Raw genomic sequence first — 57,039 nt, forward strand, 5'->3', positions numbered from 1 at the left:
GGCCATGACCCTGATCCTCGCCCGCGAGATGCGCGGCCGGGACATCACCGTCAACGCCGTGGCCCCAGGCCCGACCGCCACCGCCCTCTTCCTGGACGGCAAGGACGAGGAGACCATCGCGCGGATGGCCGCCCAGCCGCCCCTGGAGCGTCTCGGCACCCCCGAGGACATCGCCTCCGTCGTCGCCTTCCTCGCGGGACCCGGAGGCCGCTGGGTCAACGGCCAGGTGCTGCGCGCCAACGGCGGCATCGCCTGATACCCCACGGTCCTCCCGCCCCGACGACGTCAGGAACCCCCGAGATGAGCAGCGACGCCATCACCGGCGGCGAGGCCGGCCCCGCCGCCGACGCGCCCGTGAGCACCCGGGCGCGCATCCTCGCCGTGGCCGCCGAACTGGTCGCGCGGTCCCCGGACGGTGACGTCTCGACCCGGGCCGTGTGCGAGGCGGCCGGGGTCGGCGCCCCCGCGCTCTACCGTCACTTCGGCGACAAGGAAGGACTGCTGTCGGCCGTCGTCGACCACGGCTGGGAGCGCTACCTGGCGGCCAAGCGGGAACGGCACCCCGGCACGGACCCGGTCCAGGACCTGCGCGAGGGCTGGGACGGCCACACCGAGTTCGCCCTGCGGAACCCGAACCTCTACCGCCTGATGAACTCCCCGGCGATGCGTACCCCGCCGGCCGCCGCGCTGGAGGCCCACCGCATCCTCACCGGCGATCTGCGCCGCGTCGCCGAACAGGGCAAGCTGCGGCTCGCCCCCGAACTCGCCGCGCAGATGATCATGTCCGCCAACGTCGGCGTCTGCCTGATGCTGGTCTCCCGCCCGGCGACCTTCATGGACGAGAGCCTGTCGCGCCGCGTACGGGATGCGGTGCACGTCTCCGTCTTCACCCCGGACGTGACCGCTCCCGAGCCGCGGGCGGCCGGCTCCGAGGTTTCCACCGTCCCGGCCACGGCGACCCGCCTCGGCGCACAGCTCCGCCGGAACCCGAGCCCCGCCTTCACCTCCGCCGAGACGGCCCTGTTCACCGAGTGGCTGGACCGCCTGTCCAACACGGGTTGAAGTCCCGGTTGGGGTCCGTCACTTCGCTACTTCGACATGATGAAGTCCAGGGCGTAGCCGGAAGCGGTCGTCCAGTAGGTGACACGCTGAAAGTCGTTGGCGTACAACGTGTCGACGGGCATGGGGACATCGATCGGCTTGCCCGCGCTGCTGCCGGGTGTGCTGCCCTGGAGGCTGAGGGTGATGCTCTTCGCCTCGTACTCGTCCATGGGGCCGTTGACGAGCAGAGCGGCATATCCCTCCTGACCCGGAGCGAGGGTGACGGGTACCCCCGGGGTCGCGTCGCTCTCCTTGATCACGGGGGCCGTGGTCCGACCGTCACCGAGCCGCACGAGAGGGTAGCGGTAGAGGTTGCACTTCTTGTCGCCGGCGTTCTGGACGGTGAGGACGAGGTGCCTGGCGTCCCGCTCCTTCACCGCGGACACCCCGAGCTCCGTCTGGGAGCACGCGGCGATCGCCTCCTTGCCGCCACCGCCGGTGCTGCCGCCACCGCCTGCGGTGCCACCACCGCTGCCGGTGCCACGGCCGCCCGTGCCGCCGGCGCTGCTCGTGCCCCCACCGCTGCCCGCGCTGCTGCCCTTGCTGCCACCGCTCCCCGCGCTGCTGCCACCGCTCCCCGCGCTGCTGCCACCGCTCCCCGCGCTGCTGCCGGCGCTCCCGGCGCTGCTGCCACCGCTCCCGGCCCCGTCGCCGCCCGTGTTGCCCGAAGCACCGCCCGGCTTCGCCGAAGCCGTCGCGCTCGGCTGGGCCGAGGACTTGGAGCTGTCCGAACCTTCGGCCGCGCCCGGATCGCACGCCGTGGTCGCGAGCAGCGCGGCGGCCGCCGCGGCCCCGAGGGCATAGGACTTCCAGCTGCTCGGGTTCTTGTGGTTCCTGCGGGCAGGCGTGTTCATGGTGTCCCCGTTTCCTGTTCCGATCCGTATGGAGGTCGCACGCGCCGGCGGCCGGGCACCCACTCGGGGAATCCGCCCTGGGCATCCGCCCGTCCTGAGTGCATGAGGACATGGGTGTCCCTGTGGACGGGCGGGCCGGGGTGTCGGCGCTGCCGAGCGGACGACCTGCTCAGCCGGTGCGACATCCACAGCATGGGATTCCTCGCGGAGCTGGGGCAACAGCTGCCCCCCAACCCGGGACGGTGGAACCATCCCACCCTGGATGACCTGCGGAAACGCGGAAGCCTGGGATGCCTTTCCGGGATGCGAGGACCCCGGCCGCCTCACCCCCGCAGGTCCACCCGCACCGTCAGCAGCCCCGTACCGATCAGCCGTACCGCCGTGCTGTTGCCCCGGGGCAGGGTGTGCAGCCGAGCCACCGGGTCGTCGTCCGGGAGGAGGTGCGCCGTGCCCTCGTGCCAGCGGCCGCGGAGCCGCACCCGCACCCTCGGGTCCGCCTGGATGTTGCGTATGTACTGAGACCGTTCCCCGAACTCCGAGACCAGCCAGAAGGCGTCACCGACGCGGCGGCCGCCGAGCGGGGTGCGCCGGGGCAGGCCGGAGACACGGCCGGTGGTCTCCAGGAGCGTCTGGAACGGCATCCGGCGCGCGAGCGGGTTGACGAGGTGCCGCTGGAAGGCGGTCGTGGTGCGGAACCTGAGGTCGGTGAGTCGGGCCATGGTCGGTGGGGCTCCTGTCCGGGCTGGTGTGTGGCACAAGGGAGTTGTTTCAATGGTCCCCGATGTCGCGCGACGGGAGCAGGTGGCTGAGGATGCGGGTCGTGACCTGGAACCTCTGGTGGCGGTTCGGGCCATGGGAGGAGCGGCAGAAAGCCATTCTGGCCGTGCTGCGCGAACTGCGGCCCGACGTGGTCGGGTTGCAGGAGGTGTGGGAGTGCGGCGGGCAGAACCTCGCCGGATGGCTCGCGGACGAGCTCGGGATGCACTGGACCTGGGCCGCCTCCGACGCCTCGGACCGCTGGCAGCGGCGGATCGGGGACCCCACGGTCGACGTCGGCAACGCCGTGCTGAGCCGCTGGCCGGTGGTGGCGCAGGAGGTGCTGCGGCTGCCCGCCCCCGAGGAGCTGTACGACGGACGGCTCGCCCTGCACGCCCGCCTGGCCACGCCCACCCACGAGGTGCCCTTCTTCACCACCCACCTCACCTCGGCCGTCCACGCCTCGGGCGTACGCCGCGAACAGGTCACCGCCCTCGCGGAGTTCGTCGCCGCGCACCGGGGCGGCACCGACTTCCCCCCGGTCGTCACGGGTGACTTCAACGCCTGGCCGGACTCCGACGAGATCCGGTTGTTCGGGGGATACAAGACGTCCCCCGCGGTTCCCGGACAGGTCTTCCTCGACGCCTGGGAGTACGCCGGCCCGACGGCACCCTCGGCCACCTGGAACCCGGCGAACGCACATGTCGGCCCGCACAGCCCCGCCGTACGCATCGACTACGTCCACGTCGGCCCGCCCGGCCCCGGCGGCCTCGGGCACGTCCGGTCCGTACGGCGGGCCGGGGACGGGCCGGTCGGCGGGGTGTGGCCCTCGGACCACGCGGCCGTCGTGGCCGACCTGTCCCTTCCCGGGGTGTCCCTTTCCGCGGACGGTCAGGACGCGCCCTGAAGCCCCGACGGTTCAGCCGCGGTCGTCGTCCCTGAGTACGCGGAGAAGGGCACCGAAGGCGGCGGGGGTGGTCGAGAGTATGGAGTGGGCGGGGTCGGCGCTCTCGGTCAGGTGGACCGTTTCTGCAACGCGGCCGGCGGCAACGTGGAGACAGGCGTCGCCTTCCTGGCAGTAGGTCGACTTCTGCCAGTCGTGACTGGACATAGGGGCTCCTCTACAGGTCCTGGGCGATGGCACGGATGAGATCCCGGGACTTCGCCGGGCTCAGGGCGGTGTCCTCGACGATGTCGAGCAGGGTGCGGTACTTCCCCAAGAGTGCCTCGGCGTCCAGCAGTACGGGGCCGTGGAACTGGTCGAGTTGAGCGGTGTCGAGTTGGGGGACGGCACCGTGCAGGTAGTTGATGGACTGGCCCGACCCCGGAAACGCTCCGACGCCGAACGGAAGTACCCGCACGGTGATGTGGTCCCGCTCGCCCATGTAGAGGAGGTGCTGCAACTGGGCGCGTGCCACCTCCCGTCCGCCGACGCGCATGCGCAGGGCCGCCTCGTGGATGACGGTCCGGTACGTGATCGGGTCGGGCCGGTAGATGACGTCCTGCCGCATGACGCGATGCGCGACACGGTGCTCGATCTCCGGGGGAGTGGGGGCGGGGATCACGTGGCGGAAGATCTCGCGCGCGTGCTCGCGGGTCTGGAGCAACCCCGAGATGTGTGTGGTGTACGCGGTGCGTACGGCGGTGGCGTGATGTTCCAGTTCGGCGAGGTCGAGAAGGCCTGACGGCAGCGTCTCGCGGAACGCCTCCCACCACCCTCGCGTCTTCTCCGTCGCCATCTCGACCAGGGCTTCGACGAAAGCCTGGTCGGGGCACGAGTACAAGCGGGCCAGGGCCCGGATTCGGTCGGGACTCACGCCGAACCGTGCCAGTTCGACGTTGGAGAGCTGACCCTGGCTGGTTCCGAGGGCCCGCGCGGCCTCGGTTGACGTCATGCCCGCGCGCTCGCGCATCTTGCGCAGCTCTGCGGCCAGGCGGATTCGCCGCGCTGTGGGGGCAGGCCGTGCGGTCATGCGAACTCCTCGGGCGCGCAAGTTCAGTTGAGTTGTCACTCACACGAGGGAAGTCGGGCGGGATCATCTCGAACTGGCGCAAATTTAATTTGCGGGGCCCTATCTTCGTATTCAGGCACCCCGCCCAGAAGCACCCCGCTCGACGGAGCGGCCAGGTCACTGGGCACCGGAGACGAAGAGATCAACCCCCCTCTCGTGATCGGAGACTTCGGATGGCCACCGTATCGCCGCCGTGGGCCTACACCCTCCAACTCCCGCACGATCCCCGCGCCCCCGGTATCGCCCGAGCCACCCTCCGTACCGTCCTTGCCGCGCACGACCTCACCGAACTCGCCCCCACCGCCGAACTCCTGGCCTCTGAACTGCTCACCAACGCCCACCTGCACACCCGGGGCCCGTACGCCCTCCGCGTCCTCTCGACAGAGCCGGACCGGCTGACGGTCGCCGTCTGGGACACCGACCCGAGAGTCCCGCCCGGCTACGGAGCCCCGCACGCACCCGCCGCACCGCCCGAAGCCGAACACGGCCGCGGCCTGCAGCTCGTACGCGCCTGCGCCGACGCGTGGGGCGTCTCCGTGCTGCGCGAGATGGGCGGGTCGAGAGGCGGGAAACTGCTGTGGGCGGAGTGCGGGGGCGGGGCGGGGGCCCGGTGAACGGAAGAGAAGGCTGCATACGAGTGTCCGGCGGGTTAATGGCAGGGGAATCAAGGTGACCTGCGAGAACTGAGTGGGATTCCGCTACAACCCCCGCCTGGGGTGCGCTGTCCAAGCGTGTGAACCAGAAACAACAGCAGCCCCGCACATAGCTGCGAGCTCACGACTTGATCACCGATCGCTGCCCGCTGACCACCGTGACGGCGGCGGCGGTGACGGCGAATTCACCGGCGCTTTTCTTCGTCGGGCCTGATCATCACTGATTCCGTGAAGGGTTATTTCTGCATGCGCACGTTAAGGGCAATCTCCGCCACTGCCGCTCTCGGTCTCGCTCTCGGCGGAGGCCTGTTCTCGGTGTCCACCGCCCAGGCGGCCACGGCGAGTTCAGCCACGCTCACCCGCGCTACGTACGGCACATTCTCGTACAAAGCCGCCGCCGGACAGACCAACAACCTGAGAGTCACCACGAAGGACGTCGACGCCGGCTCCGAGGATTACTACTACCTCCGCATCACCTTCCGCGACAATTACGACATAACCTTCTCCACGGACAAGTGCACCTACCCGTCGGCGACCGATCACAAGGTCGTCGAGTGCACGGCGGTGATCGGCGTGGGCGGCACCGGCGACATGGACCACTACAACGCCGACCTCGGTGACGGCAACGACACCGTGACCGCCACCGGCGCGTTGGCCACGATTTCCGGCGGCAAGGGCAACGACGTCATCAAGGGCGATGGCGGCACCATTTTGTTCGGGGGCGACGGCAACGACCGCCTCGACGGCGGCGGGGGCGTCTATGGCGAGGGCTCGTACGGCGGCGCGGGCAACGACACGCTCACCAATTGCGACTCCAGGTGCCAGGGAGGGCCCGGAAACGACAGCCTCACCGGCACCTCCACAGGGCACCCGAACGAGCTGTTCGGGGACGACGGCAACGACGTCATCCACGCCGGCGCCGATGCCGACTTCGTCTACGGCGGCAGGGGCAACGACAAGCTGTACGGCGACGGCGGCAACGACACGATCTACGGCAACACCGGCAACGACCTGCTGCACGGCGGCACGGGCACGGACACGCTCTCCGGCGGCGCGGGCACCGACAAGGTCTACCAGAACTAGAGCCAGAACCAGAGCCGGCCCCAGATCAACGAGAAACTCAGGGCCGCCAGGGGTGGGCGTGAGGGAGCGCGGTTTCCCTCACGCTCCCTTTGGGCTACGACCCCAGGAAGATCGGGTTCGTGAACGCCGCCAACGCCCCCGGAACCGGTCCCGCCGCCGTCTCGTGGCGCAACTCCGCCCGTACGTAGGCCGCGTACTGTGCCGTCGTACGCCACTCGACCGTGCCGGAGCCTGAGACCGGCAGCGGGTCGCTGGTGAACAGCACGCCCTGGTCGGTGACGAAGCGGACGGTGCAGCGCGGGGCGCCGGAGGCCTCCAGGCGGACCGTGACCGGGGTGTCCGGGGCGACCCTCAACCGTTCCCCGATGCCCGCGTGTTCGCCCTTGGCGCCGGACACCCTGAAGGCGAGGGAGACCAGCTTCGACTCGGCCACGTAGGAGCGGCCCGCGCGGATGCCCTCCTGGATGGCCTCGCGGGTCAGATCGTCGGCGAGGACGACCGTCTGCGGGCTGCCGACCGGGTCGGGGTCGCGGTGTGCGTCGCTGTTGCCCATCGCCGGGAGCCAGTCGTGGCCCCCGCGCACGGAAGCGACCAGCAGGTTGTCCCAGTCGGCGAGGGTGACCTCGTCGTCGGGGGTGTACGGGCCGTTCCACACCTCGACCGCGTCCGCCTCCCCGAAGCCGAACTTCCAGCCGCAGCCGACGCAGGTGGCGTGCGGATGCGCGGGCACCACGAGCCCGCCGGCGCCGCGGATACGGCGGGCGAAGCGGCCGAACCGGTTGTCGCGGGCCCGGTAGCGCCAGTCGACGAAGGTGCCGGGATCCGTGCCGAGCGCCAGCACGTGCCCGTTGCGCGTGGTGACCTCCTCGCCGAGCATGATCAGCAGATCGTCGCCCGCCTGGTCCGCCCAGTGCGGGTGCGAGGAATGTGTGTTGTGGTCCGAGGAGTTGATGAAGTCCAGGCCCGCCGCCCGCGCCAGCGCCGCGATCTCCGCGGGGGTGCGGCGGCCGTCCGAGTACCAGGAGTGCAGATGGCAGTCGCCGCGGTACCAGGCGCGGCCGCGGCCCTTGGCACGCGAGGGCGGGTACACCGGCTCCGGGGTCGCGGCCCCCTTGCCGTACGTCAGGGTGATGGTGACCTCGTACGTGAGTCCCTGGGGCGCCACCGTGTACGGGCCGAGCGCGATGTGCCAGGTGCCGGGACGGACCGGGCCGGGGATGTACCCGGGGGTCGCGTCGTCGGAGCGGATGAAGAACTCCGTGCGCGCGCCGCCCGACCAGCCACGGAAGCCCCGGCCGCCCAGCTCCGTGCCGTGCTCGTCGAAGATGCCGATGTCCAGGGCGTTGCCCATGGTGCCGGCAGGGACGGACGGCCTCTCGTAGGTGTAGGAAACCTTGATCTCCGCGACCCCGGCCGGTACCTCGACCGGGAGATACACGAAGTCGGGGGAGCCGGTGGGGAGGGTGCCGCGCACCGTCCTCGTCTCCTGATTGTCCGCCGCTTCCGCGTCCGCACCGCTGGGGAAGGTCACGCTTCCCAACGTAAGCGCGGCCGCCGCTCCCGTCACGAACAGAGCGCGTCTGCCTATGCCGTGGTCGTCCTCACACATACTGCTGCTCCCCAGGGTGTCGGGCGTGACAGTGACATGAGTGATACGGAGTGTCACTTACCACTGTGGGAGCAGGCTGTGAACAGAGGTGCACGCCAGGGGAATCGGCGGCTTTCGGGGAGACCGACAGATGCCGCGCGGCCCGAAAGCGGTCAGGCCCGGCAATACCTGATCACCCCGACCGTATGCTCGAAGGATGACGACCTCCGCTACGGACGCGACTCCCGGATCCGGGCCGACGGCGAACTCCATGCGGCGCGGGCTCAGGCGCGCGCGGGACGGCGTCGCGCTCGATGTGACCGAGGCGGCGGTGCTGCTCCAGGCCCGCGGCGCGGACCTCGACGACCTGACCGCCTCCGCCGCGCGGGTGCGCGACGCCGGTCTGGCGGCGGCCGGCCGGCCCGGTGTCATCACGTACTCCAAGAGCGTCTTCATCCCGCTGACCCGGCTGTGCCGCGACAAGTGCCACTACTGCACCTTCGTCACCGTCCCCGGCAAACTGCGCCGGGCCGGCCACGGGATGTTCATGTCCCCGGACGAGGTCCTCGACATCGCCCGCCGGGGCGCCGAACTCGGCTGCAAGGAAGCCCTGATCACCCTCGGCGACAAGCCGGAGGACCGCTGGCCCGAGGCCCGCGAGTGGCTGGACGCGCACGGCTACGACGACACGATCGCGTACGTACGGGCCATCTCGATCCGCATCCTGGAGGAGACGGGCCTGCTGCCGCACCTCAACCCGGGGGTGATGTCGTGGACCGACTTCCAGCGGCTGAAGCCGGTCGCCCCGTCGATGGGCATGATGCTGGAGACGACCGCGACCCGGCTGTGGTCCGAGCCCGGCGGCCCGCACCACGGTTCCCCCGACAAGGAGCCCGCCGTCCGGCTGCGGGTCCTGGAGGACGCGGGCCGCTCCTCCGTCCCCTTCACCAGCGGGCTGCTGATCGGCATCGGCGAGACGTACGAGGAGCGCGCCGACTCCCTGTTCGCGCTGCGCCGCGTCTCCCGGGCGTACCACGGCATCCAGGAACTGATCATCCAGAACTTCCGCGCCAAGCCGGACACCGCGATGCGCGGGATGCCGGACGCGGAGCTGGACGAACTGGTCGCCACCGTGGCAGTCGCCCGGCACATCATGGGCCCGGCCGCCTGTCTCCAGGCGCCGCCCAACCTGGTCGACAGCGAGTACGGGCGGCTCATCGGCGCCGGGATCGACGACTGGGGCGGGGTCTCACCGCTGACCATCGACCACGTCAACCCCGAGCGCCCCTGGCCGCAGATCGAGCTGCTGCGCGAGCAGTCGGCCGAGGCGGGCTTCGAGCTGCGTGAACGCCTGTGTGTCTACCCGGAGTTCGTGCAGCGCGGCGAGCCCTGGCTGGACCCGCGTCTGCTGCCGCACGTCCGTGCGCTGGCGGACCCGGAGACGGGCCTCGCGGTGCCGGACGCGGTGGTCGAGGGCCACCCCTGGCAGGAGCCCGAGGAGGCCTTCACGTCCTCCGGGCGCACCGACCTGCATCACACCATCGACACCGAGGGCCGCACCGGCGACCGCCGCGACGACTTCGACGCGGTGTACGGCGACTGGGAGGCCCTGCGGGAGGCGGCGGCTCCCGGGATGGTGCCGTCCCGGATCGACACGGACGTACGGGCCGCGCTGGCGACCGCCGCCGACGACCCGACGAAGCTGACCGACGACGAGGCCCTCGCGCTGCTGCACGCCGACGGACCGGCGCTGGACGCCCTGTGCCGGATCGCCGACGACGTCCGCAGGGCGGCGGTCGGCGACGACGTCACGTACATCGTCACCCGCAACATCAACTTCACCAACGTCTGTTACACCGGTTGCCGTTTCTGCGCCTTCGCCCAGCGCCGCACCGACGCCGACGCGTACACCCTCTCCCTGGAGCAGGTCGCGGACCGCGCCGCCCAGGCCTGGGACCTCGGCGCGGTCGAGGTGTGCATGCAGGGCGGCATCCACCCGGACCTCCCCGGCACCGCCTACTTCGACATCGCGAAGGCGGTGAAGGAACGGGTCCCCGGCATGCATGTCCACGCCTTCTCGCCGATGGAGGTCGTCAACGGCGCCACCCGCACCGGCCTGTCCATCCGCGAGTGGCTGACGGCGGCCAAGGAAGCGGGCCTCGACACCATCCCCGGCACGGCCGCGGAGATCCTGGACGACGAGGTGCGCTGGGTCCTGACGAAGGGCAAGCTGCCCGCGGCGACCTGGATCGAGGTGGTCACCACCGCCCACGAACTCGGCATCCGCTCGTCCTCCACCATGATGTACGGCCATGTCGACCAGCCCCGCCACTGGCTCGGCCACTTCCGCACCCTGTCCCGCATCCAGCAGCAGACCGGCGGCTTCACGGAGTTCGTGACCCTCCCCTTCATCCACACCAACGCCCCCGTCTACCTGGCCGGCATCGCCCGCCCCGGCCCGACGACCCGCGACAACCGCGCGGTCATGGCGATGGCCAGGCTCCTGCTGCACCCGCACATCCCCAACATCCAGACCAGCTGGGTCAAACTGGGCACCGAGGGCGCGGCCGAGATGCTCCGCTCCGGCGCCAACGACGTCGGCGGCACCCTGATGGAGGAGACCATCTCCCGCATGGCGGGCTCCAGTTACGGCTCCTACAAGTCGGTCAAGGAGCTGATCGCGGTCGCCGAGGCCGCGGGCCGCCCCGCCAGGCCCCGCACCACCGTGTACGGCGAGGTCCCCGCGGAGCGCCAGAGGACGGCGGCGGCCTCGGACGGACATCTGCCGGAGCTGCTTCCGGTGCTGGACTGAGGGAAATCCCTTTCGGCGCTGTCGGTGGCCCCTGTTAGGTTCATGCGGCTCGTGTGATCCATGAGCCTCAAGTACCAACAGGGGAGGGCCACTTGATTGGATTCAGAGGGACGGGCAGACACAGACGGCTGATGGTGGGGTGCTGCACGGCGGCACTGCTGGCCACGGCTGCCGGCGCGGCGTCCGCGGTGGACAATCTGCCGCCGAAGCAGCCGCTCGTGCAGGATCTCGCGTCGGGGAGCAAGGCGTGCGGGACCGGTGACGACACGGCGTACGTCTCGCAGCCGCCCCGGCTCAGTGCCGTGCTGTACGACCCGGAGGAGGACAACCAGCCGTCCGAAGCCAGCTCGGTCAAGGGCGAGTTCGAAGCCTGGTGGACGGACTCGGCAGGGGTGGAGCAGCGCCGCGCCTACACCAGCATCACGCTGACATCGGGGCAGCGTCAGTACTGGACGATGCCGAACGACATCCCGGCGAACACCGTCATCTCCTGGCACGTCCGCGCGAACGACACCAAGGCGACGTCTGCGTGGAGCGACGAGGGCGACGGCTCGGTCTGCTCGTTCGTGTACGACGACGTGAGCCCTGAGAAGGCGACGATCACCTCACCCGAGTACTCGAACCCCGACCAGGTGTTCTGGGTGGACGGAGTGGGCGTCTACGGCCACTTCACGATGGACTCGGCCTCGGACGACGTGGTGTCGTACACGTACGGCTTCCTGGGCGGCCCCTACGGAACCGTCTCCGCGGACCGGCCGGGCGCGGCCGTGACCCTTCCCTATCTCCCGCTCACCGCGGGCCCCAAGTGGCTCACCGTCCGCGCGATCGACCGGTCGGGCCGAAACAGCGGGGAGTCCAGGTACGACTTCAACGTGAAGTCCGGCCGTGCCCCCGTCGCCCGCTGGAAGCTGGACGACCCGGCGGGCTCCCGGTCGGCAGCCGCCGAGACGGGCACCGCCGCCCGCGCCGGCACCGGAGTGACCTTCGGCGGCACGGCACCCTCCGGCACGGGAGCCACCACCACCGTCGGCCTCGACGGCAGCGGCCACGGCTTCCTCACCCCGGACGCCCCGGCCACCGACCTCCGCAAGTCCTTCGCCGTCAGTGCCTGGGTGCGGCCCGCCGAGACCGGCCGGACCATGACGGTCGCCAGCCAGGACGCGGACGGGAAGCCCGGCTTCACCCTCGGGCTGCGCAGCGATGACTCCGGCCCCGCCTGGTCGTTCGCTATCGGTGACGCGCGGGTGTCCGGCGGCGCGCCCGAGACCGGCGAATGGGCACATCTGCTGGGCCTGTACGACACGGAGACCGGCCGTGCGCGGCTGTACGTCAACGGTCACGAGACCGGCACCGCGGCGGACGCCACTCCCGCCGAGGCGACCGGCGCGTTCCAGATCGGCCGCGCCCGCGGGGCATCCGGCTACCGCGACCGCTGGCACGGCGAGATCGGCGACGTACGGGTCCATGACCGGGTCGTGGTGCCGGGCGAGGCGGCCGAGCTGGGCTATCGCACGCCGAAGCTGCTCGGCCACTGGTCGCTGGAGAACGCGACGGACGGCGCGAGCCCCGAGCAGACGGACAGTGCGCCGCTGCGGCTCGGCACGGGTGCCACGATCTACCGGGGCTCCGACAGTTCCTGCATCCCGGACCTCGACCCGGACTGCACCTACGTGCCGCCGCCGCTGGTCGGTGACGGGCATCTGCGACTGGACGGCGAGACCGGTTACGCCGCAGCCGACGGGCCGGTGGTGGACACCGGGGACAGTTTCACCCTCGGTGTCGTCGTACGCCTCGCGGACTTTGAGCCCGCCCACCCGATGACGGTGCTCTCGCAGGCCGGCGAGCACACCGACGCCTTCAAGGTGCGCTACGTGCCGTCCACGCACACCTGGCAATTGGTGACGCCGGAGAAGGACGAGACCGGAGCCTCCGAGAAGGTGGTGTCCCAGATCGAGGGGGCCGACGGCGGCGAGGGCCAGGGCCATCGCCTCGCCGTGGTCTACGACGACGCGACCGACACGATCAAGCTCTATCTCGACGGCTACACCAACGATCAGGCGACCACGACCGTTGCCGACGGCTGGCACAGCACCGGCGCTCTCCAGATCGGCCGGGCCACGGTCGGCGACCGCTGGGGCGAGTACCTGCACGGGGACGTGGACGAGGTGCAGGCCTACTCCGGTGCGCTGCGGGGCGGGGACATCCAAGCCCTGGGATGGGGTACGAATCCCTGCCTGTGCTGATCCGCCTGTGATGATCCCGGGGCTCTGATCCCCCACTGCCCGCCGGAACCCAGGTCCCGGCGGGCCGTCCGGCTTCGGCCGACCCCGTGTCCCACCGGACGAGTTGGGCCAGACTGGCGGGGCCGGTCCGTGCGGACGGGCGGTGTACCGGGGGAGAGGGAAGGCCATGGCGCGGGGGCGACCGTCGATGCAGGAGTTGATCGAGGGGCGGCGACGGCACGGGTTCGTCGGGCGAGGGGCCGAACGAGCCACATTTCGTGCCAACTTCGACCTGCCTCCCGAGGACGAACGGCACCGGTTCCTGTTCCACGTCCACGGCAACGCGGGTGTCGGCAAGACGTTCCTGATCCGGGAGATGGAACAACTGGCGCGTGAGCACGGCGCGTTGACGGCCTACCTCGACGAGAACGTCGGCAGCCTGCCCGAGGCCATGGCGGCGATGAGCCGTCAGTTCGCCGGGCAAGGGCACCGGTTCAAGGAGCTGGACCGTCTGCTGGCGGCGTACCACGAGCGGCGGCACGAGGCGGAGGCAGCCGTCCTCGCCCCGCAGGAGCCCGAGCGGAGCGGCCCCTCGGCGGGCAGCCTGACAATGGCGCGGGCCGGCCTGGTGGGGCTGGGGATGGTGCCCGGGGTCGGCGCCCTCGCCGGAGCTCTGGACCCCGCCCAACTCGCCCAGGGCGCCGACAGGCTGCGGGCCGGACTCAGCGCCCGCTTCCGCAACCAGGAGGACGTGCGGCTGGTCCTGTCGCCGCAGGGCGTGCTCACCCCGGTCCTCGTCGAAGAGCTCTCCGAGGCGGCGTCCGCCGTGCCGTGGACCGTCCTGTTCTTCGACACCTACGAGCGGACAGGACCGTTCCTCGACCCATGGCTCCACGCGGTGATGACGACCCGCGAGCACGGCATGCTGCCCGCCACGGTCGTCGTGGTGACGGCCGGGCAGCGCCCCTTCGACACCTTCCGCTGGGGCGGTTTCACCGACTTCGTCACCGACCTGCCCCTCGGACCGTTCACGGAGACCGAGACGCGGGGGCTCCTCGCGGACAAGGGAGTCGTGTCGGAGCCCGTGGTCGAGGAGGTACTGCGCCTCACGGGCGGACTGCCCCTGCTGGTCTCGACCCTGGCCGAGCAGCGGCCCGCGGACCCCGACGACATCGGCGACCCCTCGGCCACGGCCGTCGAACGCTTCCTGAAGTGGGAGCCGGAACCGGTCCGCCGGGCGGTGGCCCTCGCGTGTTCCCTTCCCCGTCGCCTCGACCTGGATGTGTTCCGGGCAGCCGTGGACTGCGCCGACGAGGACGCCGACGCCCTGTTCGGCTGGCTGCGCGGGCTGCCGTTCGTGGACGGCCGCGGCGACCGGCTCCGGTATCACGACCTGGTCCGCGAGCCGATGCTCCGGCTGCAGCGGCGCCACTCGCCCCGCGGCTGGACCGAACGGCACGCGAGGCTCGCGGAGGTCTTCGGCCGCTGGCGTGCCGAGGCGGGGAACGGCCTGATCGCTCCCGACGAGGTGTGGCGGCACGAGCCATGGCGGCTGATGCTGCTGGAGGAGTCGTACCACCGGCTGTGCGCCCGGCCGCTCGCGGCACTGGGTGACGCCCTGCGCGACACGGTCGAGGCCTGCCGCGTCGATCACGTGGTCGGGCGCGGCTGGGCCAGGATGCTCCAGGAGGCCGGAGACGCGGCGGGCGACCCGGTCCTGCGCGACCTGGGCCGGGGACTGACCGAGGCCCTCGCGGACGACGAGGACGGGGTGGCCAGGGCGATGGATCTGCTGCTGGCCCGCCCCGCACTGGAGGGTCCCGGGCGGGCGCTGGCGCACGGGGTGCGGGCCAGGGAACTGCGGAACGGCGGGGAGTACGAGCGGGCGCTGGCCGAGTACGACCGGGCGATCGAGATCGATCCGGACGAGGCGCGCGTGCACTACGGCCGTGGCTTCACCCACCAGCTGCTCGGCGACCACCCAGCGGCGCTGGCCGCTTTCGACCGGGCGGACGCACTGCGGCCCGACACGGGATGGATCATCGCGGAGCGTGCGGAGACGCACCGCCTGGCGGGCCGCTTCGAGGAGGCGGTGGCCGGCTTCGACCGGGCCGTCGCCCTCGACCCCACGAACGCCGACTCGCTGGCCTCCCGAGCGGTGTGCCGGCACGCCCTCGACCAGTTCGACGCGGCCGGCGCCGACTTCGACCGCGCGCTGAGCATCGACGGGACCCACCTGTGGGCGCTCGTCCGCAGGGCCCGGCTGCGCCGTGACACGGGCGACTGGGACAAGGCGTTCGCCGACCTGGACCGGGCGGCCCGCCTGGAGCCGGACTCCGCCTGGGTCGCTTCGGAACGGGGCGACGCCTACCGGCTCGCGGGCCGCTTCGAGGAGGCCGTCGCCGAACTCGACCGGGCCATCGGCCTCAGACCCGACTACCCCTCGGCCCTGGCGGGCCGCGGGGTGGCCCGCCACGAGCTGGGCGACGGCGCGCAGGCGCTGGCCGATCTCGACCGTGCCGTCGCGCTGGAGCCCGACTACGTCTGGGGCCTGGTGATGCGGGCACGGGTGAGGCGGCGGCTGGAGGACGTGCCCGGCGCGTACGAGGACCTGCGGCGCGCGCTCGCGGCGCGTCCGGACGCCGACTGGATCGAGATCGAGCTGGGCAACGCCCACCGGATCGACGACCGACACCAGGAGGCGATCTCCGTCTTCCGGCACGTACTGGAAAGGGATCCCGGCAACGCCTCGGCGCTGGGCTGTCTGGGGGCGACCTACCGCGACCTGAAGGACCACGCGCAGGCGCTGACCTGGCTGGACCGGGCCCTGACGGCCGACCCGGACTACGCGTACGCGTACGACCAGCGAGCCCGCGTCCTCCTGGCGACCGGGCGGACCGAGCGGGCCCTGGCCGACTGGGAACGCCGGATCACCCTGGGCGGGGACGCGGACGCGGCACGCTACGAAATCATGGAGACGCTGATCCACAGCGGCCGGCGGGACGAGGCGATGGCCCGGCTGTCCGAGGCGGACCCGGCGCCGGGCCCGGACGACCCGCTCGTTCTCGACCGGGACCACCTGCGCGTCGAGGCATTCCGGTACACCGGGCAGTGGGCGCGGGCCCGTCACCTCGCCGAGCGGCTTCGCGCGGAGGACGCGGCACCGGGCACGTTCCAGCTGGCGATGACCGAACTACGGTCCCGGGGGCCGGAAACCGCGGACCCCTTGTGGCGTGAGCTGGCACGACTCCTGGACACGGAGGAGCTGGACGAGATCACCCGCCTGCAGGGCAGGTGCATCGTCGGCTGGGGCCTCGCGGACTGGGCCGACGCCGACCGGGGGCTGGCCGAAGTCCTGGCCACCGACCCCGACTGGGACGACCTGGCGGTCCTCGCGGACGTCCTCGCCGAGCTCCTGCTCAGCCCCGACACCGACCACTCCCGCCTCGCCCCCCGTCTGGCGACGGTCACCGCGGCCCGCGACGCCGTCCGGGCGCGCTACACGGACTGACCGGCGAGGTGAGCCGGGGCTGGGAACGACTGCCGGACCAGACCGCGCTTTCTGCCGAACGCCGCCCATACCTGATCACTTCGGGCCACTGGGATCACGTCCCTCATATGGATCCGCGACCTCAACCGACCGTTCCCGTTCGATTACAGTGCTGAGCTGTCGGACGAACGGACGGGTGCCTCAGGAGGTCTCGGTGGGTGCGACAGCCGGTGCCGTCTGGGGCCGTGGTGAGCAACAGGACTTCCGCAGCCGGGTCCGGGGAACGCTGCTGGGCGCGGCCCTCGGCGACGCCCTGGGCGCGCCGATCGACGGGCTCTCCCTGGAGGAGATCCGCGCGGCGTACGGCGCGGAGGGCCTGCTCGACCTGGCCCCCGCGCACGGCCGGCGCGGCGCCGTCACGCACCTCACCCAGCTCGCCCTGTTCAGCGTCGACGGACTGATCCGCGCCCAGGTGCGCCGCGACACCGGCGCCTGGCACCCGCCGTCCGACGTGCACCGCGCCTATCGCCGCTGGGCGGCCACCCAGACCGACTGGGGGCCCGACGAACGCCGCAAGGACGACGGCTGGCTGGCCCGCGAGGAGTGGCTCTACGCCCGCCGCGACCCGTCCAGGGCCAATCTGCTCGGCCTCGCCGACGAGATCATGGGCACGCTGGACGCGCCCAAGAACCCCGGAGAGCCGGGCCCCGAGGCCGCCGCCCGTTCCGCGCCGTTCGGGCTGCTCGTCGGCTGGGAGCCGCAACTCGTGATGCAACTGGCCGTCGAGTGCGCCGCGCAGACGCACGGTCACCCCGCGGCCTACCTGACGGCGGGCGCGTACGCCGTGATCGTGCACGCGCTCGCCCGCGGCGAGAACCTCGACGCGGCCGTGCAGCAGACCCTCGCGCTGCTCGTGACCCGCCCCGGGCACCAGCCGGTCACCGACGCGCTCCAGCACGCGCTGGGCGCCGTACGGCAGGGGATGCCCTCGCCGGGGCGGGTCGAGGAACTCGCCGGGGACGGCACCGCCGAGGGGCTGCTCGCCGTCGCGGTGTACTGCGTGCTCGTCGGCGAGGACGTCCGGCACGGTCTGTGCCTCGCCGTGAACCACGGCGGGCCCTCCGCGGTGGCCGGCACCCTCACCGGCGGTCTGCTGGGCGCCCTGCACGGCGAGACGGCCCTCCCGCCGGCCTGGCTGGCCGAACTGGAGGGCCGTCCCTCGGTGCTGGTCCTCGCGGACGACTTCGCGATGGAGATGACCCAGGGGCCCGCGCTGCACGGACCCGCCGGATCGTCCCCCGGCTGGCTCGCCCGCTACCCGCGGGCCTGAGCCGACACCGGCCGGTCCTTGGCCGGCTAGTCCTTCACCGGAGTGCCCACCACCCCGTCCGCCGCCCCCGCCGGGGCCGGGATCGCCGCGGCGGCCGACCCGTCGTCGTCCGTGTTGATCATCTCGATGACCGCGTCCCGCTCCGGAGTGTCCTCGGGCTTCAGGAAGCCCATGAGGATGTACAGGACGAGGGAGATGGCCATCGGGACCGCGACCTGGTACTCCAGCTTCACGTCCGTGCGCTGGGAGAAGTCCAGGTTGTAGTTGACGAAGAAGAAGGCGAGCAGACCGCATGCCCAGCTGGTCAGCGCCGCCGTCGGGCCGGACTTACGGAACGGCCGCAGCAGGCCCAGGATGAACGGGATCGCGATCGGTCCCATGAGCCCCGCCACCCACTTGATGACGACGGTGATGATGTCCTTGAACGCGGGGGAGTTGACCTGGGTCGCCACCGCCATGGAGAAGCCGAGGAAGGCGACCGTGGTGACGCGGCCCGCGATCAGCCCCGCGCGGGTGTCCCAGGCGCGTGCCGCCCGGGAGAACACCGGCATCACGTCCCGGGTGAACACGGCCGCGATGGCGTTCGCGTCCGAGGAGCACATGGCCATCGTGTGCGAGAAGAACCCGACGACGACCAGGCCCAACAGCCCGTGCGGCAGCAGCTGTTCGGTCATCAGGCCGTACGCGTCCGAGCCGTCGGGCTTCTTCGCCGTGACGAGGAGCGGCGAGAGCCACATGGGGATGAACAGGATGACCGGCCACACGAACCACAGCCCGGCGGACAGGAACGCCGACCGTGTGGCCTCCTTGGCGCTGCCGGTGGCCATGTAGCGCTGGGCCTGGTTCCACATGCCGCCGTTGTACTCGAAGAGCTTGATGAACAGGTACGCGATGAAGAACACCGTCAGATACGGGCCCGCGAACCCGTCTCCGTGACCGTGCAGCTTCGGCGAGTCCAGCGCCTTGGAAAGACCTCCCTGGTCGGAGATCTTGTTCAGAACGATGATCAGCATCGACAGACCGGCCAGCAACTGGATGACGAACTGGCCGAGTTCGGTCAGCGCGTCCGCCCACAGCCCGCCGATCGTGCAGTACACCGCCGTGATGCCGCCGGTGATGATGATGCCCTGGGTGAGCGTGACGCCGGTGAAGACGCTGAGCAGGGTCGCGATGGCCGCCCACTTCGCGCCGACGTCCACGATCTTCAGCAGGATGCCGGACCACGCCAGCGCCTGCTGCGTCTGCACGTTGTAGCGGTCCTTGAGGTATTCCAGGGGTGAGGCGACGTGCAGTCGTGAGCGCAGCCGGTTGAGCCGGGGTGCGAAGGCCTTGGCGCCGATGGCGACGCCGATGGCGATGGGCAGTGCCCAGGTCACGTACGAGGTGATGCCGTAGGTGTACGCGATGCCGGCGTAGCCGGTGAACATCACCGCGCTGTAGCCCGACATGTGGTGCGAGATGCCGGACAGCCACCACGGCATCTTGCCGCCCGCGGTGAAGAAGTCGCTGACATCGTCCACACGCTTGTGGGACCAGACACCGATCGCGGTCATGACACCGAAATACGCGACCAGGACGGCCCAGTCGAGACCGTTCATGTGCCCCCTCCAGGGGTCCGCCTTGTGAACCTGCAGATACCGGACGGCACTTCGCCAGTACGCACATAAGCGGCGCCCCCGTGCGGGAGCGGGGACTTCGGGGATTGAACCGCTGGTCCGACCGGCCGGTCAAGACCTTGCGCGGTCATGGATATGAACACAGATCAGAAAGCAGAACGATTTTGCCTCTACTTTACCCGCTGGGCTGTTGTCGTGCTCGTGACGTGGAACACACGATGAGCGGGCACTTCGTCAGACCCACAGCAGCAACAACAAGTCGACAGCCGTACGGGATGCGGGTCCCGTGCGCCTGGGAAAGGGGCCGCTCCGGCCGTACCTCCTACCGCATGAGTTCGCCCGCGTTCACGAGCAGCGACTGCCCCGTGATCGCCCGCGCCCGGTCGGACGCCAGGAACACCGCGGCGTCCGCCACATCCCCGTCGGTGGCCAGCTCGGGCAGGGCCATCCGTTCGGTGAGCCGCTTCAGGACGTCCGCCTCGGGCACCTTCTCGGTGTACGCCGTGAACTGCACGTACGCCTCGACGGGCGGGCCCCACATCCAGCCGGGCAGCACGGTGTTGACCCGTATCCGGTGCGGACCGAGCTCCCGCGCCAGGGAGTACATCGCGCTCGTCAGCGCGCCCTTCGAGGCCGCGTACGCCGCCTGCCGCACCTGGCTCGGCGCGGCGACCGACGACTGGGTGCCGATGATCACGACCGAGCCGCCGCGCTCCTTCAGGGAGGGCAGGCAGGCGCGGGTCATCCGCAGCGTGCCGAGCAGGTTCACGTCGATGACCGACTGCCAGGTCGCGAAGTCGGCGTCCTCCAGACCGCCGAAGTAGCTGTCCCAGGCGGCGACATGGACCACCGCGTCGATCCGCCCGAAGCGCTCCGCCGCGAGCGCGGCCAGCGCGTCGCACTGCCCCTCGTCGGTGATGTCCGTCGCGCGGAACGCCGTGTGCGCGCCGTCCGCGTCGAGTTCGGCCGCCGACTTGGCCAGATTCGCCTCCGTGCGCGCCCCGAGCACCGCGTTGCCCCCGTCGCGCACCACGGCCGCCGCGACCTGATGGCCGAGCCCCGCTCCGACACCCGACACCACGACGGTCTTGCCGGTGAGCAGTGACATCCGGGGCCTCCTCGGCTCTGGCGCATTGTCTGACGGGGCGTCAGAGTATGGGCGTCCGGCGGAGGAAGGAAGTACCGCGCACGTTCCACCGAGGAAGGGGATCGTCATGTCGGAGGAGACCCGCAGCGAGACATACGCGGAGCTGGCCGCCCTTGGCCCGTACGGCGTCCACCCGGGCCACGCCCTGATCACCATGGTCGAACCGCACCCGGGCCACGAGTACGCCTACAACCGCTGGTACGAGGACGACCACTACTACGCGGGCGCGATGGCCATGCCCTGGATGTACGCCGGACGCCGCTGGGTGGCCACCCGCGACCTCCAGCTGCTCCGCTACCCCGAGAAGTCGGCGGTCGCCCAGCCGGTCACCGCGGGCTGCTACCTCTCCACCTACTGGGTCACCGACGGCCGCTACGACGACCACATGAAGTGGACCGTCGGCATCAACAAACGGCTGAACCGCGACGGCCGCGTCTACCAGGACCGTACGCACGTCTTCACGGCCTTCCAGGACCACGAGGCCACCGTCTACCGCGACGGCGCCGCGGGCCCCCGGGACTTCCATGCCCTCGACCACCCCTACGCGGGCCTCGTGGTCGAGGTCGTCGACGCCGAATCCGCCGACCGGAGAGCCGAGTTGCTGGAGTGGCTGCGCTCCCGCCATCTCCCCGGGCGGCTGGCCGGCTCGCCCGCCGCCCTGGTGACCCTCTTCCGGCCGACCCCGCTCCCGGGCGACCGGATGACCTACGTCAAGCAGGTCGAGGGCGTGGACACCCGGCTGACCCTGCTGTGGTTCCTGGAGGCGGATCCGCGTGAGTGCTGGGAGGCATGCTTCACGGGCCTGGACGAGGCCGTGGCCGAATCGGGCCTGGGGCGAGTGGAGTTGGTGGCCCCGTTCATCCCCACCGTGCCGGGAACGGACACCTATGCGGACCGGCTGCGCTGAAGAAGGGTGCCTTACGGCAAGTGAGCCGAAGGGGCGCGTCGGTGTCGAGAAGCCGAGCGCGCGGAGGCCCCGACGAAGGAGGGGTCGAGCACGGTCGGCTTCTCGACACCGACTCCTGCGCCCCGGAGGCGAACCGAGCCTGAAAAAAAGGGGGCCAAGCCCCCTCGGCCAGGACGGCGGGCCGGTCGAGAGGGCTCTTTCGGTGGAGCTTATGAAGTTGTACGAGCCCTGTGGGGTCACACGAGGCCGGAAGCTCCTCGGCTCACCTCGGCCACGAAGGTGTTCCACGCGTCCGCGGGAAAGGCCAGTGTGGGCCCGGCGGGGACCTTGGAGTCCCGTACGGCCATCGCCGAGAGAACGGGGGACTTGACTTCGACGCAGGCGCCGTTGCCGGTGGAGTAGGAAGACTTGGTCCACGTGTCGGTGGCGCCCTGCTGAATTGCCATGATCGCTCCAGAAGCAGTCGTTCTTCGATGAGTTGCCGCCATCGACGCCATCGACGCGCTGTCACCGAGCTGCGGATCCGTCAGGAAGTCCGCAGTTCGGTTTGCGCCAACGTTGTTCCTCGGTGGCGTGATCGACGCTACTCGCCAACATCGGCTGACGAAGCGACTATTCACTCGACTGGATGGCATATTCCATTGGGGTCTTCCGCGCCAGGGCGGCCAAGGTGTAGGGTCCGGCACCTCATCGACCGAGGGCGACCTCAGGGGCCGCCCCCGTGCCGCTCAGCGCGCGTATTCCTTCGCGAGGTCCGCGATGAACTGACGCGACTGCTCCACGTTCAGGGCCTGTGCCCGCAGATGCTCGTACATCACGCTGTACTTCTGGACGTCGTTCGCCTTCTCCAGGTACAGGTCGCTGGTCACGCCCTCGATGTAGACGACGCTGGAGTCGGCCGCGTCGGGGAACTCCAGGATCGCGTACTGGCCGTTCAGACCCGGGTGCGCGCCCATGTCGAAGGGGATCACCTGCACGGTGACGTGCGGCAGTTGGGACTGCTCGACGAGGTACTCCAGCTGTTCGCGCATCAGGGAGCGGTTGCCGACGGCGCGGCGCAGCGCGGCCTCGTCGAGCACGGTCCACAGACGCAGCGGGTTGTCCGGGGCGGAGATTCGTTCCTGCCGCTTCAGTCGCACCTGGACGCGCTTGTCGATGTCGGCCGGCGCGGTCTCCGGCAGCGCCCCCGCGATCAGGGCCTCGGCGTACGCCCGGGTCTGCAGCAGACCCGGGACGACCTGCGGGTCGTACACGCGCAGGCTCGCGGCGTCCGTCTCCAGACCGATGTAGACGCTGTACGGGATGTCGCCGAAGGAGTGCCACCAGCCCTGCTGGCGCGAGTCCTTGGCCATCTGCATCAGCGAGTCGACGATCCGGTGGTCCTCGACCTCGTAGACCCCGCACAGATCGCGGACGTCGCGCTGGCTGATGCTGCGCCTGCCGTTCTCCAGTCGGCTGATCTTCGACTGCGAGACCAGCAGGCGCTCGGCGACCTCTTCGGCCGTCATGCCCTTGAGTTCGCGGAGCCGGCGCAGCTCCTGACCCAGCCGGCGCCGCCGGACAGTGGGATTGACACTTGACGCCACGGGACGTGCACCTCCGGCTACGGGCCTGTACTTTGCGTATCTGCTGTTGAGCAGATTGCCACCAAGGTGCTTTCTACCGCTGGGAAACGGCGTATATGCGCTGGGTGGGCGCGCGTTCGAGGATTCGGCGTGTATACGCGGCCGTGCGCGGGTTGTTCCGGGGTCCCGCGAACTCCCGTGAGAGATCGGCGACCAGGTCCCGCGGAGGCGGACGCGACCGCCTTGGAGACGCGGTTCCTTCGCATGCGGCCGCGCGGGACGGTGGGACCGTGTCGTCGTCCGGACGTACGGTCCCACCGCCCCGCGCGAACCAGCGGCTCCCGAACCGGATCAAGGGGACTGCGGTGCGGCGCTCATGTTTACGGCGGTGCTGGCGGTGCTGGCGGTGCGGGTACTGCTGGCACCGCGGAGGTGCGGTGGTGGTGCGGGTTGCCGTGGGACTGCGGCTCAGTGGGCCACGGCGCGCGCCATCGAACCATGGCGCGGTTGCATCGGAACACCGCGGGCGGTCTCCGGTGCGGACCTGACTCCGGCGGTGGCCGGACGGCCTGCCGGTGCCGGGCTGCGGCGTGGCTGTGCGGCCACACCGTTCTGAACGTCCATCACGGCGTGTGCCACGAGGCCGCCCATGGGGTCGTGCCTGATCAGGTCCCGCAGCCGGGAGCGGGACGAACGTCCCTCGTTCCCCGGATACAGGTGCTTGCCGAGACCGACCGCATGGGCCAGCGCGGCGAGCGCCGCGGTCCGCGGGTCCGGCGGGACGCCGGTGCGGATCGCGTTGTCCAGCCGGGTTCTGATCTCCCGGCTGATATCCGTGTCCGTCGCTTGGTAGCGAGTCGTCGGAAGCACCCCGCACATCTGGCCGGCCACGGCATGGACCATGCCGCACCTCTCCAGATGCGAAAGGTAGGTCTGGCGAAGCCCCAGTCGGGGTCCGCCAATCCAGTTGACCGCGCGTACGGGTGCTCCGCGTCGGCGAAGCAGTTCCAACGCACAGTCCAGTGTTGGATCTCCGGTCGGCCGTGGCACCACCACGGCGATACGATCCCCGTCTGGGGCTATCCGTCCGGCCAGCGCCAGCTCCACTAGCTGTGCTCCGGCCAGACCGAGGTCGAGCGACTGCGGCTGCGCGGTGGTACCCGTGGCCGGGTCCAACGCCAACAGCAGAAGCTCCTCCGGAATTGTTCTGCGGCTCTTGCCCATCCATGCCTCCCCGCGTGGATGAATGACAGGGTGACCCCTCTCACATTGGTCTGTCGAGGGCGCCTGACCGGAATATGAGGGAACCGGCAGGTATGTCGTTCTCGTCTACCGCAGGGGTCAAGCCCTCACACAGGACACTGGTACATGGTTCGGACAGCGATGTCCGGGCGGCGGTTCAAGGGTTTGACGGTTCGTTTTCGGCGCGCGGAGGGCGTGCGTCGCATGGAGGAGGCATCGGTGGCGGGCGAGTCCCCCGACAGGTCGAAGCAGCACGAGTCGTCGGCGTCGTCGGCAGAACCGACGCCGGTGACCCCGGCGTCGGTTCCGAGTCCGGCGCGGTCGGGCGCGCCGGTGTCGACGTCGAACCAGAGCTCGGCTTCGGCCGACCCCCGGTTGGCGATGGCCCGTGACCGGGCCGCCACGGTGCGGGTGGATCAGGCGACGGCGGTGTTCTCCACGAAGTCGCTGTCGGCGGAGGCCTCGCGCACGGTGGAGTCCGAGCGGACCTCGGAGTCCGAGCGGACCGCCGAGTCCGCGGACACCGCCGATGCCGCCGGGGGGAAGAGCGCCGGGGGCGACACCCGGCTGCGCGCGGCGGTCGCCGCGTGGGTCGCCGGATCGGACGAGCCCGCTCCGGCGGGCGCGACCGGCGCGGACGCCGCGGCCGGCCCCGAGGACGGTGACGGCGCCACGACCGACGCCGAGGCCACCGACGGGCCCGGCACGGACGCGGACGGCGCCGGGCCGACGGCCGACACCACGGCCGACACCCCAGGTGACGACGCCGGGGAGGGGTCTGCCGGGGAGCCGGGCGAGCCCGAGACGTCGGAGAGGTCCGAGGGCGCGTCCGACGCGTCCGACGTGCCGTCCGACACGTCCGACACGGACGCAGCGGCCGCCGCCGGACCCGCTGCCGACCCCGACACCGACGAGGAGAGCGCCCCCGAGGGGGAGCGGGAAGCCGCCTCCGGTGAAGTCTCCGCAGAGCACAAGCCCGAGGACGCACCCGAACCCGAGGACACGCCCCGCCCGACGTCCGCGCTGGACGCTGCTCTTGCCTCCAAGGCCGCCTCCAGGGCCGCACAGGACGCTGAGGCCGCGCCCGAGCCCGAGCCCGAGCCCGAGCCCGAGCCCGAAGACGAGAATCAGTCCGAACCCGAGAACCAGTCCGAACCCGAGGACGACACCGAGGCCGCACCGAGCGACGAGTCCGAGGACCGGCACGCAGCCGCCTCCGCACGGGAGGCCGCCTCCGCACCGGAGGACGAGCCCGGGGTCGCCGCCGATGACCAGCTCAAGGCCGCGCCCCAGGGCCGACCCGACAGCGACTCCGACGAGAGCTCGGCCACGGAGTCCGACGAGACGCCGGACGCGGACGCGGCCCCCGAGCCCCCCGTCGACCAGCCCACCGCCATCTTCAAGGCTCCGCGGCCCCCGGCCGTCGACCAGCCCACCACCATGCTCAAGCTGGGTGACGCCACCCGGCCGCCGGCCGGTGGAAAGCCCGCGACCGGGCCGACGGACGCGTCCGCAGACAAGTCCGCCTCCAAGGCCGCGGACAAGTCGGCCGCGGACAAGTCGGCCGCGGACAAACCCGCCTCCAAGCCCGCCGCCAAGCCCGCCTCCGAGGCCGACGAGCGGCCCGCCGACGAGCGCGGGGCCAAGCCCGGCGGTGACCCCGAGCGCACCAGCAGGTTCGTCCCCCTCAAGCGGCACGACGAGCCCGCCGCCCCGGCGTGGCCGAAGCCCGCGCCGAGGCCCGCCCCCGCCCCGAGGGCCGCGGACAAGCCGGCGGCGGCCACCACCGCCATGCCGCGGGTCGGCCCCGAGCGCACCACCCAGCAGCCGCTTCCGCCGAAGCCCCCGCTGGACCTGCTGGCCGAGCTGACGAACACTCCTCCGCCGCCGCAGACCCCGGCCCGGACGTTCGTGCGGCGGGTCAAGATCTGGACGCCGCTGGTCCTGCTGCTCGCAGTGATCTTTGCGGTCGCACAGGCCTTCCGTCCGTTGCCGGCCGCGGGTCTCACGCTCACCGCCGACGAGACGTACACCTTCGACGGCGGCACCCTCGACCTGCCCTGGCCCGGTCAGGGCCAGTCCGCGATCGAGGTCGAGGGCGTGGGCAGCCTCGGGACCGACGGCAAGCAGACCCCCGCCCCCGTCGCGAGCGTCGCCAAGATCATGACGGCGTACGTGATCCTCCAGGAGCACCCGCTCAAGGGGAACGAGGACGGCGAGAAGATCACCGTCGATCAGCAGGCCGAGGACGAGTCGAAGCTGCCGGACGAGTCGACGGCGGCGATGTCGAAGGGCCAGCAGTTCACCGAGCGCCAGATGCTCCAGATGCTGATGATCCCCTCCGGTAACAACGTCGCGCGGCTGCTGGCCCGCTGGGACTCCGACAACAAGACCTTCGTCGCCAAGATGAACGCCGCGGCCAAGGACCTCGGCATGACGAACTCGACGTACACCGACCCGAGCGGTCTGCAGAAGACGACGGTCAGCACGGCCACCGACCAGATCAAGCTGGCCAAGAAGGTCATGCAGGACGACGTGTTCCGCAGCGTCGTCGGGATGGCCAAGGCGGATATCCCGGGGCTGGACAATACGATCTACAACAACAACGACCTGCTGGTGCAGCAGGTCGGCGTGATCGGCCTGAAGACCGGTTCGTCTACGCCCGCGGGCGGCAACCTGGTGTGGGCCGCGACCAAGAACGTGAACGGCAGGACGCAGACGATCTACGGCGCGGTGATGAACCAGAACGCCGGCACCGGCAAGGTCTGGGACAGCCTCCACCTGGCGCTCACCAACAGTCAGAAGCTGATCGACAAGGTCCAGAAGGGCCTGACCACCGCCACCGTGGTGAAGAAGGGCCAGGTCGTCGGCTATGTGGACGACCAGCTGGGTGGCCGGACCCCGGTCGTCGCCACCAAGAACATGACGGCCGTCGGCTGGCCCGGTCTGAAGACCGAGCTGTCGATCGGCGAGGGGAAGGCGGCGGTCCCGCACTCCGGCAAGGCGGGCACGGTCGTCGGCGTGCTGACGGTCGGCGACGGTTCCAGCCACGCCGTGAAAATCCCCGTCGCGCTCCAGTCCGACCTCGCCGAGCCCGGCCTCGGCGCGAAGCTGACCCGCGTCGGCTGAGCGGACGCGCAGACCGATGACGTACACGTACACGCATCGGTGACGTACACCGGGGAGCAGCACTCGCACCGCACTCCGCCGGACGGCGCCCCAGCCGGGCGCTGTCCGGCGGGGCGCGTGCTAGCGTCGCGAGAATCGGGGCTGCTCGCGAGCCGCGGGTCCCGGCCCAGAACAGATGAACGGGACACGGGGAGAACCTTGCAGTGGCGACAGCGGAGCCGACACACGCCGACGACGCCGATCCGGGCCCCGAGACCGGCCCGCGAATACCGCTGCACGGCCGTACCCGCGAGGTGGTCCGTGACGCGGACGGAGGCGGAGGCGACGGCGAAGGTCCCGGCGGGACCACACCGTTCGCGTCGGCCCGTACCGCTGGGCTGAACCTCTTCCGCCGCCGTCCCGTCCTCCTCACCACCGTCCTCGCCGGCGTGCTCCACGTCGTGTGGTTCTTCACGTTCGCGAACAGCGGTGGTGACCTGGCGGCGCAGGACGCGTGGGCGGAGTTCGTCGGCCGGCACCCGGACTCGGCGTACAACCTCGCCTGGTACGGCGGAATGCACCCGGTCTCGTACAGCGTGGTGTCGCCGTATCTGATGTCGGTGCTCGGTGTCCGGACGACGATGATGATCGCCGGGACGCTCTCGGCCGGCCTGCTGACCATGATCCTGATCCGCAGCCGGGCGGTCCGGAACCTGGCCGCTCCGGTGGGCGCGGGTGTCTTCGCGCTGCTCTGCAACGCCATCTCGGGCCGGGTGACGTACGGCCTCGGCACGGTGTTCGCGCTCGCCGCGGTCGCCGTCGTCTTCTGCTGGCCCTACCGCTGGCGCTACAAACGCTGGGCGAAGGCGCTGTGCGCGGCGCCGCTCGCCGCGCTCGCGACGGCCGCCTCGCCGGTCGCCGGACTCTTCGTGGGCCTGGTGGCGGTGGCCCTGTTCCTCCAGAAGCGCCGCCCCGGGGCCTACGCCCTCGGCATCGCGCCGGCGATCGTGGTCGCGGTCTCGGCGTGGCTGTTCCCCTTCTCCGGCACCCAGCCGATGGAGTACTACTCGGCCATCCTCCCGTTCGGCTACGCCGCCCTGGTCTTCTTCCTGGTCCCCAAGGAGTGGAAGACGGTACGGATCACGGCGGGGGTGTACGGACTCGGGGTGCTCCTCGTCTGGCTGATCAGCTCCCAGATCGGTACGAACATCTCCCGGCTGGCGATGCTCTTCGCGGGCGTCGCCCTGATCGCCGCGCTGCCCTTCACCGTGCCGAAGTCGCGCAAGTGGTACGTCATCGTCTTCGCCTTCGTCGGGCTGAACGGCTGGATCGGCTTCAAGGCGGTCGACGACATCGTGCACACGACCCCGGCGGCGTCCTGGGCGCGCGAGGTGGCCCCGCTCGTCAACCAGCTCCAGGTGGTGAACGCCGAGAAGGGCCGCGTCGAGGTGGTCCCCGCCCGCTCGCACCGCGAGGCGTCCGCCCTCGCCCCGTACGTGAACCTCGCCCGCGGCTGGAACCGTCAGGCCGACATGGAGCGCAACCCGCTCTTCTACGACGACACCCTCAACTCCGCGAACTACCACGAGTGGCTGCAGCGCTGGGCCATCCACTACGTCGTGCTGCCCAAGGGCGAACCGGACGGCGACGGCGGCCAGCGCGAACGCGAGCTCGTCCAGCGGGGCATGCCCTATCTGCGGCAGGTCTGGGGCGACGCCAACTGGCAGCTCTTCACCGTGACCGACCCCACCCCGCTCGCCGAGCCGAACGCCGTCGTCGACCGCGCCGAGCAGGGTGAGCTGACCATCGAGGTGAAGAAGGCGGGCCGCATCCTCATCCGCATCCCGTACTCGCCGTGGCTGAGCATCGTCGACGCGGACGGCAAGAGCCTGAAGCCGCCGCAGGAGACGAAGGCGTCGAAGAACCGCGCGGACGGCACCTCGAAGACGTACGACAACCTCAACGGCTGTCTGATGCCGACGGAGGAGACCGCGGCGGGCGACACGTGGACGGAGCTGCTGGCTCCCGATCCGGGCACCTACCGGCTCGCGGCGCCGTACCAGCTCCCCCGGGGGACACCGTGCCCGGAGGAACTGCACTAGGAGCTGCCCCAGGACAGGCCCTGGAACCGCCTCGACCGTCCGAGCGGGCCGGCGGTGTCCGGCTGGTTCCGCTCGAACGGGCCGCAGTACGGCAGGCCCGCGTCCTCCAGCGGCCGGTCGCGGAAGAAGCGGACGAGCAGGTCGCAGAAGTCCTCGGGCCGCTGGAGATGGGCCAGATGCCCGCACTCCGCGATCGTGGTGAAACGGGCGCCCGGCAGGTCCGCCGCCACCGAGCGGACCAGGTCGGGCGTGGTGAGGGTGTCGTGCTCGCCGGTGAACACGAGATACGGGACGGCGGGGACGGGCGCCCGCCGGTACCACTCGTGGGCGAGCAGCCGCCGGTTCCGCTCCACCGTCACGGCGACGTCGCGCGAGGTCTGTGCCGCGAACTGCCGGTACATCAGCCGGGTCAGCGCGGCGTGCTTGCGCACGGTCCGGTCGCCAGGCGGCGGCACGAAGCACCGCACGAACTCCTCGGCGGTCTCCTCCACGCGCCCCTCCTCCAGCAGCCGCACCCATCCCACGAGCGATTCGGCGAACCAGCGCGGAATGTGATCCGACATCCCCTGCACGGCGACCCGGCGCAGCAGCTCCGGATACCGCTGGGCCAGCCGGAGCCCGACCGCCCCGCCGTAACAGCCCGCGTACAGGTTCACCGGGCCGAGCCCGAGCTCGCGCAGCAGGTGTCCCGCGCACTCGGCGAGAAAGTCGATCCCGTGCTCGGCGGGCAGGAAGTCGGCGTCCCCGAACCCGGGCAGGTCCGCCGTGACGACGGTGCCGAGCTCCCCGAGCCACCGCTCGTGCCGCACCCACGAGTACCGCGTCTGGTCCGACCCGCCGAGCACGAGCAGCGGCTCCGTGACGGGGGTGCCGTACCGCGCGACCCGGGCGGTGTACGCGTACCCCTCCCACGAGAGCCGGCGCTCCTCGACTTCCGTGGATGCCCCGCCTCCCGGCGCCTGGGCGGGAACGGTGAGCGAGGAAGCGACAGAAGGCACAGCGAACTCCCGAGAGGGGACGAGACCACCGAAACTCCCACTCGTACACGGCTGCCGGGTGCGACGCCCGCAATGTCACACGAAGGTGGGCGCTGCATCACACGAAGGTGGGCGCGGCGCGGTGGCCGCGCCGCGCCGTGGCCTCACTTCACCGGGAACGCCACGTCGCACACCGCGTCCTCGGGCCCCGCCGCGTCCCAGTCGGCGAAGTAGATCTCCCGGCACGGGCCGTCGTAGGACAGTCCCTGTTCGGTGACCCAGCTCTCGACCGCCTCGAAGGCGGCCAGGATCTGCGGGTGGGCGACCTGCGCCTTGGTGATGCGGACGTAGGCGATGCGCTGGGCCGGCTCGACCCGCACCTCCGCTCCGGTGGCCCGTCCCTGCCGCTCCGCCCAGGCCCGCGCCGCGGCCTCGTCGGCGACCGGCACGCACGACTCGGCGGGCCCGTCGCTCTCCACGCTGACCTCGGCGTAGTACACGACGAAGGGCGGCCCCGTGACACCCCCGGCCTCCCGGGCGCCCTCCTCCAGCCGCCCCAGCGAGCCGGGGATCCACACCGGCAGCTCGGGCGCCAGGACGTGCCGCTTCTCGGTCAGCACGACCCGCTCGGGCACCTCGGCGGTCTCGACGACGAACTTCTCGTACATCTCGGAACTCCTCCCGGAAAGACGTCCACGGAGGTAGTCGGCGAGCGCCCGCTGCGAGGCGAACCGTGCCTCGGCACCGTCCCAGTACGCGGTGAGCAGCGCGGCCGCTTCGCCGCCGCGCGCCTCCACCACGTCCGCGATCCGCGCCAGCGGCATGTCCAGCTGGCGCAGCAGCGCGACGAGCCGGGCCCGTTCGGTCTGCTCGGCGTGGTAGTAGCGGTAGCCGCTGACCGCGTCGACGTACGCCGGGGGCAGCAGCCCCAGCCGGTCGTACAGCCGAAGGGCCTTCGCCGAGAGCCGCGCCCGCGAGGCGAACGCGCCGATGGTGAGCAGGTCCTTGTCCACCCTGTCATCCTCCGTCACCGGGCGCCTTCCGCCCGGTGACAGGGACGCTCCCCCTTGCCCCAGGGGCAAGGTCAACCGCAGGGCTCAGCCGATCGCCTTCTCCAGCGCGGAGACGAGCTCCGCCGACTCCGGCTCGGTCTGCGGGGAGAAGCGGCCGACGACCGTGCCGTCCCGCCCGATCAGGAACTTCTCGAAGTTCCAGCGGATGTCGCCGGTGTGCCCCTCGGCATCGGCGGTGCCCACCAGGCGCTCGTACAGCCCGTGCCGCGCGTCGCCGTTCACCTCGACCTTCTCGGTCATCGGGAAGGTCACGCCGTAGGTCGCGGAGCAGAACTCGGCGATCTCCTCGGAGCTGCCGGGCTCCTGCCCGAGGAACTGGTTGCAGGGCACGCCGAGGACGGTGAAGCCCTGGTCGGCGTAGCGCGCGTGCAGCTTCTCAAGACCGGCGTACTGCGGGGTCAGCCCGCACTTGGAGGCCACGTTCACAATGAGGACGGCCTTGCCCGCGTACTGGGCCAGATCGGCGGAGCCCCCCTGGAGGGACCCGATCTCGACGTCGAGCACAGAGTTGTCAGTAGTCATAAACGGATGCTAACTCCGGTAGGTGACGGTCCCGCCGGTCCCGCCGCTCCGTCCCTCGCGCTGCGCTGTGACAAGCACCTCACCGGCGGCCGTCCGCGAGTACAGCACCGACCGTCCGGCCCGCCGCCGCACCACGAGCCGCGCGTCCAGCAGCACCCGCAGATGCCGCCCGACCGACCCCAGCCCCTGCCCGGTCACGGCGACCAGCTGGCTGGTGGACAGGGGGGAGTCGAGGAGGACGAGGACACCGGCGCGGGCGGTCCCGAGCAGCGCCCCGAGACTCTCCGGCACCGCCTCGGTCCGTACGTCGGCCAGCGCCCCCGTGCACGGGTAGACCACGGCGTAGCGACGGGACTCCTCCCAGGACAGCCAGCCGGCCTTCGGCGTGACGGGCACGAAGACGAGCTGGGCGCCGGAGATCTCGCGGGGCGGGTACTCGTGGAGGTTGACCTGGAGCCGGTTGTCGCCGAGCCAGCGCGTTCCCGGCCGCAGTCCGTCCAGTGCCGCCGCCCAGCCGCCCTGGCCCAACTGCGCGGTCCGCGCCACCACATCGGCCTCCAGGACGCGCCGCCGCCGTTCCCAGTCGGGGCGTACGGACTCCTCCCAGACGGCGGTGAGCAGCGCGGCGGCCCGCTCGGGCAGATCGTCGCGGTCCGCGAGAGCCGCGGGCAGCGGGCCGCCGACCGCGCGGGCGAGATGGGCGCGGGCGTCCCGGGGCGGGGCCTCCCGCACCCGGGCGACCTCGGCCTCGAAGGTCTCGTCGCCGTAGGGGGTCGGGGTCAGGAAGTCGGCGATCCAGGCCCGCCCGAGCCCGCAGCGGACGAGGAGCGCGGTGACGGGGTCGGCGGCCAGCCGTTTCCGGTACGCGGGGAGGTGGGCGCCCAGCCAGACGCGTTCACCGGGGTGCGTGGCGGTCCCGGTGTGCAGCAGCTTCAGACAGGCGAACGTCTCCGCGAGCGGCGACAGCACGAAGCGGCTCCCGGCGAGCGTGTCGGCGTTCACCTGCCACCAGCCCATCCCCGCACCCCTTTCTCCTCGGGCCCTGCTCGTCAGGCCCTGCTCCTCGGGTCCTTCTCCTCAGGCTCGTCTCCTCAGGCCCGTCCTGCCAGGACCCGGTTCTCGCCGCGACCCGGGTCCACGGGACCCTTTCGGCCCGGACGTTTCGCCACCGCGCGAAACAATATCGACCGCCCGTCGGCCCCCGCAGACTCCGCGCATGCGCAGCTACTCCGAGCTCTTCCGCACGCGGGAGTTCACCCCGCTCTTCCTCTCCTCCTGCTTCAGAACCGCCGCCTCGACGGTGAGCGGTCTGGCCCTCGCCACCCTGGTGTACCGGGCGACGGACTCGCCGCTGCTCACCGCGCTGAGCATGTTCGGCCCCTCGCTCGCCCAGGTGATCGGCGCGACCACCATGCTCTCGGCCGCCGACCGGCTGCCTCCGCGGGCGACGGTGGCCGGTATCGCGCTCCTCTTCGGGCTCGGCACGGCGGCCATGGCGATCCCCGGCCTCCCGGTCTGGACGGTCTTCGCCCTCCTCCTGCTCCTCGGCCTGATCCAGTCCTTCGGCGGCGGCGTCCAGTGGGGCCTGCTGAACGAGATCCTCGCCAAGGAGGGCTATCTGCTGGGGCGTTCGGTGTTCAACATGATGAGCGGAGTGGCCCAGGTCGTGGGGTTCGCGACGGGCGGCGTCCTGGTCGCCCTGCTGTCCCCGCGCGTCACACTCCTCCTGGCGGCCGCTCTGTACCTCGCGGCCGCCCTGACCGCCCGGCTGGGCCTGACACCCCGCGCACCCCGCGCCCTCGGCCGCCCGTCCGTCGCCCGGACCTGGCGCACGAACGCCCGTCTCTTCTCCTCACCGGAACGCCGCACCCTCTATCTCCTGCTCTGGGTACCGAACGGCCTGATCGTCGGCTGCGAATCGCTGTACGTGTCGTACGCGCCGAGCCGGGCCGGCGCGCTGTTCGCGTTCGCGGCGTTCGGCATGTTCGTCGGGGACGTGACGACCGGCCGCTTCCTGCCGCCCCGGGTGCGCGCCCGCCTGGGCATCCCCTTCCTGCTGCTCCTCGCGACGCCGTACCTCTTCTTCGCCCTCCGTCCGGGCGTGGCCGTGGCCGCCGTCCTCGTCGCCGTCGCCTCGGTCGGCTTCGGGTCGAGCCTGATCCAGCAGGAGCGTCTGGTCGCGCTGATCCCCGACGAGCTCAGCGGCCACGCCCTCGGGCTCCACACCGCGGGCATGCTCACGATGCAGGGCGTGAGCGCGGCGCTGGCGGGCGGGATCGCCCAACTCGCCTCGCCCGCGACGGCGATGGCCGTCATGGCCGCCGCCTCGGTCACCGTGACGCTGACCCTGGCCCCCGCACTGCTCCGCCGCCGTACCGCGGCTCCGGATCACCAATATCCGGAGCCGTCCGCACCAAGGGAACGACAATCAGAGGTGAACTCCCCCTGAACCAGGAAAGGTTGTACGACAGCGGTCACAACCACCCATCCCTCGCCGGTGTCGAACGGGTTGCCTGGGCGCGCACGTCCGGGCGCACGAAGCCACAGAGCCGCAGAACCTCACCGAGGGGGAACCATGTTCCGTCGTCGTACCGCCGTCCTGCCGAAAGCGCTGGCGCTCGCCGCGGCCACGGTCGCCGTGTCCGCCGCGATCGCCGTCCCGACGGCAAGCGCCGCGACCGCCAAGAGCGCCACCGCGGTCTCCACCGGCCAAAAGCTGTACTACACGGCGGCCACCGGTCAGACGAACCACCTGAAGATCTCCTGGGCGCTCGGCGCGACCGACCCGGACTCCCAACTGGCCGACTTCATCTACACCTTCGACGACACTGTGAAGATCTCCCTCGGCGCGGGCTGCGTCCGCCCCTCCTCGGGCGACACCACCATCGCGGTCTGCACGGTCACCGAACCCAACACCTCGGCCTCCGACCTCGAAACCCTGATCGTCAACCTCGGCGACGGCAACGACACCGCGACGGTCGACCCCGACAACAGCGGGTACTCCAGCATCTACGGCGGGCCGGGCAACGACACCCTCACCGGCCACGGCCGCGACGTTCTCTACGGCCAGGACGGCAACGACCACCTGTCCGGGGGCGGTGGCGTCTACGGCGAGGGCGCGTTCGGCGGCGCGGGCAACGACACCCTCACCGCCTGCGGCTACACCTGCCACGGCGGCGCGGGCAACGACGTTCTGCGCGGCGGCATCTCCGGGTACGACCCGCAGTACACCGACTACGACAACAGCCTGTACGGCGACGACGGCAACGACACGATCTACGGCAACAGCGGCAACGACCTCATCCAGGGAGGCCGCGGCAACGACAGCCTGTACGGCGGCACCGGCGCCGACAAGGTCTACGGCAACAGCGGCAACGACCTGCTGCACGGAGGCGCGGGCACCGACACCCTCTCCGGCGGCCCCGGCACCGACCGGGTCCACCAGAACTGAGAGCGTACGAGGCTCTCCGCAGGCGCCGGTGTGCCTCCGCGCGCTCTGTCCGGCACGGTCCGGCGGGTGGAACGATCTCGATGCCCGGCACCGGCAGGGAACGCGTTTGGCCGTAGTGGAGATGTGCGCGGCAGCGAGTGGATGTCTGCTGGTGGTCCGAGAACGGCGTACACCACTACGAGCAGTGAGGGGCTGGACATGGCCATGGTGATGTCGATGCACTGGGCTGGAGTCACACCGGAGCAGTACGACACGGTCCGGGACGCGGTCGATTGGGAGGAGGTCCCGGCGGCCGGTGGCCAGATGCACGTGGCCTGGTTCGATGCCCAGGGCTTCCACGTGACCGATGTCTGGGAATCCCAGGAGGCGTTCGAGACCTTCTTCGCCGAACGGCTCGCACCCGCCATCCAGAAGGCCGGCATCTCCGGCACACCCGACACCGCCTTCAGCCCGCTCCACCGTCGCTTCGTCGCCCCCGGTATCAGCGGTGCCGCGTAGGGGAACGGCACGCCCTTCCTGGCCCCGTTGACCCACATGGTTCGGCTCTGTGCCGACCCGTCGACGGGCCCGGACCACAAAAACAGCCCCCGGGTGGACTCTCCGCCCGGGGGCTTGGCGTGCCCGGGTTCACCCGATCGCCCTGGGGGCGCGGCACCCGAAGCGGCCGGGTGACCGCGCGGCAGGGCGGGGTACCGGCGTCGGGGTGACGCCGACTCCCCAAGTGGAGCCCACGAGTGGTGGGCGTCTCCCCGCGGACACAGGCTGGCGTACGCAGTGCCCGCCCCCACCGCGCGGCGGCGGGCGGAGCCACCCGGCGCCGCGTGGTTCGGCGGCCGGGGACGTCAGAGAGACGGGATCACATGACGGAACAGGGCATCGATGCGGGCTGCCTGCCGTCCGTTCGCGGGAACGGCAGGAACGGCAGGAACGTACGAAGGAGAGCGCAACACCGGTACGCACGGCGACGTTCCCGGCGGGCGCGCACCACGATGGCGCTCGTCGCGGCCGGCCTGGCCTTCCTGGGAGCGGCCGGCACGGCACCCGGCGGTGCCGTGTCACCACCCGCCGGCGAGCCCCGGCCGGGACCTCCGGCGCGGTTCGTGCCCGGTCCCTGCCCGCAGACGCCCGAGCCGGTCCCCGGGCGATGCGGGGTCCTGGAGGTGCCCGAGAACCGCGCCCACCGGGGAGGGCGGACCATCCGGCTGGCCGTCGCGATCATTCCGGCCGCGTCGGCGACGCCCGCCGAGGACCCGGTGGTGTTCATGTCCGGGGGACCCGGAGGCGACGCCATCGGGGACATCCCCTTCCTGATCGGCGCCGGCGTGAACCGGGATCGCGATCTGATCGTCATGGCCCAGCGCGGAACGCTCCATACGGAGCCGAACCTCGCCTGCCCGGAGATCGACCGCTTCTACGCGGACACCGTGGGGCTGCGCTACGACGCGCCGTCGACCGGGCGCCTCCTGGTGCGCGCGGCGAAGCAGTGCCGGGACCGTCTGACGGCCGACGGTGTCGAGCTGAGCGCCTACAACACCACCGAGAACGCCGCCGACTTCGCCGACCTGCGCAAGGCGCTCGACATCCACCGGTGGAACGTCTACGGATACTCCTACGGCACCGACCTGGCCCTCACCTTCCTGCGCCGGCACCCCCAGGGGATCCGCTCGGTGGCGATCGACTCCGTCGTACCCCCGCAGATCGTGAGCCTGCCGTGGACCTGGGACAGCGCCCGGGAAGGGATCGGCGCGATCTTCGCGGCGTGCGCGGCCCAGCCCCGCTGCAAGAGCCGCTACCCGGACCTCCCGCGCACGCTGACGGAGCAGGTCCGGCGGCTGGAGGCACACCCCCTCACGCTGACGACGCAGCCGCCGGGCGGCGGTGACCCGGTGAAGGTCGTCCTCGACGGGGGCGCGCTGGTGAACCTGCTGGTCGCCAACGCGGTCCCCGCCGTCGATGTCCCCGCGGCCCTCGACGAACTCGCCCACGGCCACCCCGACCGCTTCGCGCAGGCCCGCGCCGCCGGCGCGAATCCCGTCATCGGCGAGTTCGCCCACGGCCTCACGCAGTCGGTGGCCTGCAGCGAGTGGGTACCGGGCTATTCGCGGTCCGACCTGCTGAAGGCCGGACGCAGGGCCTTCCCCGGGTGGCCGGACACGGTCCTGGCCCAGGCACCGCAACTTCCCTTCGAGCACGACGTCTGCCGCGTCTGGAACGTCCCGGACCGCACCTCCGTCCAGCGGGTGGCGACCGTCAGCAACGTACCGACGCTCATCGTCTCGGGGACCTTCGACGCGAAGACCGGAGCACGCTGGGGGCCGTACACGGGCCGCACGCTGCCCCGCTCGACCGCCGTGCGGATTCCCGGGATCGGCCACTGGGTGGTCCCCCAGTCGCCCTGCGCGCAGAGCGTCCTGGCCTCCTTCCTCACCCACCCGGTCTCGCCCGACACGGCCTGCGTGGCAGGACTCGCACCGAAACCGTTCACCATCACCCCCGACCTGGAGAGCTCATGAGGTCCATCCGCCCGCCCCACCACCGGCGCACCGTACGACGGCTCCCGGCTGCGCTGGCCGGAGCGACGGCCGGTGTCCTCGTCCTCGGCCTCGCCATGACGCCCGCCCGAGCTGAGGGCGGCGCCGGAGCACCGCTCGGCACGGTCGCCCGGACGGCGGGCGACGCCCGCTTCGTGCCGGGCCCCTGCCCGAGGACGGCGGACCCGATCCCCGCTCTCGAAGGGGCCCGCTGCGGAACGCTCACCGTTCCCGAGAACCGCTCCCGCCACAAGGGACGGAAGATCACCCTCGGCGTCGCGATCGTCCCGGCGGCCACGAGCAGACCGGCACGCGATCCGATCGTGTGGTTCGCCGGCGGCCCCGGCGACGACGCGGTCTCCGAGGCCCAACTGGCCATCGACGGCGGTCTGAACCGCGACCGCGACGTGATCTTCATGTCCCAGCGGGGGACCTATTCGGCCGACCCGGTGCTCACCTGTCCGAACGTAGACGAGTTCAACGCGCGCGCGGTCGGCCTCGTCTACGGTGCGCCGTCCACCGGGCGTCTGCACGTCAGAGCGACGCGGGTGTGCCGCGAGCAGTCGGCGAGACGCGGCGACCTCAGCGCGTACGACAGCACCGAGAGCGCCACCGACTACGCCGACCTGCGCGTCGCGCTGGGCCTCAGGCAGTGGAACGTCTTCGGTATCTCCTACGGCACCGACCTGGCCCTCATCTACCTGCGCGACCACCCCCGGGGCATCCGGTCGGTCGGTATCGACGGCGTCCTGCCGCCCTCCCTGGCAGGGGGTGCCGTGACCTGGAGCGCCGCACGGCAGGGCTTCGACGGCCTGTTCAAGGCCTGCGCCGAGCAGCCCGCCTGCAACAGCCGCTATCCGAATCTGTCGGACACCTTCGAACGCCTCGTCCGTCAGCTCGAAGCCCGACCGCTCACCACCACCGTCACGGTCACGGGCCAACCGGCGCCGGTGAAGGTCGTGCTGGACGGCGGGGTTCTGGTGAACTGGCTGACCTCCGCCACCCACGTGGCGGCCGGAGTGCCCCGCTCCATCGACGAGCTGGCCCACGGCAACCCGCGGCGCATCGCCGAGCAGTGGGCGGGGGGCAAACTCAGCCCGCAGGCCATGGGCAGGGTCGCCCACGGGCTCGCCTACGGCGTCTTCTGCCGCGAGTGGACACCCTTCGAGAGCGAAGCCGATGTGATCCGGGGAGGGCGGCGCGCATTCCCCTCCTTCCCCCGCTCGGTGCTCACCAACGCACCCCAACTCCCGTTCCTCCACGCGGACTGCCGGGCCTGGGACGTCCCGGCCGCACCGCGCTCGGTACGTGACGTGACGCGGAGCAACGTCCCGACCCTCGTCATGTCAGGCGGGTTCGACGCCCAGACCGCGCCGAGCAACGGTGCCTACGTGGCTCGTACGCTCAGCCGGTCCACCGCCGTCACGGTCCCCTACGTCGCCCATGTCGCCTTCGCCGAGTCGCCGTGTGCGCAAGCGATCACGGCCTCGTTCTTCGACAGTCCGACCGCACCGGACACGGGATGCCTCGCAGGCCTCCAGCCGCCCGAGTTCGAGATCGCGCCGTAGGACCGGGCAGCCGCCCTCACCGGCCGGGGGTCCTGGCCGTCGTCGGGGCGGGCGTCATCGTCGGCGCAGCCCTGGACCCCGGCCGGCCCCACCGGCCGGGGTCCAGGGCACGACCTGCTGAAGCCCTAGTCGCGGCCCAGCACCAGCCCGTACCCCAGCGCACTCGTCGACGACGGCAGGCCCAGGCTCTTCGGCGTGAGGGCCCAGGAGCCCGTCGCCGTGGTCCCCTGCCGGGTGCCCGGGAGGAGCCAGACGCCCCCCGTGGCCGCGTTCTCGCCGGGAGCGCCCGTCGCGAGGTCGGCGTGGCCGTCGGCGTCGTAGTCCTGGAGCGCGACCGAGGCGCCGAAATGGTCACCCTGCTCCGCGGTGCCTTGGACGCCCGCCGTGCTCTGGCTGAAGCCGACGCTCATCGCCGTGCCGCCCGACGACAGCAGGCCGGTGCCGGTGCCGCGTACGAGGAGCACCGAGCCCGCCTCCTGCCGCGTGCCGATCGCCTCGTACGGGTCGCCGACGGCGAGGTCCGCGTAGCCGTCGCCGTCGATGTCGGCGGCGGCGAGGGAGACACCCAGACGGTCCTCGGACTCGGCGGTTCCGGCGATGCCCGGAGTGTCCTGGTGGATGTCGTGGGTGCGGGCGCCGAATGCCCCGGACTTGGAGCCGTAAGCGATGTGCACCAGTCCGCCCTTGAACACCTCGGCGCTGCCCGTCGCGTAGTTCGCGCAGGCCGGCTTGTCCTCCTCGTAGTTCGGGTAGCAGGCGCCGAGCGCCAGATCGTCGGTACCGTCCCCGTCGAAGTCTCCGGCGGCGAGGGCGCCGGCGGAGGCCGTGGTGCTCCACAGTCGCACCGGGGCGCCGTCCTGCCAGCGGTAGACCTGGGTGAATCGGGTCTCCGTCGCGGAGATCGAGAGCGCCAGGTCGTCGTCGCCGTCTCCGTCGAAGTCACCGGTGGCGAGGCTGGGCTGACGGCCGAAGTCCGCCTCGGCTATGTCCCCGGTCAGGGTGTCCGGGGACGGGGCGGTGAGCGGGCCGGGACGAAGGACCACGCTGCTGTGCTCCTCCCCGCTACGGCCGAGGGCGAGGTCGGTGATGCCGTCGCCGGTCACGTCCGCGGCGGCGATCACCGCGCCGATCCGGGAGAACTCGCTGTCGCCCCGCGCGACCGTGTAGCCGTGGGTGAACCCGGTGGCGGAACCCCGCAGCACGGTGACAGTGCCCTGTTCGGCCAGCGGGTCCGCGGAGAGGGACTCGCTGGAGGCGCCCACGACCAGGTCGGCGAACCGGTCGCCGTCGACGTCCGCGGCGGTGACCGCGGAGCCGAAGAGGTCGCCCGCCTCGGGGGTGCCCGGCACCCCGGCCGTGGCCTGGCTGATCCGCACGGACCCGTGCCTCCCCGCGCCGTGGGGTCCGCCCCACAGGACCTGCACGTACCCGGCCGTCGACGCGGATCCCACCTGAGCGGAGGGCACGCCCACCGCCAGGTCCGGGTAGCCGTCACCGTTGAAGTCCCCCCGCGGCGCGGAGGCCCCGGCCTGCCCCACGGCAGCGGAGGTGGTGGGCGCGGTCAGGCCCAGCAGGGTCATCGCGCAGATCGCCGTCGCGGAGAGAACCTTGTTACGCATCGGTGTACGGACTCCGTTTGTTCTCGGGTTGTATCTCGGGAGTGGTTCCGGGGTGGCTCTGGGGCGGTTCTGGGCGTGCTTCTCGGTGTGCTCGGGGAGCACCCGGTGTGGCAGGTGGCCGGGTCAGCGGCCGAAGACGTCCGCGAACCTGCGTCCGTCGACGACGGGGTACCCGAAGTCCGTCGCGTTGAAGGCCGTCGCGTACGTGCTCGTCAGGCCCGTGGTCGCGCCCCGCAGGACCCACGCCGCCCCGTCGTCGTATCCGTTGGGCAGGACGTCCTCGCCGAACGCGCCGACCGCCAGGTCCGCCCTGCCGTTGCCGTTGATGTCACGCAGCCGCAGCGAGGAGCCGAAGTGGTCGCCCGCCTCGGCGGCGCCCGGCACACCCGGCGTGGCCTGGTGGAAGGACTGGGCGCCGCTCGTGGTCAGGCCGCCCGAACTGCCCTTCAGGAAGACGACATTGCCGACGTTGCGGTGGCCGTCCACATCCTCGTACGAGGCGCCGACCGCGACGTCCGCGCGGCCGTCACCGGTCGCGTCGCCCACCGCCACGGCCGCGCCGAAGTCGTCGAACGCCTCGTCGGTGCCGGGGACTCCCGCGCTGGCCTGGGTATAGGTCGTGCCCGTGACGGGGAGCCCGGCCGCTCTGCCGTACCGGACGGTGAACGAACCACCCTGTGCGACAGCCGTGTCGCCGGTGACCAGATCGTCGTATCCGTCGCCGTTGATGTCTCCGCCCGCCACGGCCGACGCCCAGGAGGTGCCTCCCGGGGTGCCACCTTCGGCCAGCACCGAGTAGTTGTGGCCGAGGTCCCCGGGGCCGCCGCGCAGGAGGCCGACGTAGGTACTGGAGCTGGTGCCGTCGGCGGCCAGTTTCCGGCCGTGCACCACGTAGTCGCTGCCGTCGGTGCCGGAGAAGTGACCTGCGACGACACCGTCCAGTTGTACGTTCTCGGGCAGGAAACCGACTTCCGGCGCCAGTGCGCCGTCCTGGGAGGGCTTCCCGTCGGCGTACCACCAGAAGGTGTTGCCGCCCACGACGACCAGGTTGCCGGTCCCGTCGCCGTCGAGGTCGGCGAACGCGGTGCCCTCGCCGAAGAGGTCGGCCTCGGCCGTCGGGGCGGTGAGCGCCATGCCGCCGGACGTGAACGGTTTCGCCCCGCCCCACACGATGGTGACCGAGCCGCGCGGCTTGCCCGTGACCACCTCGCCGGGCGCGCCGACGATCAGATCGGCGTAGCCGTCACCGTCGACGTCGCCGCTGGTGACGTTCTCACCGAACCTGTCGTCGGACTCCGAGGTGCCCGGAACACCCGCCGTGTTCTGCGTGATGTTCACCGAGCGCGCGGGGCTGACACCGGAGGCCGAGCCGAAGAGGACGGTGACCGTGCCCCCGCTCGCCTTGGGGGTGCCGATGGCCAGGTCGCGGTAGCCGTCCCCGTTGAAGTCGTCCTGCAGCGCGGAGGGGGCCGCGACGGCGGCGGGGGCGCCGAGCCCCGCGACGGCGAGGACGGCAGCCGTGGCGACGGCCAGAGTGCGTGCGCGCAAGGTGATGCTCCCTGTCTGTGGAACCGCAGCCGGTGCGGCTTCGGTGACGTACGACCCGTGGAGTGGACAAAGGGTTGTACGTGAGGAAAGACAAGGTGAACGGCCCGCGCGGCCGCGGGGGGTTGGCCTAGTCGGCGGGGGTCGGCGGGGCGCCTGCCGCGAAGCCGCGCTCGCTCATCGGGCATCGGCATCGGCCGGGGCGGGGGTGCCGCCCCGGCCTGGAGAAGCCCTTCTGGTCAGTCGCCGATCCTCGGCAGAAGGGAGACGACGTTGCTGCCGCTCCGGGCGATCAGCACATCCTCGTAGAGCAGGATTTGGGGCGAGCGCCCGTAGGCGGGCCCCGACCCCGACTTGCCGGTGTCGATGTGACTGCGCCAGACCTGCTGACCCGTGCGCAGATCGAGGCCGGACAGATCTCCGGTCGGGCTGAAGAAGTACACGACCCCCTGCCCCGCCGACACCGCGGGAGACGCGATGCCCGACAACAGGTCCTTGTCGGGCATCGTGACGCCCACCGGGGCGGTCCACAGGGTCTTTCCCGTGGTCAGCGAGTAGGCGGAGGCCTTGCCCTTCCAGGACACGGAGATCAAACGGTCACCGACGACATCGGTGTTGGCCGCCAGCTCTCCCTTGATCCGGTACGTGTAGGAGGTCTGCTCCCCGGAGCCGCTGATGCTGGTCAGCCGGACGTCGCCGGCGGCATCCCGCCTTCCGCCCAGGACCAACCGGGTCTCCGAGGCCGCGAAGAGCTGCTGCCCGCCGGGAAGGGTAGTGACCTTCGTGGCGCTTCCGGTGGCGGGATCGAGACGGAAGACGTCGGTGTGGTCCGGGTTCGCGGAGTCCCGCAGGCACACGAGATAGGGCACACCGCCCAGCACCGCCCGTTGGCACACGATGCCCTTGTCCCAGGTGTGGTGCCACTTCTCCTTGCCGGTCAGCGGATCGAGGGCCGACATCGTGCGCAGCGACGGGGTGTTCGCCAGGACCGCGCCGTCGATGAGCATGGCGGCCTGGTCGGTGCGGTCGTCCTGCGGCATCTGGACCTTCCAGAGCACCTTGCCGGTGTCGGCGTCCACCGCCATCAGATCGGTACCACCCATGTAGTCCCCGGACGGCAGGTTCTTCGCGGTGTGATTGCGGTAGGCGTAGACCACGCCGTCGCGCACGGCGAACGGGTGGTCGATCCCGTCGCCTTCGCGATTGACCTTGACGGTCCACAGCCGCTCGCCGGTGTTGGCGTCGATCTTCGCGGCGTCGTACTTGGATCCGCTGCAGTACAGCGCGGAACCGTCCACCAGGCAGCCCCGCTCGCTGGCGCCCGGGGCATCGCTCTGCCACGGCTTCCAGCCCGCCGGTGAGGCCGCCGGCCGCGTAGGCCGGTGCTGCTCGGCCGTACCGCCGCCCCCGAAGCCGATCACCGCCCCGACGGTGATCGCGGCAACGGCCACCGCCGCCCCCGCGGCCTGCGAGAAGCGGCGCCGGTTGCGCCGCCGCACCACCTTCTCGACCAGATCCCCGGGCGCCCGCACCCCGTCCAGGGCGACGGCGTGCAGCGTCTCCCGGACCTTCCCCTCCACCTGTTCCGTCGTCATCCCTGGATCCCCTTCGACATATAGCTGAGCGGCTTCACCTGTTCGGCGGGCCCTTGGGGCCCGAGCTCCGGTACGAGCACCCGGAGCTTGGCGAGCGACCGGTACGCCGTACTGCGCACCGTGCCGACCGGGCACCCCAGCAGCGCCGCGACCTCGGCCTCCGGCAGGTCCTCGAAGTAGCGCAGTACGACCACGGCCCGCTGCCGCTTCGACAGCTGACCGAGCGCCGCCCACAGCGCGACCCGCAGCTCGGAGTCCGACCCGGTGCCGGCGTCCCCGCCCGACTCGGGCAGTACGGGCACCGTCGTCTCGGCGCGATGTCTGCGCAGCCGCCAGCGGTTGACCTGCTGTCGGTACAGGACCTGGCGGACATACGCCTCGGGCCGCTCGATGCGCGCCCAGCGCCCGTAGGCCTTCATCAGCGCAATCTGCAACAGATCCTCCGCGGCATGGCGGTCCCCGCCGGTGAGCAGCACCGCGAGCCGCAGCAGCGCGGTGGAGCGCATCTCCACGAAGTTCCGGAACTCGTCGTGACTTGAGGCCTCCATCGACCCTCCCCTTCTGACAACCACCACGACGCGACGAGCCGCCCGCAGCTATCCCTCATCCGGTGAGATTGTGTGTCCACACCAGGTCGGCGACGGCCTTGGGCCCGCGCCACGAGCCGCATTCTTGAACTGGCAGAGCTCATGGGACACTTGCGCCGCCCTGAACATGACCGCGCGGTAACGTGCAGAAGGAGCAGCGTCGTTGAGCGTGACCCTTGCAGGACAGATAGACATCGCGGGACCGGTCGGCAAGCTGCTCCACCGGCGCCCGCTCAAGAACGAAACCGTGATGCAGTCGGTCGGCGTGGACCCGGTGTCCGGAGACATCTTCACGCTTCAGCTGATGCAGGGCGGGCTGACCCTCAGCGGTGAGTCCGCTCCGGTGTCCTACGACGACCGGACCCTGCACGGCGACCTGTGTGTGACCCGCCTCAACCGGTCGGGCGCGATCACCGGGTACATGTACCTGCGGGGGTTCGGCCACGGCGTCAACCTGGGTGTCGAGAACCGTAGCGGCGTCATCCGCCTGTGGACCGAGACGGCGTCCGTGAAGAACTCGAAGAACGAGGGCTTCGGCACGGCCATCACCAACTTCGACTTCCGGTCCGGGACGGTGCTGGACTACGGGTCCTCCCTGCACAGCACGCCGTACACGCCCGCGCCGGGAGCCCTCTTCGTCACCCCCACCATCGACCGCAGCGCCAACCAGCTCATCGTCCGGTTCACCATCAACACCAACCAGACGTACTTCGAGCGGTACGACCTGACGCAGGCGGCGGCGGGCGTCTTCCAGCCCCTCCAGCGCCTGGCGCAGCCCACCGGCCTGGGCACCTTCCAGGGGTACGCGTCCCACAGCGGCGTTCTCTACCTGCTCAACGGCGAGGCCTACAGCAGCACCAATCCAGCGCCGGGCAACACGTACATCACCGCTCTCGAGTGGGCCACGGGGAACGTCCTGGACCGGCAGTTCGTCACCGCCGCGCCGGGTCTCGAGTGGCGCGAGCCCGAGGGCATCACCGTGGAAGTGGTGAGCGGTGTGCCGTACCTCCACTTCGGCTTCGCCTGCGAGGACCCCGGACCGCGCACCTGCACCATCGTGTCGTTCTCGGGGGCCCCCGAGGTCGACGGCGTCAAGGTGCTCACCGACTGGCAGACGATCCCCGTCGCCTCCGGTGTCACCGTCGACCAGAACGCGCCCAAGGGGCGCCTCATCAGCGTCAGCGGCGTGACGACACTCCAGCTCAGCGGCGGGATCAAGGGCAGCTTCGACGCCGACGCGGTCATCGGCACCCTGCCCGACACGCTCTCCCCGAGCATGGCGACCCGCTGCAACGTCCCCCGCAACAACGTCGGTGGCTACTGCACCGCCCGGGTCGAGGCCGGCGCCGACCGCCAACTGCGCCTCTTCGGCGGGAACTCCACCAATGTCATCACCTGGGCGCAGCTGGACAACTTCAACGCCGTCTGGCGCTGAACCCGCACCCCGCCCCCTCAGCCCTTCCGCACACGGCCTCGTCAAGGAGACCAACGACCATGTCCCACAGCCGCCGTAGCATCCTCGGTGCCGCTCTCGGCCTGCCCGCCACTGTCGCCGTCGGCACCCTCGCCACCGCCACCCCCGCGGCCGCCGCCGCCGTCGACGCCACCGCGTGGGCCGATCTGGTGCTGGAGCCCGGCATCACCCCGCAGACCGGTGCGACCCCGCAGGTCCGCACCGTCACCATCCTGGGCACCACGTTCCTCCAGGCCCGCGGCGCGATCACCTGCAGCTTCGCCACCGACACCAAGATCGCCACGCTTCCGGCGGCCATGACGTCGCCCACCTGGTACGTCCGCGCCACGGCCCCCCGGAACAACAGCCAGGGCATCAACGCCTGCCGCTTCGAGGTGAACACCGCCGGTTCCGTGACCATCTACGGCGCCACCAGCGGCAACCCGATCACCTGGGTCCAGTTCGACTCGATCCAGACGATCTGGCGATAGCGACAGGGGCCGCGTCCCACGAGCTGCCGCGACAAGGGCGGGAGCCCGGCAGGACCGCCGACCGCCGGGGCAGCACGTCAGTGCTCCCCGGCTTCGCACCCGGTCCGCGGGCAGCAGAGAACGGCGTCCCGACGGTCCGGGTGCGTATGTCCCGACGCGCGTTACTTCTTCACGGGGTCCAGGCAAAGGACGAACTTGTCGGCGTCCCACTCCTGCGCGAGCGCGGCCTCGCCGACGGTGCAGGCGTTGACGTCGAAGGTGTTCTCGACGACCTTGACGACCTTGTAGTTGGCGTCCTTGTCGTCGCAGCCCTTCGTCTCGACGTCGGGGTTGTTCTCGGAACCGGTGACCTTGACGCAGTCACCGACACCGGCGCGCACGGGGGAGTCGAAGACGTAACCGATGCCGAGCTTCACCACCACGGCGACGACGATCAGGACGACGACGCTGAGAAACTTCTTCAGTTTGCCCTTGCTGGCGGGCGCGTTGGCGGGCGCAGGCGCAGGCGCCGAGCCGGGTATGGGCTGGCCCTGGGGGAACTGCGGGTCTTGCGGGGCGGCGGGAGGCGTCGGAGCGCTCATCTGCGGTCTTCCTAGAGGTCGCATGGAGATCGAACGCGCGCACGCTACACGAGGCATAAGAACGAGGTAAACGCGAGGTAAGGCGGAGTCCTCGATGTCCCTGTCTGACATCCCTTCGCCCGCCGCGCACGGTGCCGACTTGTGTCATCCCCGGCTTCTCCCAGGTGTCCGCCCTGCCCGTGACCTGCGGCTCCCGGGGCCGAGCTATTCGCCGGTGGCGCCGTCGATGGCTTCGCGGAGGAGATCCGCGTGGCCGACGTGGCGGGCGTACTCCTCGATCACGTGCTCAAGGACGAACCGCACATCGGTGTCACCGAACTCCGGGTTCGGCACGATGCGCGCAAGGTCGTCACCCACCCGTCCGAACACCTGCCGCGACTCCTCACACGCCTTCAAGTAGTCCTCGTAGACAGCCTCGGCGGGCGTGGGGTCCGACTCGTCGTACCACTCGTCACCGGCAGGGGTGACGTAGGTCCTGTAAGGGAAGTACCGCGGGGTGGTGCCTGCCAGGGTCCGCTGGAACCAGGCACGCTCGACCCCCTGCAGATGCCGCATGAGCCCCAGCAGGGTCAACGCCGACGATCGCACCGGCCGTTGCCGCAGCTGTGCGTCCGACAGGCCCTCGCACTTCCACAGGAAGGTCGCCCGGTGGTAGTCGAGGTTCGAGGCGATCACCTCCAGCCATGAGCCCGATACCGCGCGCTCAGGCCGAACGATCTGCTGGACCACAATGTCGCTCACGCCGGGGGTCTCCCTACGTCATCAGGCTTGGTCGAGTAGGCGCCCGCAATCCGGGGTGGGCGGCGCCCTGTTGCCGCCCCACCCCACGCCAAGCGCCTCCGCCCAAGAAGACTGCCCTCCGCACCAAAACTCATCGCTCTGCGGAGCGGCGTCCTGGCATGAGGGCGTACTGGGTGGGGTGACTGCTGTTCGTCGTCAGGGCCGGCGTCACATCTGGACCAGGACGCAACCGCCGCTCCGCTACTGGCGGTTGCGGCGCGTGCTCTGCCGCGGTGGCAGGGTCAAGGTGATTTGCCGGACGAGCTGGTGGAAGCATGCGAGGGACGCGACAGCGGGCAGGCAAGCCCCGGTGATACCGGTGAAGGTCCTGTCCGCCTGTGCTACGCACAGCACTATCGCGACGGAGGAGAAGAGCAGAACGATGAACCATGAGTGCACAACTCGGCGCTGATGCAGGGCAGTCCGGAGGATGGAGAGAGAGGCCACCATCCAGGGGCCGTACACGAGAAGAGGCCACAGCGAGAACATTCCACCTCCCGTTCCGGACGTGATGTTCTGCAGAGGCTTGTAGGCGACCATGCCGCCGAAGACGCTGACCATCGCCACGATGACGGCAACGAGTGCGACGATGACGAAGCTGCCGATTTGCAACCACTTGAATCGGACTTTACGAACGCGCATCTTCCGATGCCCGGCAGAAGAGCGCCGGGTGGGCGGCAGTTGAGCGGTGATCTGCGCCAGATTCTCCATCGGGTCGGTGAAGTCGACATCGGATGAGGACTCGCTGCGAGGTGGCGGCACCCTGGCCGTCTGCTCCGCCGGAACAGCCTCCTGCATGAGATAGGCAAGTTCCTCGACCGGGTCCCAGCCCGCGTCGGGTGGGCTCAGCGGAACCCCTTCGCGCACGCTGTCGGCAGGTCCACCGTTCCAGCCAGTGCCCGACCCATAGGGGTATGCGTCGGAATACCCTTCACGCCACGCAAAGGAAGGGTCTACATAGTCATGATTCATAGGAATGCGCCCCTCGGGCGCGGTCCACGTGACGGCCGGAGCCCTCCTGGCCGTTCCACCGCGAATCGAGTTCCTCCTGGATCGCCTCCAGTAGCGCAACGAACTCGCGAAGCAGCGGCTCGGTGACCTGACGTTCGACCCGCGCGCCGTCCCCGATCACGGTGCCCTGTACCGCAAGGGCCGAGTATGTCGCACCAGGCGGGGAAGTATATTTCCCTACTGTCAGATCACGGACCGCAGTCAGATTATCCGTCCTCGCGTTGCGTTGAGGCAGGCCCTGGGACCTTGCTTTCGTCATATCCCGCTAACGCCGCTCCTCCTCCTCCAGATGCGCGGCAGAAGAGTGACCTGTCGTTGTGAAACGTGAGGAGCACATTTCTTAATTTATTTCCTACGTATCTCACTCACACTTTATGGTCCGAGCGGGACAGGGGCGATGAATACTGACGGTACGTTCCGAGAGCAGGTCGAGCGCCGCGGCGGAGCGGTGGAGGCCCCAGAGATCCCGGAGGCCGACGCCATGCTGTTGGTGGCGTCGTTGGAGGACGACCTGCCCGGGTGTTCGGGCCGGTGGCGTGGGAGCTCACGTCTCGTAACCCTGGAACCATCCCAGCCGTATTGACGTGCAGATATGGGGAGTGCCCGGGATGCCGTCCCGGATCGGGACATGGCTGCACAGGCCGACGGATGGATGCGAGTACGGACCACATGGACGCAATCCACGATGACGTAGCGGAGTTCGCGTTACTGCTGACGCGTCTGAAGGAGCGCACAGACCGCAGCTACGCGGCGCTGGGCCGCCGTCTGGGCATGAATGCCTCCACGCTGCACCGCTACTGCGCCGGAGAGGCGGTCCCCCTGGACTTCGCCGGCATCGAGCGGTTCGCCGCCCTCTGTGGAGCCGCCCCCGAGGAACGCGTGGAGTTGCACCGCCGGTGGATCCTGGCAGTCGCGGCACGGCAACGACCACGCCCATCCGATGCCCGGCGGGCACCGACGCCCCACGACACCACGAGCACCGCGGCATCGGCCGCATCCGCGAGCCACAGCAGCCCGGCGGACGAGACACCCGAGCCGACCTCGCCGCCCGCCCCGCGCCCCGAGCCGACCTCGCCGGCCGACCTGCGCCCCGAGCCGACCTCGCCGGCCGACCTGCGCCCCGAGCCGACCTGGCCGACCGACCTGCGCCCGGGGCCGACCTCGTCGGCCGACCGGCCGCCCCCCGCTCGGCGCCCCCGAAGACGGCCCGTGCGATCGATAGCACTGGCGGCCTCGCTCGCCGTCGCGCTCGCCGGCCTCACCACATCCGCTGCCGGACCCCCCTCCGTCGGCGGTGAGTCGTCGGCCTCCGCCCGCACCACGCCGATACCCTCCGCGTCGGCCACGCCCAGTGGCGGCAGTCCGCGGAAGAACCGGGCGAGCGCCGGCACGGTCTCACCGTCGGCCTCCGCCCGCACCGCACCGAAACCCTCCGCGCCGGCCACGCCCAGCGGCGGCAGCCCGCGGAAGTACCGGCCGAGCACCGGCACGGTCCCACCGTCGGTCCCCCTCACCTGGACGGCCAACTCCCACCTCTGGCAACTCGAATGCGACCATGACTACGTCATCGCCAAGCCACCGCGGCAGGTCCCGCCGCCGCCGACGCCGGGGGACGCCGCGGCCTGGGCCGCGTCCCAGCGGGCGGTGCACGGACGCACCACCGATCTGCGGATCTCGGTGCAGGGACGCGGCTCCGCCGCCGTCGTCCTGGAGGCCTTGCATGTGCGCGTGGTCAACCGCGCCACCCCCGCCGCCGGCCGGGGCATCGCCTACTCCATGTACGAAGGCTGCGGCGCCACCCTCGACCCCCGCTACTTCTCCGTGAACCTCGACGCGCCCCGGCCCCTGGCCCGTGCGATACCAGGCAGCCGCCCGGACTCACCCAGCTTCGCGGTCGACTTCCCCTACCAGGTGTCCCTGCAGGAGCCGGAGGTCCTGCTGCTCTCCGCGCGCACCGAGTCCTGCACCTGCGACTGGTACCTCGACCTCGACTGGTCCTCACAGGGCCGGACCGGCACGGTGCGCATCGACGACAACGGCCGCCCGTTCCGCACCACCAGCATCAACGGGCTACCGCAATACTGGTACCGCAACCCCGCCGGCTGGGTCCCCATGGCCGCCGCCGACGACACGACGGAAACTGCCGACTGACGAAGCAACAGGCCGTACAGCCCGGTCTGACAATCGACGACAACCAGCCAGCCAGCAAGTGTTCAGTAGGCCGTGCGACCGTTCTGGTCAGCCCCGGGGAAGCGGTCCCGATCGAGGCCGGTCACTTCGACATGATGAAATCCAGAGCGAAACCGGGAGCAGTCGTCCAGTAGGTGACACGCTGACCGTCGTTGGCGTACAACGTGTCGACGGGCATGGGGACATCGATCGGCTTGCCCGCGCTGCTGCCGGGCTTACGACCCTGGAGGCCGAGGGTGATGCTCTTCGCCTCGTACTCGTCCATGGGGCCGTTGACGAGCAGAGCGGCATATCCCTCTGATCGGTACGAGGTCGCCCGCGCCCTGTCGCTGCGGATAGAGGTGCGTTCCGGGCTGTCGCCGCCACACCACCCGTCTCCTCCCCGGACCGCTGTGGCGGGGGAGATGGGTGTCCCAGTGAATGGGTGAGTCGGGGAGATGGGCACTGGGGCAAGTGCACGCTCGTGCTCCGTTGTTGTCGGCGAGTCCCCGTGAGTCCCCGCCCGTTCTGGCACGGGAGTGGCACGGCGGACAGCACCACTCGATGACCCATATGGACGGCGGCGCAGGAGCTTCCCGGAGGGGTGTGCTCGGTACTGTCCTGAGAAGGGCACTCCGCAGTGCCCCGGGGATGAGGTTGAGAAGGGGAGACCGTGCTGACCCAGGCAATTGGAGCCGTGTTGCCGACGGCACTCGCGGTCGCCCTCAGCCCCTTCCCGCTGATCGGGATCGTGCTGATCCTGGCCGGCCGACACGGCCGACGCAACGGCCTGCTGTTCACGGTCGGGTGGATCGCCGGGCTCGGGATCGCGGCAACGCTCGTTGTGTTCGTGTTCGGTGGAGCCGACAACCCCGAAAGCCCCTCGTCAGCGATCGCGGACTGGGGGCGGGTGCTCGCCGGAGTGGCTCTCATCGTGCTGGGGGTGCGCACTTGGTGGCAGCGTCCGGGTGTCGACAGCGAGACCGAGACGCCACGCTGGATGGCTTCACTCGATGACGTCTCGGCCCTGCGGGCGCTGGTCCTCGGTGCGCTGCTGTCGGGTGCCAACCCGAAGAACCTCGTTCTGACGGCCTCGGCGGCCACGTCGATCGTCGAAACGGGGGCTCACAATGGCGATCTCATTGTGGCCGTCACCGTCTTCGTTCTCGTCGGATCCTGCACCGTCCTGGGTGCCGTCATCATCCATCTGCTCGGCGGACAACGTGCGGCTTCGTTCCTGGACAGTGTCAGGCAATTCATGATCACCAACAACGCCGTGATCACCGCGATCGTGCTCCTCCTTCTGGGCGCCAGCATCCTGGGCGACGGACTCACGGGACTTGGCCGGTGAGTCCTCCCGTCGTCAGCACGGATGAGGCGTCAAGCAGAACGACTTCGTTCAGTCGTCCGTGACGCTGGCATCTCGGCTATGGCGAGAGTTGTGGATCATCTGGTGCACGCAGGGGAGTACGAGACCGTGTTCCGCTCCGTAGGGCGCGCGGACTCTGACGCGGACTGATCGCCTCGATGCGAACTATGGGCGCGGCGGTCACTGAGGTCTGCTGGGCAGGCCGTCCGGTCGTCTGGGGCTGGTGGCGGTTGGTCACGGGTCTGGGGGTTGCTGTACTTCACTGCGGTACGGCAACAGCGACGGCCTCATGCGTCGAGGTCACCCGCATTGGTATATGCGGTGCGGGTCATGGAGGGCGATGGACGTCCCGATGATCACGAGAGTCAACCCCAACTGCCCTTTCAGGGCCGCGACTGTCCGTTGCTTCGCCGTCGGCTGCAGCGCGGGTATCCGGTAAGCAAGTACGGTCGAAACCACGCCGATGATGGCCAGGGCCATGCCCGCGATCACCCTGAATGGGTCGAACATTTCCCGGGAGGTTTCCGGCAATTCGCCGGGAGCGATACACCCGGTGCTAAACGCCACAATGAGCAAGCTCGGGTACGCCAGAGCGACGGCGATGCAGACCGCCTCCACCACCACAAACGCCAGGCCCGACTTCCAGGCCGGCTTTGCCTTCACATCCTCTGGCAATGTCCACCCCTCTCGACCTGCACCTACTGAGGTGACACGAGTGTGGCACGACGTTCCTGCTCCAGCGGATCGAGGTCGGGCTGGGTACAGCACCCTCCCCAACCCGCCCGCCGCGCCGCCGAGGCTTCTGCAAGCTACGCGGTCAACGGAGCCTCAGTGACCGAGGCAAGCAGGCGGTCTCGTAGGCCAGCGGAGCCTCACCGGCTTAGCCGGGGGACTTGACCCCGTGGCCGCATCCTTATCAGGTCGATCACGCAGGATGGGCGTACTGGGTCAATCGACCTTCGGCCTGGATCACTGGTCCGCTGAGGTTCGGTCTTGACCGCCGCCGTCCGCCCCTGTTGGTGTCAGCCACTGGTGTCAGACATCGGCGCCGCACTTGACGACCCTTCTCCCCAGCAGTAGGGGGCTGGCTCCGCAGGTGCGCTCGGACGAGCAGCAGCGCGATACACGGTGATCAGCTGAGTTGCCGAATCGAGGGCTGCTGTGAGGGGCTGGGCGCCAATCACGCAGCTAGCTACCGCTCCGAGCCATACCCTCGGTCTCCCATGGCGGGTTGCAGTCGCGGTGCCGAAGGATCGCAGTGATCCTGGCAGTGGAGCGTGGCCGGCGCCGCATGGGCGTTGTGCGTCGGTGACCGTGCTACACAGGAAGGCAGCGGCCATGGCAGCGATGCGGAACGAGACACAGAGGGGACACGGGGGGCAAGACAGCAGCGAAGGGCTCAGCAGCGCGTCCCTGTTCGCCGGAGCCGTGATGATGCTCAGCGGACCGCTCAGCATTCTCATGGGGGCATCCGGCATCGCAGAAGACAACCTGTTTGCCGCGTCCCAGTACGCGTATCGGTTCGACCTGACCGCTTGGGGCTGGATTCACATTGTGGTCGGACTGGCGCTCGTCATTGCTGGCTTGGGGGTCGTGACAAACAAGAGCTGGGGTCGCGGAGCCGGTGCGGCGGCGGCAGGGATCAGCCTGATCACCCAGTTCATGTTCGTTCCGTACTACCCGGCCTGGGCCATCCCCATGATGACGCTTGACCTCCTGATCATCTTTGCGCTGACGAGGTTCCATGCCGGAACCAACGGCGGTCGGTGACACACCTCAGCCCACCACCCTCCCCAGCTCCCATCCCGTCCGCCGTCGACCCACACCGTGGAGCGGGCGTGGTTCCTGGCGTCTAGGTGGAGCGCGCCACTGTACGAACGACCTGGACGCCAGGGGCCGCGTCTGCTCGGCTCTGCCTGGGTCGATGGCGGACGGGATGGGAGCCTCCGCGCTCGCCACTACGGACCCGCGGTCGGGAACGGCGCCCCTTCCATCCCGGTGCCGGCCGATCCCCCGCCGGAGGCATTGCCTTGACCTTGGGCCGCGTGATCCGGTTGCACCTGCTGCCTGCCTTCCGCGATCGTCCGCTGGCCTCGATCACCACGGCGCAGGTGCGGGCCTGGCGTACGGCGTGCCTGACACGGACCGGTGAGCCGACCGTGGTCAAGGCGTACCAGATCATGCGGGCGATCCTGAATACGGCCGTCGATGACGAGCTGATCCGCCGCAACCCCTGCCGGATCAAGGGTGCCGGCCGCTACGACGTGCCGGAGCGGCCGGTCCTCACCGTGGCGGAGGTGTACGCCGTGGCCGACTCGATCGCTCCGCGGTATCGGCTGCTCGTCCTTCTGGCCGCGTTCACTGGACTGCGCTTCGGGGAGTTGGCCTCGCTCCGCCGGCGCGACGTCGACACCGAGAACGCCGCGCTCATGGTCCGTCGCTCGCAAGCTGAGATGCAGACCGGAGCTCTCTTCGACAAGGCGCCGAAGTCCGACGCCGGGGTCCGGCCCGTGGCCTTCCCGAACGAACTCCTGCCAGATGTGAAGGCGCACCTCGACGGTTTCGCCGGGGCCGGACGCGATGGACACGTCTTTCTCGGTCCCCAGGGCGGACAGCTCCGCAGGAGCAACTTCCGGGATGACTGGATCAAGGGGCGGACAAAGGCAGGCATCACAGCAGACGTGCACTTCCACGATCTCCGGCACACGGGCAATACCCTCGCTGCTTCCGGCGCGAGCCTGCGGGAGCTGATGACCAGGATGGGCCACAGCACCCCGCGCGCGGCGCTGATCTATCAGCACGTGGTGAGCGGCCGTGACCGTGAGATCGCGGATCGGCTCGGCTCGATGATCCGCAAGACGCGGGGAGATACGGACGCCTAGGCGGGCTTGTGGCACGAGCGTGGCACGGCCGGGATCACGGCAAAGGGCCAGTTCCAGAGGATCAAGCCTCTGAACTGGCCCTTTATCGTGTGCCCCCGGCAGGATTCGAACCTGCGACACCCGCTTTAGGAGTTCGATCTACGCCTGTCCCTGGGGCCGTCGTCGGCAGGTCCGGCGGTCGTTCGGGGGTGCTGCCGTATGCCGCCGTCCGGCCTCGTTGATGTCAGCCGTGGATGTCAGAAGTCGTCCTGCTGATGTCGGTCAGCGGTTGATCGGGATCTCGTAGACGATCTCGCAGTGAGCGGCGGGCACGACGATGTCCGCGGTCTCCACGGGCCGCCCCTGGTCGCTGTAGTACGTCCGCCGGATGTGCGTTACGAGGGCGGCCTTCTGGATGCCGAGAAGCGACGCCTCCTCGGCGGTCGCCTGCCGCGGCTCCGGCTGCTCCACGGCATGGCTGACGTTGACGCCGATCGCGGCCATGCGGTTCACGACACCCTCCCCGGCATGCGGCCCTCCCTCGGGGAGGACGACGAGAGTGCCGGCCGTGAGGTCGTACGGCTCCCAGCTCGTCGACAGCTGTACGGGCCTGCCGTCAGCCAGGAACTCGTACACCGTCCGGACGCACAGCTCGCCCTCGGCGATGCCCAGCCTGGCCGCGATCTCCGCTGGAGCCGGCACCTTGGCGTCGGTTCGGCTCTCCCAGTCGCCCTGTCTGCCCAGCGCCTTCATGTCCGTGCGGAACGGGGACCCTTGGGGCTGCTCGCGCGCCGATGAACGCACCACCCGCACCCGCTTCCGGGGCTCGGCGACGTACGTGCCCGATCCGGCGCGGCCCTCCAGCACTCCTTGCGAGATCAGCAACTCCTGAGCCCGGCGGACCACGTTCTCGCCCACGCCGCATTCCTGGCTGATCTGGGCGCGGGACGGGAGGCGGTCCCCCGGCTCCCATACGTGCTCCGCGATCCGCTGCCGGAGTTCGTCGGCGATGCGGAGATAGGGCGGCTGCTCAGGCATATGGAAAATCTAGTCCACTAGCTCTAATCTAGTTAACTAGCTTCACTGAAAGTGATCGCTGGTGACGGAGGCTGCCCTGTGCCCACTTCGGGAGTTAGCGCGGCGGCCCTCGCTGCCCGGCTGTCCGCCATCGGGCTCCCCGTGCGCCTGGAGGAGCACGCCTTACACACGTCAGTCGAAGCGGAGGTGCCGGAATCGCTCTCCGTCGAGTCCTGGCGGGAGGTCCTGGA

48 protein-coding genes (2 of these 48 only partly in view) are annotated in these 57,039 nt (G+C 70.5%); 24 read left to right on the forward strand and 24 right to left on the reverse strand.

All coding sequences use genetic code 11. From position 1 onward, the window contains the following. Positions 1 to 256: the end of an SDR family oxidoreductase gene (locus ABZX90_RS14285; RefSeq protein WP_351120452.1), read on the forward strand. Its footprint begins 494 nt before the window's first position; only the last 256 of its 750 coding nucleotides appear in the window; its start codon lies off the left edge, out of view; the stop codon is at positions 254 to 256. Between the two features lie 44 nt (positions 257 to 300). Then, the gene (locus ABZX90_RS14290; RefSeq protein ID WP_351120450.1) at positions 301 to 1,062 is read left to right on the forward strand and encodes a TetR/AcrR family transcriptional regulator; all 762 of its coding nucleotides are present in this window, start codon (positions 301 to 303) and stop codon (positions 1,060 to 1,062) included. 26 nt (positions 1,063 to 1,088) lie between these two features. On the opposite strand, the gene ABZX90_RS14295 is transcribed toward ABZX90_RS14290, so the two are convergent. Beyond that, positions 1,089 to 1,955 carry a DUF4232 domain-containing protein gene (locus ABZX90_RS14295; protein WP_355204705.1) on the reverse strand — a complete coding sequence of 289 codons (867 nt, stop codon included), beginning with the start codon at positions 1,953 to 1,955 and terminating at the stop codon, positions 1,089 to 1,091. A gap of 323 nt (positions 1,956 to 2,278) precedes the next feature. Further along, entirely contained in the window at positions 2,279 to 2,674 is a 396-nt protein-coding gene (locus ABZX90_RS14300; RefSeq protein ID WP_351120446.1) for a nitroreductase/quinone reductase family protein, read from the reverse strand. A gap of 92 nt (positions 2,675 to 2,766) precedes the next feature. Here ABZX90_RS14300 and ABZX90_RS14305 point away from each other — a divergent pair, with 92 nt between their 5' ends. Continuing rightward, positions 2,767 to 3,618: an endonuclease/exonuclease/phosphatase family protein gene (locus tag ABZX90_RS14305; protein ID WP_355204708.1), complete on the forward strand. Its 852-nt coding sequence runs from the start codon at positions 2,767 to 2,769 to the stop codon at positions 3,616 to 3,618. 12 nt (positions 3,619 to 3,630) lie between these two features. Here the strand turns inward: ABZX90_RS14305 and ABZX90_RS14310 are convergent, their stop codons facing one another. Continuing rightward, entirely contained in the window at positions 3,631 to 3,822 is a 192-nt protein-coding gene (locus ABZX90_RS14310; protein ID WP_355204711.1) for a DUF397 domain-containing protein, read from the reverse strand. 10 nt (positions 3,823 to 3,832) lie between these two features. Continuing rightward, complete coding sequence (locus ABZX90_RS14315; protein ID WP_355204714.1) at positions 3,833 to 4,684, reverse strand: helix-turn-helix transcriptional regulator; 852 nt, start codon at positions 4,682 to 4,684, stop codon at positions 3,833 to 3,835. 212 nt (positions 4,685 to 4,896) lie between these two features. Here ABZX90_RS14315 and ABZX90_RS14320 point away from each other — a divergent pair, with 212 nt between their 5' ends. Both ABZX90_RS14320 and ABZX90_RS14325 read left to right on the forward strand, forming a co-directional pair. Further along, entirely contained in the window at positions 4,897 to 5,337 is a 441-nt protein-coding gene (locus tag ABZX90_RS14320; RefSeq protein WP_355204717.1) for an ATP-binding protein, read from the forward strand. A 285-nt stretch (positions 5,338 to 5,622) separates the two neighbouring features. Continuing rightward, on the forward strand, positions 5,623 to 6,459 hold the full coding sequence (locus ABZX90_RS14325; protein ID WP_355204720.1) for a calcium-binding protein: 837 nt from the start codon (positions 5,623 to 5,625) through the stop codon (positions 6,457 to 6,459). A 94-nt stretch (positions 6,460 to 6,553) separates the two neighbouring features. Here the strand turns inward: ABZX90_RS14325 and ABZX90_RS14330 are convergent, their stop codons facing one another. Continuing rightward, positions 6,554 to 8,068, reverse strand: a complete 1,515-nt coding sequence (locus tag ABZX90_RS14330; protein ID WP_355204724.1) for a CehA/McbA family metallohydrolase — start codon at positions 8,066 to 8,068, stop codon at positions 6,554 to 6,556. 196 nt (positions 8,069 to 8,264) lie between these two features. On the opposite strand from ABZX90_RS14330, the gene ABZX90_RS14335 reads away from it, so the two are divergent. The 4 genes from ABZX90_RS14335 to ABZX90_RS14350 all read left to right on the forward strand — a co-directional run bounded on the left by ABZX90_RS14335 (position 8,265) and on the right by ABZX90_RS14350 (position 17,901). Further along, entirely contained in the window at positions 8,265 to 10,859 is a 2,595-nt protein-coding gene (locus ABZX90_RS14335) for a bifunctional FO biosynthesis protein CofGH (RefSeq protein ID WP_355204727.1), read from the forward strand. 131 nt (positions 10,860 to 10,990) lie between these two features. Next, positions 10,991 to 13,102, forward strand: a complete 2,112-nt coding sequence (locus ABZX90_RS14340; protein ID WP_355205070.1) for a LamG domain-containing protein — start codon at positions 10,991 to 10,993, stop codon at positions 13,100 to 13,102. Between the two features lie 166 nt (positions 13,103 to 13,268). Further along, complete coding sequence (locus ABZX90_RS14345) at positions 13,269 to 16,592, forward strand: tetratricopeptide repeat protein (RefSeq protein ID WP_355204730.1); 3,324 nt, start codon at positions 13,269 to 13,271, stop codon at positions 16,590 to 16,592. Between the two features lie 193 nt (positions 16,593 to 16,785). Then, positions 16,786 to 17,901 carry an ADP-ribosylglycohydrolase family protein gene (locus tag ABZX90_RS14350; protein WP_355204732.1) on the forward strand — a complete coding sequence of 372 codons (1,116 nt, stop codon included), beginning with the start codon at positions 16,786 to 16,788 and terminating at the stop codon, positions 17,899 to 17,901. A 26-nt stretch (positions 17,902 to 17,927) separates the two neighbouring features. Here the strand turns inward: ABZX90_RS14350 and ABZX90_RS14355 are convergent, their stop codons facing one another. Together ABZX90_RS14355 and ABZX90_RS14360 are read right to left on the reverse strand one after the other, a co-directional pair. Continuing rightward, the gene (locus ABZX90_RS14355; protein WP_355204735.1) at positions 17,928 to 19,499 is read right to left on the reverse strand and encodes a sodium:solute symporter family protein; all 1,572 of its coding nucleotides are present in this window, start codon (positions 19,497 to 19,499) and stop codon (positions 17,928 to 17,930) included. 340 nt (positions 19,500 to 19,839) lie between these two features. Further along, the gene (locus ABZX90_RS14360) at positions 19,840 to 20,625 is read right to left on the reverse strand and encodes an SDR family oxidoreductase (RefSeq protein WP_355204738.1); all 786 of its coding nucleotides are present in this window, start codon (positions 20,623 to 20,625) and stop codon (positions 19,840 to 19,842) included. A gap of 106 nt (positions 20,626 to 20,731) precedes the next feature. On the opposite strand from ABZX90_RS14360, the gene ABZX90_RS14365 reads away from it, so the two are divergent. Continuing rightward, positions 20,732 to 21,571, forward strand: coding sequence for a hypothetical protein (locus tag ABZX90_RS14365; protein WP_351120422.1), 840 nt, complete (start codon positions 20,732 to 20,734; stop codon positions 21,569 to 21,571). Positions 21,572 to 21,807: 236 nt separating this feature from the next. Here the strand turns inward: ABZX90_RS14365 and ABZX90_RS14370 are convergent, their stop codons facing one another. The 3 genes from ABZX90_RS14370 to ABZX90_RS14380 form a co-directional block, all read right to left on the reverse strand. After that, on the reverse strand, positions 21,808 to 22,017 hold the full coding sequence (locus ABZX90_RS14370) for a DUF397 domain-containing protein (RefSeq protein WP_351120420.1): 210 nt from the start codon (positions 22,015 to 22,017) through the stop codon (positions 21,808 to 21,810). A 282-nt stretch (positions 22,018 to 22,299) separates the two neighbouring features. Further along, positions 22,300 to 23,157 carry a helix-turn-helix transcriptional regulator gene (locus ABZX90_RS14375; protein WP_351120418.1) on the reverse strand — a complete coding sequence of 286 codons (858 nt, stop codon included), beginning with the start codon at positions 23,155 to 23,157 and terminating at the stop codon, positions 22,300 to 22,302. A 447-nt stretch (positions 23,158 to 23,604) separates the two neighbouring features. Continuing rightward, positions 23,605 to 24,360: a GPP34 family phosphoprotein gene (locus ABZX90_RS14380; RefSeq protein ID WP_266759779.1), complete on the reverse strand. Its 756-nt coding sequence runs from the start codon at positions 24,358 to 24,360 to the stop codon at positions 23,605 to 23,607. A 222-nt stretch (positions 24,361 to 24,582) separates the two neighbouring features. Between ABZX90_RS14380 and ABZX90_RS14385 the strand changes: the two genes are divergently transcribed. Next, a complete protein-coding gene (locus ABZX90_RS14385) occupies positions 24,583 to 27,507 on the forward strand; it encodes a D-alanyl-D-alanine carboxypeptidase (RefSeq protein WP_355204743.1) in 2,925 nt (974 codons plus the stop codon). A 203-nt stretch (positions 27,508 to 27,710) separates the two neighbouring features. Then, complete coding sequence (locus ABZX90_RS14390) at positions 27,711 to 29,588, forward strand: MFS transporter (protein ID WP_351120416.1); 1,878 nt, start codon at positions 27,711 to 27,713, stop codon at positions 29,586 to 29,588. On the opposite strand, the gene ABZX90_RS14395 is transcribed toward ABZX90_RS14390, so the two are convergent. The 4 genes from ABZX90_RS14395 to ABZX90_RS14410 form a co-directional block, all read right to left on the reverse strand. Further along, entirely contained in the window at positions 29,585 to 30,586 is a 1,002-nt protein-coding gene (locus tag ABZX90_RS14395) for an alpha/beta fold hydrolase (RefSeq protein ID WP_355204746.1), read from the reverse strand. The genes ABZX90_RS14390 and ABZX90_RS14395 overlap by 4 nt on opposite strands. A gap of 143 nt (positions 30,587 to 30,729) precedes the next feature. Beyond that, positions 30,730 to 31,596, reverse strand: coding sequence for a MerR family transcriptional regulator (locus tag ABZX90_RS14400; protein ID WP_355204749.1), 867 nt, complete (start codon positions 31,594 to 31,596; stop codon positions 30,730 to 30,732). A 66-nt stretch (positions 31,597 to 31,662) separates the two neighbouring features. Beyond that, entirely contained in the window at positions 31,663 to 32,160 is a 498-nt protein-coding gene (locus tag ABZX90_RS14405; protein WP_355204752.1) for a glutathione peroxidase, read from the reverse strand. 9 nt (positions 32,161 to 32,169) lie between these two features. Beyond that, complete coding sequence (locus ABZX90_RS14410; protein WP_351120408.1) at positions 32,170 to 33,177, reverse strand: winged helix-turn-helix domain-containing protein; 1,008 nt, start codon at positions 33,175 to 33,177, stop codon at positions 32,170 to 32,172. Between the two features lie 199 nt (positions 33,178 to 33,376). Here ABZX90_RS14410 and ABZX90_RS14415 point away from each other — a divergent pair, with 199 nt between their 5' ends. The 5 genes from ABZX90_RS14415 to ABZX90_RS14435 all read left to right on the forward strand — a co-directional run bounded on the left by ABZX90_RS14415 (position 33,377) and on the right by ABZX90_RS14435 (position 39,710). Next, the gene (locus tag ABZX90_RS14415; RefSeq protein ID WP_351120407.1) at positions 33,377 to 34,609 is read left to right on the forward strand and encodes an MFS transporter; all 1,233 of its coding nucleotides are present in this window, start codon (positions 33,377 to 33,379) and stop codon (positions 34,607 to 34,609) included. A gap of 126 nt (positions 34,610 to 34,735) precedes the next feature. Then, on the forward strand, positions 34,736 to 35,611 hold the full coding sequence (locus ABZX90_RS14420; protein WP_355204755.1) for a calcium-binding protein: 876 nt from the start codon (positions 34,736 to 34,738) through the stop codon (positions 35,609 to 35,611). A gap of 198 nt (positions 35,612 to 35,809) precedes the next feature. Beyond that, positions 35,810 to 36,109, forward strand: coding sequence for a hypothetical protein (locus ABZX90_RS14425; RefSeq protein WP_351120403.1), 300 nt, complete (start codon positions 35,810 to 35,812; stop codon positions 36,107 to 36,109). A 491-nt stretch (positions 36,110 to 36,600) separates the two neighbouring features. Beyond that, entirely contained in the window at positions 36,601 to 38,124 is a 1,524-nt protein-coding gene (locus ABZX90_RS14430; protein ID WP_355204758.1) for an alpha/beta fold hydrolase, read from the forward strand. Then, the gene (locus tag ABZX90_RS14435; RefSeq protein WP_355204761.1) at positions 38,121 to 39,710 is read left to right on the forward strand and encodes an alpha/beta fold hydrolase; all 1,590 of its coding nucleotides are present in this window, start codon (positions 38,121 to 38,123) and stop codon (positions 39,708 to 39,710) included. The genes ABZX90_RS14430 and ABZX90_RS14435 overlap by 4 nt, the downstream gene beginning before the upstream one ends. A gap of 125 nt (positions 39,711 to 39,835) precedes the next feature. On the opposite strand, the gene ABZX90_RS14440 is transcribed toward ABZX90_RS14435, so the two are convergent. The 4 genes from ABZX90_RS14440 to ABZX90_RS14455 form a co-directional block, all read right to left on the reverse strand. Then, the gene (locus ABZX90_RS14440) at positions 39,836 to 41,329 is read right to left on the reverse strand and encodes an FG-GAP and VCBS repeat-containing protein (protein ID WP_355204764.1); all 1,494 of its coding nucleotides are present in this window, start codon (positions 41,327 to 41,329) and stop codon (positions 39,836 to 39,838) included. 123 nt (positions 41,330 to 41,452) lie between these two features. Continuing rightward, the gene (locus tag ABZX90_RS14445) at positions 41,453 to 42,877 is read right to left on the reverse strand and encodes an FG-GAP-like repeat-containing protein (protein ID WP_355204767.1); all 1,425 of its coding nucleotides are present in this window, start codon (positions 42,875 to 42,877) and stop codon (positions 41,453 to 41,455) included. Between the two features lie 236 nt (positions 42,878 to 43,113). After that, the gene (locus tag ABZX90_RS14450; protein WP_351120393.1) at positions 43,114 to 44,469 is read right to left on the reverse strand and encodes a PQQ-binding-like beta-propeller repeat protein; all 1,356 of its coding nucleotides are present in this window, start codon (positions 44,467 to 44,469) and stop codon (positions 43,114 to 43,116) included. Beyond that, positions 44,466 to 45,017 (reverse strand): SigE family RNA polymerase sigma factor, encoded by a 552-nt coding sequence (locus ABZX90_RS14455; RefSeq protein ID WP_351120391.1) that lies wholly within the window; start codon positions 45,015 to 45,017, stop codon positions 44,466 to 44,468. The genes ABZX90_RS14450 and ABZX90_RS14455 overlap by 4 nt, the downstream gene beginning before the upstream one ends. Before the next feature lie 208 nt (positions 45,018 to 45,225). Here ABZX90_RS14455 and ABZX90_RS14460 point away from each other — a divergent pair, with 208 nt between their 5' ends. Further along, complete coding sequence (locus tag ABZX90_RS14460; RefSeq protein WP_355205073.1) at positions 45,226 to 46,491, forward strand: hypothetical protein; 1,266 nt, start codon at positions 45,226 to 45,228, stop codon at positions 46,489 to 46,491. A 59-nt stretch (positions 46,492 to 46,550) separates the two neighbouring features. After that, positions 46,551 to 47,000, forward strand: a complete 450-nt coding sequence (locus ABZX90_RS14465) for a hypothetical protein (protein WP_351120389.1) — start codon at positions 46,551 to 46,553, stop codon at positions 46,998 to 47,000. Between the two features lie 161 nt (positions 47,001 to 47,161). Here the strand turns inward: ABZX90_RS14465 and ABZX90_RS14470 are convergent, their stop codons facing one another. The 3 genes from ABZX90_RS14470 to ABZX90_RS14480 all read right to left on the reverse strand — a co-directional run bounded on the left by ABZX90_RS14470 (position 47,162) and on the right by ABZX90_RS14480 (position 49,333). Beyond that, entirely contained in the window at positions 47,162 to 47,581 is a 420-nt protein-coding gene (locus ABZX90_RS14470; protein WP_351120387.1) for a hypothetical protein, read from the reverse strand. Between the two features lie 204 nt (positions 47,582 to 47,785). Continuing rightward, positions 47,786 to 48,322, reverse strand: coding sequence for a DinB family protein (locus ABZX90_RS14475; RefSeq protein WP_351120385.1), 537 nt, complete (start codon positions 48,320 to 48,322; stop codon positions 47,786 to 47,788). 240 nt (positions 48,323 to 48,562) lie between these two features. Then, a complete protein-coding gene (locus tag ABZX90_RS14480) occupies positions 48,563 to 49,333 on the reverse strand; it encodes a DUF2637 domain-containing protein (protein ID WP_351120383.1) in 771 nt (256 codons plus the stop codon). Between the two features lie 708 nt (positions 49,334 to 50,041). On the opposite strand from ABZX90_RS14480, the gene ABZX90_RS14485 reads away from it, so the two are divergent. Further along, the gene (locus ABZX90_RS14485; RefSeq protein ID WP_355204773.1) at positions 50,042 to 51,523 is read left to right on the forward strand and encodes a helix-turn-helix domain-containing protein; all 1,482 of its coding nucleotides are present in this window, start codon (positions 50,042 to 50,044) and stop codon (positions 51,521 to 51,523) included. A gap of 121 nt (positions 51,524 to 51,644) precedes the next feature. Here ABZX90_RS14485 and ABZX90_RS14490 read toward each other — a convergent pair whose 3' ends face one another. After that, the gene (locus ABZX90_RS14490) at positions 51,645 to 51,827 is read right to left on the reverse strand and encodes a hypothetical protein (RefSeq protein ID WP_355204776.1); all 183 of its coding nucleotides are present in this window, start codon (positions 51,825 to 51,827) and stop codon (positions 51,645 to 51,647) included. 411 nt (positions 51,828 to 52,238) lie between these two features. Between ABZX90_RS14490 and ABZX90_RS14495 the strand changes: the two genes are divergently transcribed. After that, the gene (locus tag ABZX90_RS14495; RefSeq protein ID WP_355205075.1) at positions 52,239 to 52,892 is read left to right on the forward strand and encodes a GAP family protein; all 654 of its coding nucleotides are present in this window, start codon (positions 52,239 to 52,241) and stop codon (positions 52,890 to 52,892) included. A gap of 318 nt (positions 52,893 to 53,210) precedes the next feature. Here the strand turns inward: ABZX90_RS14495 and ABZX90_RS14500 are convergent, their stop codons facing one another. Further along, on the reverse strand, positions 53,211 to 53,585 hold the full coding sequence (locus ABZX90_RS14500) for a hypothetical protein (RefSeq protein ID WP_355204778.1): 375 nt from the start codon (positions 53,583 to 53,585) through the stop codon (positions 53,211 to 53,213). A 663-nt stretch (positions 53,586 to 54,248) separates the two neighbouring features. Between ABZX90_RS14500 and ABZX90_RS14505 the strand changes: the two genes are divergently transcribed. Beyond that, positions 54,249 to 54,680: a hypothetical protein gene (locus tag ABZX90_RS14505; protein ID WP_351120373.1), complete on the forward strand. Its 432-nt coding sequence runs from the start codon at positions 54,249 to 54,251 to the stop codon at positions 54,678 to 54,680. Positions 54,681 to 54,955: 275 nt separating this feature from the next. After that, on the forward strand, positions 54,956 to 55,792 hold the full coding sequence (locus ABZX90_RS14510) for a tyrosine-type recombinase/integrase (RefSeq protein WP_355204781.1): 837 nt from the start codon (positions 54,956 to 54,958) through the stop codon (positions 55,790 to 55,792). A 261-nt stretch (positions 55,793 to 56,053) separates the two neighbouring features. Here the strand turns inward: ABZX90_RS14510 and ABZX90_RS14515 are convergent, their stop codons facing one another. Next, positions 56,054 to 56,809 (reverse strand): GntR family transcriptional regulator, encoded by a 756-nt coding sequence (locus ABZX90_RS14515; protein ID WP_355204784.1) that lies wholly within the window; start codon positions 56,807 to 56,809, stop codon positions 56,054 to 56,056. Positions 56,810 to 56,887: 78 nt separating this feature from the next. Between ABZX90_RS14515 and ABZX90_RS14520 the strand changes: the two genes are divergently transcribed. Beyond that, positions 56,888 to 57,039, forward strand: partial view of a hypothetical protein gene (locus ABZX90_RS14520; RefSeq protein ID WP_355204787.1) — the 5' portion only. The gene runs 127 nt beyond the window's last position; only the first 152 of its 279 coding nucleotides appear in the window; its start codon is at positions 56,888 to 56,890; its stop codon lies off the right edge, out of view.

The organism is Streptomyces sp. NPDC002935, from assembly GCF_040611295.1.
GTDB lineage: Bacteria > Actinomycetota > Actinomycetes > Streptomycetales > Streptomycetaceae > Streptomyces.

Bases quoted from the DNA above. Each gene is read 5' to 3' on its own strand.
- ABZX90_RS14290 (WP_351120450.1), top strand. From the start codon at position 301: ATGAGCAGCGACGCCATCACCGGCGGCGAGGCCGGCCCCGCCGCCGAC.
- ABZX90_RS14295 (WP_355204705.1), bottom strand. From the start codon at position 1,955: ATGAACACGCCTGCCCGCAGGAACCACAAGAACCCGAGCAGCTGGAAG.
- ABZX90_RS14300 (WP_351120446.1), bottom strand. From the start codon at position 2,674: ATGGCCCGACTCACCGACCTCAGGTTCCGCACCACGACCGCCTTCCAG.
- ABZX90_RS14305 (WP_355204708.1), top strand. From the start codon at position 2,767: ATGCGGGTCGTGACCTGGAACCTCTGGTGGCGGTTCGGGCCATGGGAG.
- ABZX90_RS14310 (WP_355204711.1), bottom strand. From the start codon at position 3,822: ATGTCCAGTCACGACTGGCAGAAGTCGACCTACTGCCAGGAAGGCGAC.
- ABZX90_RS14315 (WP_355204714.1), bottom strand. From the start codon at position 4,684: ATGACCGCACGGCCTGCCCCCACAGCGCGGCGAATCCGCCTGGCCGCA.
- ABZX90_RS14320 (WP_355204717.1), top strand. From the start codon at position 4,897: ATGGCCACCGTATCGCCGCCGTGGGCCTACACCCTCCAACTCCCGCAC.
- ABZX90_RS14325 (WP_355204720.1), top strand. From the start codon at position 5,623: ATGCGCACGTTAAGGGCAATCTCCGCCACTGCCGCTCTCGGTCTCGCT.
- ABZX90_RS14330 (WP_355204724.1), bottom strand. From the start codon at position 8,068: ATGTGTGAGGACGACCACGGCATAGGCAGACGCGCTCTGTTCGTGACG.
- ABZX90_RS14335 (WP_355204727.1), top strand. From the start codon at position 8,265: ATGACGACCTCCGCTACGGACGCGACTCCCGGATCCGGGCCGACGGCG.
- ABZX90_RS14340 (WP_355205070.1), top strand. From the start codon at position 10,991: ATGGTGGGGTGCTGCACGGCGGCACTGCTGGCCACGGCTGCCGGCGCG.
- ABZX90_RS14345 (WP_355204730.1), top strand. From the start codon at position 13,269: ATGGCGCGGGGGCGACCGTCGATGCAGGAGTTGATCGAGGGGCGGCGA.
- ABZX90_RS14355 (WP_355204735.1), bottom strand. From the start codon at position 19,499: ATGAACGGTCTCGACTGGGCCGTCCTGGTCGCGTATTTCGGTGTCATG.
- ABZX90_RS14360 (WP_355204738.1), bottom strand. From the start codon at position 20,625: ATGTCACTGCTCACCGGCAAGACCGTCGTGGTGTCGGGTGTCGGAGCG.
- ABZX90_RS14365 (WP_351120422.1), top strand. From the start codon at position 20,732: ATGTCGGAGGAGACCCGCAGCGAGACATACGCGGAGCTGGCCGCCCTT.
- ABZX90_RS14370 (WP_351120420.1), bottom strand. From the start codon at position 22,017: ATGGCAATTCAGCAGGGCGCCACCGACACGTGGACCAAGTCTTCCTAC.
- ABZX90_RS14380 (WP_266759779.1), bottom strand. From the start codon at position 24,360: ATGGGCAAGAGCCGCAGAACAATTCCGGAGGAGCTTCTGCTGTTGGCG.
- ABZX90_RS14385 (WP_355204743.1), top strand. From the start codon at position 24,583: ATGGAGGAGGCATCGGTGGCGGGCGAGTCCCCCGACAGGTCGAAGCAG.
- ABZX90_RS14405 (WP_355204752.1), bottom strand. From the start codon at position 32,160: ATGACTACTGACAACTCTGTGCTCGACGTCGAGATCGGGTCCCTCCAG.
- ABZX90_RS14410 (WP_351120408.1), bottom strand. From the start codon at position 33,177: ATGGGCTGGTGGCAGGTGAACGCCGACACGCTCGCCGGGAGCCGCTTC.
- ABZX90_RS14415 (WP_351120407.1), top strand. From the start codon at position 33,377: ATGCGCAGCTACTCCGAGCTCTTCCGCACGCGGGAGTTCACCCCGCTC.
- ABZX90_RS14420 (WP_355204755.1), top strand. From the start codon at position 34,736: ATGTTCCGTCGTCGTACCGCCGTCCTGCCGAAAGCGCTGGCGCTCGCC.
- ABZX90_RS14425 (WP_351120403.1), top strand. From the start codon at position 35,810: ATGGCCATGGTGATGTCGATGCACTGGGCTGGAGTCACACCGGAGCAG.
- ABZX90_RS14430 (WP_355204758.1), top strand. From the start codon at position 36,601: ATGGCGCTCGTCGCGGCCGGCCTGGCCTTCCTGGGAGCGGCCGGCACG.
- ABZX90_RS14435 (WP_355204761.1), top strand. From the start codon at position 38,121: ATGAGGTCCATCCGCCCGCCCCACCACCGGCGCACCGTACGACGGCTC.
- ABZX90_RS14440 (WP_355204764.1), bottom strand. From the start codon at position 41,329: ATGCGTAACAAGGTTCTCTCCGCGACGGCGATCTGCGCGATGACCCTG.
- ABZX90_RS14450 (WP_351120393.1), bottom strand. From the start codon at position 44,469: ATGACGACGGAACAGGTGGAGGGGAAGGTCCGGGAGACGCTGCACGCC.
- ABZX90_RS14455 (WP_351120391.1), bottom strand. From the start codon at position 45,017: ATGGAGGCCTCAAGTCACGACGAGTTCCGGAACTTCGTGGAGATGCGC.
- ABZX90_RS14465 (WP_351120389.1), top strand. From the start codon at position 46,551: ATGTCCCACAGCCGCCGTAGCATCCTCGGTGCCGCTCTCGGCCTGCCC.
- ABZX90_RS14470 (WP_351120387.1), bottom strand. From the start codon at position 47,581: ATGAGCGCTCCGACGCCTCCCGCCGCCCCGCAAGACCCGCAGTTCCCC.
- ABZX90_RS14480 (WP_351120383.1), bottom strand. From the start codon at position 49,333: ATGAATCATGACTATGTAGACCCTTCCTTTGCGTGGCGTGAAGGGTAT.
- ABZX90_RS14485 (WP_355204773.1), top strand. From the start codon at position 50,042: ATGGACGCAATCCACGATGACGTAGCGGAGTTCGCGTTACTGCTGACG.
- ABZX90_RS14490 (WP_355204776.1), bottom strand. From the start codon at position 51,827: ATGGACGAGTACGAGGCGAAGAGCATCACCCTCGGCCTCCAGGGTCGT.
- ABZX90_RS14505 (WP_351120373.1), top strand. From the start codon at position 54,249: ATGGCAGCGATGCGGAACGAGACACAGAGGGGACACGGGGGGCAAGAC.
- ABZX90_RS14515 (WP_355204784.1), bottom strand. From the start codon at position 56,809: ATGCCTGAGCAGCCGCCCTATCTCCGCATCGCCGACGAACTCCGGCAG.